At 69.9% G+C, this 57,005-nt stretch carries 51 protein-coding genes, 2 pseudogenes and 1 CRISPR repeat array (1 of these 54 running past the window's edge); of the genes and pseudogenes, 22 read left to right on the top strand and 31 right to left on the bottom strand.

All coding sequences use genetic code 11. The annotated features are described in order from the left end of the window. The 9 genes from cas1e to SRB5_RS26710 all read right to left on the bottom strand — a co-directional run. Nucleotides 1–889, bottom strand: partial view of a type I-E CRISPR-associated endonuclease Cas1e gene (gene cas1e / locus SRB5_RS26750; RefSeq protein WP_153455998.1) — the 5' portion only. Its footprint begins 95 nt before the window's first position; the window shows 889 of its 984 coding nt (coding positions 1–889); it begins with the start codon at nt 887–889; its stop codon lies off the left edge, out of view. Beyond that, nucleotides 886–1,554: a type I-E CRISPR-associated protein Cas6/Cse3/CasE gene (gene cas6e, locus SRB5_RS26745; protein WP_153455997.1), complete on the bottom strand. Its 669-nt coding sequence runs from the start codon at nt 1,552–1,554 to the stop codon at nt 886–888. The genes cas1e and cas6e overlap by 4 nt, the downstream gene beginning before the upstream one ends. Next, nucleotides 1,551–2,363, bottom strand: coding sequence for a type I-E CRISPR-associated protein Cas5/CasD (gene cas5e, locus SRB5_RS26740; protein WP_153455996.1), 813 nt, complete (start codon nt 2,361–2,363; stop codon nt 1,551–1,553). Before cas5e ends, cas6e begins: the two co-directional genes overlap by 4 nt. Continuing rightward, nucleotides 2,360–3,541 carry a type I-E CRISPR-associated protein Cas7/Cse4/CasC gene (cas7e, locus tag SRB5_RS26735; RefSeq protein WP_153455995.1) on the bottom strand — a complete coding sequence of 394 codons (1,182 nt, stop codon included), beginning with the start codon at nt 3,539–3,541 and terminating at the stop codon, nt 2,360–2,362. Before cas7e ends, cas5e begins: the two co-directional genes overlap by 4 nt. A gap of 34 nt (nt 3,542–3,575) precedes the next feature. After that, a complete protein-coding gene (gene casB, locus SRB5_RS26730) occupies nt 3,576–4,235 on the bottom strand; it encodes a type I-E CRISPR-associated protein Cse2/CasB (RefSeq protein ID WP_153455994.1) in 660 nt (219 codons plus the stop codon). A gap of 40 nt (nt 4,236–4,275) precedes the next feature. Further along, nucleotides 4,276–5,838 carry a type I-E CRISPR-associated protein Cse1/CasA gene (gene casA / locus SRB5_RS26725; RefSeq protein WP_323378518.1) on the bottom strand — a complete coding sequence of 521 codons (1,563 nt, stop codon included), beginning with the start codon at nt 5,836–5,838 and terminating at the stop codon, nt 4,276–4,278. 218 nt (nt 5,839–6,056) lie between these two features. Further along, the gene (gene cas3, locus SRB5_RS26720) at nt 6,057–8,975 is read right to left on the bottom strand and encodes a CRISPR-associated helicase Cas3' (RefSeq protein ID WP_153455993.1); all 2,919 of its coding nucleotides are present in this window, start codon (nt 8,973–8,975) and stop codon (nt 6,057–6,059) included. 213 nt (nt 8,976–9,188) lie between these two features. Then, nucleotides 9,189–11,048: a CRISPR direct-repeat array (repeat unit 29 nt; unit sequence CTGCTCTCCGCGCGAGCGGAGGTGTCCCG). 302 nt (nt 11,049–11,350) lie between these two features. Continuing rightward, nucleotides 11,351–12,052, bottom strand: coding sequence for a class I SAM-dependent methyltransferase (locus SRB5_RS26715; protein ID WP_407703983.1), 702 nt, complete (start codon nt 12,050–12,052; stop codon nt 11,351–11,353). Between the two features lie 106 nt (nt 12,053–12,158). Continuing rightward, complete coding sequence (locus tag SRB5_RS26710) at nt 12,159–12,620, bottom strand: glycine-rich domain-containing protein (protein WP_153455992.1); 462 nt, start codon at nt 12,618–12,620, stop codon at nt 12,159–12,161. 249 nt (nt 12,621–12,869) lie between these two features. On the opposite strand from SRB5_RS26710, the gene SRB5_RS26705 reads away from it, so the two are divergent. Then, entirely contained in the window at nt 12,870–14,093 is a 1,224-nt protein-coding gene (locus SRB5_RS26705; protein WP_323378520.1) for a helix-turn-helix transcriptional regulator, read from the top strand. A 157-nt stretch (nt 14,094–14,250) separates the two neighbouring features. Beyond that, nucleotides 14,251–14,604: a hypothetical protein gene (locus SRB5_RS26700; protein WP_153455991.1), complete on the top strand. Its 354-nt coding sequence runs from the start codon at nt 14,251–14,253 to the stop codon at nt 14,602–14,604. Nucleotides 14,605–14,739: 135 nt separating this feature from the next. Here SRB5_RS26700 and SRB5_RS26695 read toward each other — a convergent pair whose 3' ends face one another. From SRB5_RS26695 to SRB5_RS26675, 5 genes are all read right to left on the bottom strand, one after another. After that, a complete protein-coding gene (locus SRB5_RS26695; RefSeq protein ID WP_153455990.1) occupies nt 14,740–15,543 on the bottom strand; it encodes a protein kinase family protein in 804 nt (267 codons plus the stop codon). Nucleotides 15,544–15,621: 78 nt separating this feature from the next. Continuing rightward, on the bottom strand, nt 15,622–15,834 hold the full coding sequence (locus SRB5_RS26690) for a hypothetical protein (RefSeq protein WP_153455989.1): 213 nt from the start codon (nt 15,832–15,834) through the stop codon (nt 15,622–15,624). Next, nucleotides 15,764–16,948 (bottom strand): radical SAM protein, encoded by a 1,185-nt coding sequence (locus SRB5_RS26685; protein WP_153455988.1) that lies wholly within the window; start codon nt 16,946–16,948, stop codon nt 15,764–15,766. The genes SRB5_RS26690 and SRB5_RS26685 overlap by 71 nt, the downstream gene beginning before the upstream one ends. A 187-nt stretch (nt 16,949–17,135) precedes the next feature. After that, nucleotides 17,136–17,549, bottom strand: coding sequence for an ATP-binding protein (locus tag SRB5_RS26680; RefSeq protein WP_153455987.1), 414 nt, complete (start codon nt 17,547–17,549; stop codon nt 17,136–17,138). 498 nt (nt 17,550–18,047) lie between these two features. Continuing rightward, nucleotides 18,048–19,274, bottom strand: coding sequence for a helix-turn-helix domain-containing protein (locus SRB5_RS26675; protein WP_323378519.1), 1,227 nt, complete (start codon nt 19,272–19,274; stop codon nt 18,048–18,050). A gap of 297 nt (nt 19,275–19,571) precedes the next feature. Here SRB5_RS26675 and SRB5_RS26670 point away from each other — a divergent pair, with 297 nt between their 5' ends. The 3 genes and pseudogenes from SRB5_RS26670 to SRB5_RS26660 form a co-directional block, all read left to right on the top strand. Beyond that, nucleotides 19,572–20,123, top strand: coding sequence for a GNAT family N-acetyltransferase (locus tag SRB5_RS26670; RefSeq protein WP_153455986.1), 552 nt, complete (start codon nt 19,572–19,574; stop codon nt 20,121–20,123). A gap of 16 nt (nt 20,124–20,139) precedes the next feature. Beyond that, a pseudogene (locus SRB5_RS36750) lies at nt 20,140–20,436 on the top strand (HAD family hydrolase); the annotation flags it as partial. Nucleotides 20,437–20,735: 299 nt separating this feature from the next. After that, nucleotides 20,736–21,110, top strand: a pseudogene (locus SRB5_RS26660) (HAD family hydrolase); the annotation flags it as partial. A gap of 49 nt (nt 21,111–21,159) precedes the next feature. Here SRB5_RS26660 and SRB5_RS26655 read toward each other — a convergent pair. The 4 genes from SRB5_RS26655 to SRB5_RS26640 are packed head-to-tail and all read right to left on the bottom strand — an operon-like array spanning nt 21,160 to nt 23,820. Further along, nucleotides 21,160–21,735, bottom strand: a complete 576-nt coding sequence (locus SRB5_RS26655) for a DUF4240 domain-containing protein (protein ID WP_153455984.1) — start codon at nt 21,733–21,735, stop codon at nt 21,160–21,162. 32 nt (nt 21,736–21,767) lie between these two features. Continuing rightward, nucleotides 21,768–22,253 carry a hypothetical protein gene (locus tag SRB5_RS26650; protein WP_153455983.1) on the bottom strand — a complete coding sequence of 162 codons (486 nt, stop codon included), beginning with the start codon at nt 22,251–22,253 and terminating at the stop codon, nt 21,768–21,770. A 15-nt stretch (nt 22,254–22,268) separates the two neighbouring features. Further along, entirely contained in the window at nt 22,269–22,811 is a 543-nt protein-coding gene (locus SRB5_RS26645; RefSeq protein WP_153455982.1) for a hypothetical protein, read from the bottom strand. A 19-nt stretch (nt 22,812–22,830) separates the two neighbouring features. Then, on the bottom strand, nt 22,831–23,820 hold the full coding sequence (locus tag SRB5_RS26640; protein WP_153455981.1) for a C40 family peptidase: 990 nt from the start codon (nt 23,818–23,820) through the stop codon (nt 22,831–22,833). 373 nt (nt 23,821–24,193) lie between these two features. Between SRB5_RS26640 and SRB5_RS26635 the strand changes: the two genes are divergently transcribed. From SRB5_RS26635 to SRB5_RS26605, 7 genes are all read left to right on the top strand, one after another. Then, complete coding sequence (locus SRB5_RS26635; RefSeq protein WP_323378517.1) at nt 24,194–25,045, top strand: hypothetical protein; 852 nt, start codon at nt 24,194–24,196, stop codon at nt 25,043–25,045. Next, the gene (locus SRB5_RS26630; protein ID WP_153455980.1) at nt 25,042–25,365 is read left to right on the top strand and encodes a hypothetical protein; all 324 of its coding nucleotides are present in this window, start codon (nt 25,042–25,044) and stop codon (nt 25,363–25,365) included. The genes SRB5_RS26635 and SRB5_RS26630 overlap by 4 nt, the downstream gene beginning before the upstream one ends. Continuing rightward, a complete protein-coding gene (locus SRB5_RS26625; protein ID WP_153455979.1) occupies nt 25,365–26,126 on the top strand; it encodes a hypothetical protein in 762 nt (253 codons plus the stop codon). Before SRB5_RS26630 ends, SRB5_RS26625 begins: the two co-directional genes overlap by 1 nt. 10 nt (nt 26,127–26,136) lie before the next feature. Next, the gene (locus SRB5_RS26620) at nt 26,137–27,921 is read left to right on the top strand and encodes a hypothetical protein (RefSeq protein ID WP_153455978.1); all 1,785 of its coding nucleotides are present in this window, start codon (nt 26,137–26,139) and stop codon (nt 27,919–27,921) included. A gap of 4 nt (nt 27,922–27,925) precedes the next feature. Further along, entirely contained in the window at nt 27,926–29,458 is a 1,533-nt protein-coding gene (locus SRB5_RS26615) for an SCO6880 family protein (RefSeq protein WP_323378516.1), read from the top strand. 56 nt (nt 29,459–29,514) lie between these two features. Next, the gene (locus SRB5_RS26610; protein WP_228390467.1) at nt 29,515–31,020 is read left to right on the top strand and encodes a type VI secretion protein; all 1,506 of its coding nucleotides are present in this window, start codon (nt 29,515–29,517) and stop codon (nt 31,018–31,020) included. A gap of 109 nt (nt 31,021–31,129) precedes the next feature. Then, nucleotides 31,130–31,594 (top strand): hypothetical protein, encoded by a 465-nt coding sequence (locus tag SRB5_RS26605; RefSeq protein WP_153455977.1) that lies wholly within the window; start codon nt 31,130–31,132, stop codon nt 31,592–31,594. A 280-nt stretch (nt 31,595–31,874) separates the two neighbouring features. Here the strand turns inward: SRB5_RS26605 and SRB5_RS26600 are convergent, their stop codons facing one another. Further along, on the bottom strand, nt 31,875–32,420 hold the full coding sequence (locus SRB5_RS26600; RefSeq protein WP_153455976.1) for a flavoprotein: 546 nt from the start codon (nt 32,418–32,420) through the stop codon (nt 31,875–31,877). Nucleotides 32,421–32,539: 119 nt separating this feature from the next. Here SRB5_RS26600 and SRB5_RS26595 point away from each other — a divergent pair, with 119 nt between their 5' ends. From SRB5_RS26595 to istB, 4 genes are all read left to right on the top strand, one after another. Further along, nucleotides 32,540–33,724, top strand: a complete 1,185-nt coding sequence (locus SRB5_RS26595) for a helix-turn-helix domain-containing protein (RefSeq protein ID WP_153456019.1) — start codon at nt 32,540–32,542, stop codon at nt 33,722–33,724. 96 nt (nt 33,725–33,820) lie between these two features. Next, on the top strand, nt 33,821–34,288 hold the full coding sequence (locus SRB5_RS26590) for a hypothetical protein (protein ID WP_153455975.1): 468 nt from the start codon (nt 33,821–33,823) through the stop codon (nt 34,286–34,288). Then, nucleotides 34,260–35,891 (top strand): IS21 family transposase, encoded by a 1,632-nt coding sequence (gene istA, locus SRB5_RS26585; RefSeq protein WP_153455974.1) that lies wholly within the window; start codon nt 34,260–34,262, stop codon nt 35,889–35,891. Before SRB5_RS26590 ends, istA begins: the two co-directional genes overlap by 29 nt. After that, a complete protein-coding gene (gene istB / locus SRB5_RS26580; protein ID WP_153455973.1) occupies nt 35,888–36,676 on the top strand; it encodes an IS21-like element helper ATPase IstB in 789 nt (262 codons plus the stop codon). The genes istA and istB overlap by 4 nt, the downstream gene beginning before the upstream one ends. Before the next feature lie 24 nt (nt 36,677–36,700). Here the strand turns inward: istB and SRB5_RS26575 are convergent, their stop codons facing one another. The 9 genes from SRB5_RS26575 to SRB5_RS26535 form a co-directional block, all read right to left on the bottom strand. Then, nucleotides 36,701–37,108 (bottom strand): YybH family protein, encoded by a 408-nt coding sequence (locus SRB5_RS26575; protein WP_323378515.1) that lies wholly within the window; start codon nt 37,106–37,108, stop codon nt 36,701–36,703. 463 nt (nt 37,109–37,571) lie between these two features. After that, the gene (locus SRB5_RS26570) at nt 37,572–37,718 is read right to left on the bottom strand and encodes a hypothetical protein (RefSeq protein WP_153455972.1); all 147 of its coding nucleotides are present in this window, start codon (nt 37,716–37,718) and stop codon (nt 37,572–37,574) included. A 508-nt stretch (nt 37,719–38,226) separates the two neighbouring features. After that, nucleotides 38,227–38,853, bottom strand: a complete 627-nt coding sequence (locus SRB5_RS26565; protein WP_153455971.1) for a hypothetical protein — start codon at nt 38,851–38,853, stop codon at nt 38,227–38,229. A 503-nt stretch (nt 38,854–39,356) separates the two neighbouring features. Continuing rightward, nucleotides 39,357–39,917, bottom strand: coding sequence for a hypothetical protein (locus tag SRB5_RS26560; protein ID WP_153455970.1), 561 nt, complete (start codon nt 39,915–39,917; stop codon nt 39,357–39,359). A gap of 73 nt (nt 39,918–39,990) precedes the next feature. Beyond that, a complete protein-coding gene (locus tag SRB5_RS26555; protein ID WP_153455969.1) occupies nt 39,991–40,437 on the bottom strand; it encodes a hypothetical protein in 447 nt (148 codons plus the stop codon). A gap of 240 nt (nt 40,438–40,677) precedes the next feature. Further along, entirely contained in the window at nt 40,678–42,252 is a 1,575-nt protein-coding gene (locus SRB5_RS26550) for a ParB/RepB/Spo0J family partition protein (RefSeq protein WP_323378514.1), read from the bottom strand. A 134-nt stretch (nt 42,253–42,386) separates the two neighbouring features. Beyond that, the gene (locus tag SRB5_RS26545) at nt 42,387–42,878 is read right to left on the bottom strand and encodes a DUF6573 family protein (protein ID WP_228390466.1); all 492 of its coding nucleotides are present in this window, start codon (nt 42,876–42,878) and stop codon (nt 42,387–42,389) included. 92 nt (nt 42,879–42,970) lie between these two features. After that, complete coding sequence (locus SRB5_RS26540; RefSeq protein ID WP_153455968.1) at nt 42,971–43,288, bottom strand: hypothetical protein; 318 nt, start codon at nt 43,286–43,288, stop codon at nt 42,971–42,973. A 29-nt stretch (nt 43,289–43,317) separates the two neighbouring features. Continuing rightward, nucleotides 43,318–43,602: a hypothetical protein gene (locus SRB5_RS26535; protein WP_153455967.1), complete on the bottom strand. Its 285-nt coding sequence runs from the start codon at nt 43,600–43,602 to the stop codon at nt 43,318–43,320. Nucleotides 43,603–44,541: 939 nt separating this feature from the next. Between SRB5_RS26535 and SRB5_RS26530 the strand changes: the two genes are divergently transcribed. Genes SRB5_RS26530 through SRB5_RS26520 form a run of 3 tightly spaced genes read left to right on the top strand, consistent with a single transcriptional unit; the run spans nt 44,542 to nt 46,980 of the window. Next, nucleotides 44,542–45,330 carry a hypothetical protein gene (locus SRB5_RS26530; protein WP_153455966.1) on the top strand — a complete coding sequence of 263 codons (789 nt, stop codon included), beginning with the start codon at nt 44,542–44,544 and terminating at the stop codon, nt 45,328–45,330. After that, entirely contained in the window at nt 45,331–46,194 is an 864-nt protein-coding gene (locus SRB5_RS37780; RefSeq protein WP_153455965.1) for a Tn3 family transposase, read from the top strand. A 9-nt stretch (nt 46,195–46,203) separates the two neighbouring features. Beyond that, a complete protein-coding gene (locus SRB5_RS26520) occupies nt 46,204–46,980 on the top strand; it encodes a DUF5677 domain-containing protein (RefSeq protein ID WP_153455964.1) in 777 nt (258 codons plus the stop codon). 100 nt (nt 46,981–47,080) lie between these two features. On the opposite strand, the gene SRB5_RS37230 is transcribed toward SRB5_RS26520, so the two are convergent. Next, on the bottom strand, nt 47,081–47,209 hold the full coding sequence (locus SRB5_RS37230) for a hypothetical protein (RefSeq protein WP_267132615.1): 129 nt from the start codon (nt 47,207–47,209) through the stop codon (nt 47,081–47,083). Between the two features lie 557 nt (nt 47,210–47,766). Here SRB5_RS37230 and SRB5_RS26515 point away from each other — a divergent pair. Together SRB5_RS26515 and SRB5_RS26510 are read left to right on the top strand one after the other, a co-directional pair. Next, a complete protein-coding gene (locus SRB5_RS26515; protein ID WP_456114917.1) occupies nt 47,767–48,363 on the top strand; it encodes a TniB family NTP-binding protein in 597 nt (198 codons plus the stop codon). 523 nt (nt 48,364–48,886) lie between these two features. Next, complete coding sequence (locus SRB5_RS26510; protein WP_153455963.1) at nt 48,887–49,786, top strand: hypothetical protein; 900 nt, start codon at nt 48,887–48,889, stop codon at nt 49,784–49,786. A 207-nt stretch (nt 49,787–49,993) separates the two neighbouring features. Here SRB5_RS26510 and SRB5_RS26505 read toward each other — a convergent pair whose 3' ends face one another. Then, nucleotides 49,994–52,006: a zinc finger domain-containing protein gene (locus SRB5_RS26505; RefSeq protein WP_153455962.1), complete on the bottom strand. Its 2,013-nt coding sequence runs from the start codon at nt 52,004–52,006 to the stop codon at nt 49,994–49,996. 394 nt (nt 52,007–52,400) lie between these two features. Beyond that, entirely contained in the window at nt 52,401–52,667 is a 267-nt protein-coding gene (locus SRB5_RS26500) for a hypothetical protein (RefSeq protein WP_153455961.1), read from the bottom strand. Between the two features lie 584 nt (nt 52,668–53,251). Between SRB5_RS26500 and SRB5_RS26495 the strand changes: the two genes are divergently transcribed. Further along, the coding region (locus SRB5_RS26495; RefSeq protein WP_228390464.1) for a CHAT domain-containing protein at nt 53,252–57,005 on the top strand (3,754 nt) is incomplete at its 3' end.

Here is a 57,005-nt window from a genome sequence, read left to right as displayed (position 1 = left end):
GGGCCTCCTCGGGGGCGAGCAGGGTCTGGACGTCCCTGACGATGCGGGGCATCAGGCGGAAAAGACGGAGGCTTTCGCGGAATGAGCGCCGGGCTTCCGCCTCCGGGTTGGTTGATGCGTGCAGCGAGAACGCCAGGGGCACGGTGAGTTCGGCCTTGTAGAGGTCGGCCACGTCGTAGACGAACGCCTGCTGATTGCCGCTGTGGACGAATCCCAGGGCGGGTGTGCAGCCCAGAGTGGTGATCGCCGCGTGGACGATGCCGTACAGGCAGGTGTTGGCGGCGGACAGGGCGAGGTTGACCGGGTCCTGGGTGTCCCAGGAGTCGGGGTCGTAGGAGCGGCGGAAGCGGCCGATGCGGTGGCGGGTCGCCAGAAGCTTGTAGAGCGCTTTGACGCGTTGACCCTCGAGGCCGCGCAGTTGCTGGAGGGTGGCGTTGGCCGGGGCTTGCCCGGGGCCGAAGCGTATTTCGTACATCGCGGTCGCGATCGCGAGGCGGCGTGTGTCGTCCGCCCAGGCGCGGGCCTGGTGTTCGAGCCAGGTGGTGGTGAGGTTGGCCGGTGTGGTCGCGGCATAGGCGCGGACGCCGCCCATGCCGGAGATGACGACGGTGGTGCCGTGGCGGGCGAACATCGCCAGGGCCGGGGAGGTGATCGACGTACCGGGGCCGAGGAGGACGCAGGCGAGGGCCGCTGTGGGCAGGTAGACCGTTTCGCGGCCCCGCTGCTCGGTGGTGACCTCGGCGCATACACCGGTGTCGTCCTGGTGGATGCGCACGACGTCGAGGTAGAGGAAGGACAGGGAGTCCACGACGCGCGGGAGCATCGCGATGGTCGGTTTGGCCAGTCGGCGCCGCGCGTCGCCGGGGCGTGTCGGTGGGGGAGTGGTCATGCGGGGTCTGGTGCGGGGGCGATGCTGAGGAGTCCGCAGCCGTATGCCTTGCCGCGGCCGATGCCGTCGGTGATGGCGGCCCGCAGTTGGTCGGGGTCGATGACCGTGGCTGTTCCGTCGAAGCGGACGCGATGGTGACGTACGGGCTTGGCGTCGCGTTCTGTACGGTCTGGGCGGTCGTACACGGCATCAACCGGCTGGGACTGCACGGAGAGGGATTTGAGGCCGGCCTTGTCCGCCTGGCGTTCCCACCACTCGTCAGCTGCGTTGCCGTGCAGGGCGACGACCGCGGGCAGGTCGTAGAGAGCGCGGGTGGTGGCGCCGGGTTTGCGGACGGGGGAGGCGACGCAGCGGTATCGCACGGTGCGGCCGGGTGTCAGGGCGTCGAGCAGGTCGTCCAGGCTGCGGCTGGCGAGGGTTCCGTAGCCGTTGGGGAGCCGGTCCGGGGAGGGCGGCTGGTTGCTCTGGATGAGTACGTGGGGGCCGCGGTGGGTCTCCTCGATCCGGAAGAGCACACCGAGTCTGGCGCGTGCCTGTTCGGCGTCGTCGTCGGGGAAGAGGGACATCACTCTGCGGTGCAGGGAGTTGCCGGCCGCTGCCCCGAGTTCGCGGCGGGCGAGGCGGGAGGTGGGTGAGGGGGTCAGGCGGGTGAGCCACAGCGTCATGTCCGGCTCCCGGTCACGGATGTGTAGGTGGATGAGGCGTAGTCGGCGAGTGTCTTGAGGTGTGCTGTCCCGTATCCGGTGCATTGCTTCGCGGGCAGCGGGACGGTGCGTCGGTAGAGGGAGCGGGCGCGGTATCGGCGGCGGTGCGGGGTGAAGTCGAGGGGGTCGTCGAGGACGGTGGAGTGCTCTTGGTCGGCGTGATCGTCGTCCGGAACCGGGAGTGCGGACAGCGGTCGGTCGGACAGGAAGAGGACCGGGGTTACGTCTTCCCGTGGCGTGGAGCGGGCGAGCGGCAGGTTCACCAGGTCGGCCAGAGCGTCGCTGGTGCGGCCGAGGAGCAGTGGGCCGGCCGGGGGGCAGGAGCGGCGGCCGAGGTAGAGCGGCCACCGGGGAGTCGCCAGGGCGCTGGCCCATGCCGCCGGTACCCCGTCGGCGTCGCGGGTCAATGCGAGGGTGAAGGCGGCGTCGGCGAGATACCAGCGGGTGCTGGTGAGGGTGGAGGTGTCACCGCTGCGCCGCTTGCCCTCGGCCGTGACGACCGACTGGGTTCCGGACAGTCCGCCGCCGACGGTGTGGAAGTCCCGCATGCGGGTGCCGGTCCGGTCGACGCGGACGGTGACGCTCACGTCGCCCAGGTCGTCGAGGGGTTCGTGACGTTGTCGGCCGAGGGCGGCGGCCAGTAGACCGATGACGCCGGAACGGCTGGGGAAGGACAGGGTGTCCCGGTCGTTGAAGTGGCTGTGCTCGCCCCAGGACTGCAGCGGCCCGGCCAGCCTCAGCAGCAGGCCGGGCGAGGGCTGGTGTGTCATGCGTCCTGCCGCCGGCTGTCGAGGGCCTGGTCGATGACCTGGCCGAGCAGGGCGTCGAGTCCGTCGGCACGGCTTCCCAGTGCCTCGGACAGGTCCTTCAGTTCGGGGCTGGCCCAGGCACGGGTCACGACGTGTCCTGTGCCGAGGAACAAGGCCGTCGCGGCCGCGTAGTCGGTGAGCGCCTGGACGGACGGGCCGGCGTTGCCGCCGCGTGCGCCCCCGCGTACGGGCTCCTCGAAGGCCGCCGCGTACGAAACGGGGCGGTCGGCACGGACGGCGAGGTGTACCAGGTGGGGGAGTGTGTGCGGGGCGGTGGAGTTCTTCTTCGCCTGGGGCACGGCCAGGGTGAACGCCGTGAGGAAGGCGTTCAGCAGGGTCCGGATGTCGGTGTCGAAGCCGGTGAGGTTGGTGACGAGCTCGTCGAGGTCGACGGTGGCGTAGCGGTAGTACGTGCCCGCGCTGAACTCGGTGTGGCCCATGTGGGCGCTGCCGGTGCTGTCCTGCCAGGTGGAGGTGATGTCGTCGACGGCGGTGAAATAGTCGAGGTCGGGGTCGGCCTCGTGCGTGGTCATGGCGTGGGCGACCTGTACCGCGCCGTCGACGCCGGCGCGGTCGACCTCGGCGAGCATCCGGCCGAAGAGGTTGATGACCGAGTTTCGGCTGCGCAGGACGGTGTCGATCTTGTCCTTGGGCAGTGCGGAGGCTTTGACGTCACCGTTCTTGGTGATGTTCTTCGCCTGTTCCAGGGTCTCGCGGTGCTCCTCGGCGATGTCGGCGAGTTCCTTGATCGCGACCTGGGGGACGTACACCATCGCGTTGGTGATGACGCGGTTGGGGATGGGCTTCTTCGGTTCTCCGGTCGTCTCGACCTCGAATTTGCCCACGCAGGCGGCGATGTGCGCGCCTGCCCGCTCGGCGAGCTCCTTCGGCCAGCCTCGCTGTTCCTCCAGTTCGACGGCGACGGGCGCGGCGATGCGCCGGGTCCGCAGGGCGCTCTCGCCGGTGGCGCGCTCGAATTCGAGGCGGCTGGCCCGCTTCCAGCACTGGCTGCTGACGCGGGTGCGGAGGCTGTTGCCGTACAGGACGGTCTTCACGGAGTTGGTGTCGTCGCGGTTGAGGTTGGCGAACGGTACGGATTGCAGGATGTGTACGTCGATGAATCGGGCGGGGTGTGTCATGGGCGGTGGCTCCGTTTCGTACGAGAGGTCGTGGTCAGGCGTCGGTGGCGGGGGCGTCGAGGTCCTGGTCCTTGGCGGCGTTCTCGATCGGCGTCTTTCGCGTGCGGTAGTAGTCCTGCAGCCAGCGGCGGGCGATGGGCTTGGAGAAGCGGGGCCAGGAGGCGAGGTCGTGCAGGAGGGCGGCGAAGTCGATCTCGGTTCCGGTGTCGCGGAGGTGGCGGACGTTTCCGGGCAGGTGGCGGTGGAGACCCGTGAGGCTCTGGCGGGTGAGCAGGTTGAGCCGGGCTTCGGCGTTCTCCTCGCGCAGGCCTCGGCCGGCCTGGGCGAGGACCGCGCGGGCGTAGGAGGCTCCGAGGCTGTCGCGACGGGGGCGTTTCTTCGGAGTGGCTTCGTCGGGATCGACCGGTTCGGGATCCGCGCCGTCGTCCGTCTCCGGGGAGGCGTAGGCGTGACGGGGCCGGTCGGCGATCATCGCGGCCACGGCGTAGTACGCGCGTTCCTCGGCCTCGGGACAGCCCTCGCGGACCCAGGCCGCGACGATGCGGTGCATGCCGCGTACGTCGTCGAGTTCACGGCGGAGTCCTCGGCGCAGGGCGACTCGGACTCCGGGGTCCTCGGCGCAGCGTTTCTCGACCCACGTCACGAATTCCCGGTATTTGTCCTGGCGGGATGCGTCAGGTGCGGTGGTGGTCATGGCCGTTCTTCTCCTCGCGACGACCGATGGGATGTTGTGTTCAGCGCCGGGGGCCGGGGCGGCCGCCGTAGAGCTCGATGCGGGCGTCGGCCACGGCACGGGCGCCGCGCTGGGTGTGGCACACCGGCTGCGTGACGGTTGCGTAGACGGATTCTGCGATCCGGAGGAATTCCGACCTCGTCTCCGCCCGGTCGAGGACCGTGCCGGAGGGCAGCCGGCCGAACCGGGCCCAGAACCGCTCCTCTGCCTGGGGCCAGTAGAGCGCTGCCGCCTGCTCGACCCAGGTCTCGGCCTCTTTCGGCTTGGCCTCGCGCATGTAGAGCGTGCAGGCCCGGCGGACGGAGTACTCGACCCGTCGCCCGTACAGCTCGCCGAGGCTCCGCAGCAGGCCTGCGGTCTGCCTGGTCCTGGGGTCCTTCTCCTCCGCGTGGTGCAGCACGGGAGGGGTCAGCCCTGCGACGAATTGCCTGTCCTTCGCCTGACCGTCCTGCTCGAACCCCAGGGCTCGTACAGCCAGTGGTTCTTCCGTGGCGTCGGTGATCTCCAGTGCGGTGGAGAAGACCTCGGGGCGCTGGGCCTGGGCGGTGCCGCCGGGCTGGTTCAGCAGGAGGGCGTCGATGTCGCGCCACAGCGCGCGGCCGGAGTCGGCGGGGCGGGGGTAGGCGTTGCCCTGCTGGCTGATCTGCCAGATCAGGTACGGGTCGGTGCGGGGCAGCCGGCCGCCTCGGTGGGCCCAGGTGATGAACGCGTCCGTGGCCATGCCCGTGTTCTGCGGATCGGGCACGAGGAGGAGGGCGTGCTGGGAGACCGCGGTGAGCCGGGAGCAGGGACCCTGGGGCTCGGGTGGCGGGCCGGCCGGGTCCGGGAGATCCTCCCGCTCCCACGGGCACAGATCATGCTCGCGGCGTACGTCTGGATCGGGGCGCAGGAGTCCGGCGAGGAGGGTCTCGAACAGGGTTGTGCCCTCGGGGTGGTAGGACAGGGCGCCTCGGAGCGGGCCGGCGGTCATGCTCGCGGTGCGTTCGCCGTTCACCTCGCGGGCAGAGCCTCGGCCTGAGGGGCCGTAGTAGTGCCAGGTCAGCAGACCGAGCACGGCTTCGTCGGCGGGTACGGGGTCGGGGTCGGTGTCCTGGACGTGGGAGAACCAGGCGTGGTTGTTGCCCGAGGCCCGGGTCGGGATCAGCTTGTTCACGCCCGCCGTGCGGTCGGGGTCGCACTGGTCGGCCAGGCGGGGGTCCTGCATCCAGGGACGGGCCGGGTCGAAGAGGTCGAGGCGGTGCTCCCAGGTGCGGAAGTATGCCTCGATTCCGTCGGCGGGAAGGCGGCCGGCTTCGAGGATGTCCAGGCGGCGCTCCGACCAGTCCGCGCCGCTGCCGTCGTCGTCGACGTCCAGCACGGTGACCCGGGCGGTGAGGGCGTAGAGCACGCGGAGCACGGCCGCGTAGGCGGGGGGCTGGGTGATGGCGAGGGCGCTGATCTCGTGGCTGCGCTCCAGGAGCGTGCGCAGGCCTATCCGGTCGGGGAGTCGGCCGTGCTGGGATCGGGCCGCCTGGGTCCACAGCGGCGCTAACCAAGGTTCAGTTGCGAGAGGGTATGGGTGCACCGCTCAGCTCACGCTCCTAACATGGTGTGGGCTCCGCGCAGGCGGAGGTGTTCCCGTTGGGTACTGAACACGAGCCTTGGGCCCGTACCCGTGTTCCCGCACGAGCGGGAAGGTGCTGCGTTCCCACCTTGGGTTGCCTTGCTGGGGTGGGAGACGCGGCATCTGAGGGAAGGTTGGTTACTGAGCAACTGCGGATGCGACCCTTCCGGGCAAATCGATCAGATTCTTTCAATGCCGGTCAGCCTGCTGAACTCAACGGTCCGTCTGTCGAGTTGACCGAACCAGATCGAATCGGTCCGATCACCGGCCTGGCGCTCCATGGGGAGCAGGACCACGTCCCGCAGCTGCGACTGCTTCCGCCAGGCAGGCGGCAGTTCCGGACGCTCGCCGATCGAGGGCAGCCACCGTCCGGGCACCGGCACGCTGCGGGAGACGATCCGCCGCACCGTCGCACGCGTCGGAGCACCGCGACCTGGTAGCGGGATCGCACCCTCCTCGTCGAGCGTCTGCGTCCCGTCGTCCTGCGTGAACAGCAGGAGCACCCGGCCGGTGTCGGCTCCCAGGCGCGTGGTCAGGAAGTCCTCGGTGGCCTCTGCTGTACCCCTGCTGAGGTGGGACAGGTCGCCGCGGACTCGGTGGGGCGGGCTGATACCGGTCATGGCGGCGAGGGTTTCCTCCGCGAGACGGGCGCCCTCACGGCGCTGGTCCAGGAGGTCCAGACGGCTCGCCATCGCCTGGACCTCCGCCTCGCCGGCCTGCTTCAGGTGCTCGGTGAAGGCATCGGCGTACACGGCATCCACCAGATCCTGTACGTCTCCGGGGATCTCGATCCCCGACTCGGTCTGCTGCCGCAGCAGTTGCGCGGTTCGAAGCAGCAGTCCGTGGTCGTAGACGTCACCCCAGGCACGGGGTGGGGCGGTGTTCCCGTCCTGGTCGACGGGCTCCATCACCACCAGTGGCGGGCGGTCCTCCTGTGCCGCCCACGCGGGCCGGCCCTGCGGTCCGCGGGCGTGGCGCCGGCCACGGCCGGCTCGCTGCAGGAGCAGCGCGAGCGGCGCCAGGTCGCTGACCACCAGGTCGAAGTCGAAGTCGAGGGACTGCTCGACGATCTGCGTGGCGACCAGGATCGACGCCGGCCGGGACTGCGGTGTCTCGCCCTTGGCCGGCTTGCCGTAGGCGGCCTCACAGTCGGCGGTGATCTCCTGCCGCAGCAGGCCGGGGAAACGTGAATGCAGCAGACGGATACCGCCCGGCCGACCGGTCAGTTCGGGGAAGGCCTTCCGCAGGTCTCGGAACGTCTGCTGAGCCTGCGCCACCGTCGTACAGCACACCAGTGCGGTACCGCCCTGCGTGGCGACTGGCGTCAGTACCTCGCGCAGCGCGCTGCGGCGCCCGCCGTCTCGGGGGTCGGCGGTGGTGTCGTCAACGTCCCAGGCCACTCGTCGTACGGACAGGTCCAGTGTCCGTGACCGCTCCGTGCCCACCGCCCGGACCTGCTTGACGGTGCCCGTCCGGGCGCCGACGAACAGCCACCCCGGATAAGCCGGACGTACATCGCACGGCTCGAGGAAACCGGCGCCGCGCCGGTAGGCGTCGACCAGCGTCGTCACCGTACGGCCGGTCAAAGTCGCCGAGAGCAGCACCACCGGGGCGCGGAAGGCACCCAGCCACTCCAGGAGCCGAACCAGGAGGGTCTGCATCCACGGCCCGTAGGCATGAGCCTCGTCGACGATCAGTACCTTGTCGGTCAGGCCGAACAGTCGCAGCGCGTTGTAGCGCAGGGGCAGTACGCCGGCCAGTACCTGATCGATGGTGCCCGCGCCCAGAGGAGCGGCGAACCCGCGCCGCCCTTGGCGCAGCCACGCGTCCGCTTCCACTGCGGTCGGCGCCTCTGCGCTGAATGCGGTGGCCGGCTCCGCGTCGTGGTCCTGGACCGCAGGCTGGTCCGTGGTGTTCCAGCGCTCGGGTTTCTCCGTCGGCCGGCCTCCGTCCATGACGGTGCTCAGCCACGCGGCACCGTGCAGCAGCATCAGCGCCCGCTCTCCCGTCAGCGCCCGCCCGGCGAATTCCCCGACCCGGGGAAACATCGCGTCTGCGGTGGCCATCGTCGGCAACGCGAAATACAACCCCCGCGCCCCCGCCGCGCGGCCCAGAACCGCCGCGGCGAATAACGCCGCCTCGGTCTTACCGTCCCCCGTCGGCGCGGTCACGACCATCAGGCCCGAACCCTCGTCCGCCGCTACGGAAGGCAGCACCTCGGCCACGTCGTGCTGCAACGCATTGGGACTGAAGGGGAAAAGCTGTTCGAACGCCGAGATCTCGGGAAATCGCGCACGCCCGAGACGGGCTGCTCTGACCCGCTGTGGGGCCTCCCTGACCGCCCTCCGGAAATGGTCATCAAGCTGTTGCTCGTCCCCGATCCACCCCGCGACCGGCAGCAACGGCTCGATCCACCTGGTCTCGCTCGCCAGCCAGTCGGCCAAAACCACCAGCCCGTACAACCGCACCGCCGTCACCGCCGACAACTCCCCGGTCGGCACCGCCTCGGCACCCACCACCCGCCGCAACTGGAGCAGATGGCGACGCCGCTGCTCCTCCCAGCCCTCCGTGCCCAAGCCCGGCTGATACAGGCCCGCGGCCGCAGCCTCTCGCTTCGAAACCACGTCCGCGAAGCACCCGTGGTGGCCTCCGAGGAACTGCGCGACCTGATGCGCCAGGCTCTTGGCCTGCACGCGGGCAACGGGATATCCGATCTCCGTCAGCAGCGATATCAACGACCAATGCGTAGCCAGCTCGTGTCGAAACCGCAGCCTGTCAGCGCCGGCAGCCGCCACGTACGACGGATCAGCGGCGACGGTCTTGTACGCAGCCGGCACCATCGCTTGAAACGGCGGAGAGATCTTCCCCAGATCATGTAGCCCGGCCCAGAACGACAACACGGCCCGGCAGTCTCCCGCCTCGAGCCCGAGCTCGCCCGCGATGCGCGCCTGAGCGGGCTCGTCGAGCACCACGTCCCACAACTGCCCGAACATCGCAGCGACATCCAGCAGATGGCAGATCACGGGATAGGGCCGCGACAGCCCGTCTTCCTTGCCCCAAAGTCGCGGGTCAATGGCTCCGATGGGCTCATTAGTCATAACATGGGGTTCTATCAACCGCCACTGACAATCGCGTCAACCAGCGGCTTTGTTGCTGCCGGGCGGTAAGCCACGGGCTAGGCTCTGGGTTCAGTGACCCACAGCGCGCGGAGGGATCCAGCGATCGGCAGGACTGAGGGGCAGGCACGGATATCCGTCCTGCAGCAAGGTAAAGACATTGCCAAGCCCTCCTAACGCTGCAGGTCACGAAGCCTGCTCTCCGCGCGAGCGGAGGTGTCCCGGCCTCCTCGTACTCGCGGGCGGCATCCAGCTCCTGCTCTCCGCGCGAGCGGAGGTGTCCCGGCCTTCTGCAGCACGCGGGTCGTGGACATCTTCTGCTCTCCGCGCGAGCGGAGGTGTCCCGACCGCCGCACCCGCATTCCGCCGTGGAGGCGCCTGCTCTCCGCGCGAGCGGAGGTGTCCCGCTCCACGTCCTCCGCAGTGCCGGTGAGGTTGACTGCTCTCCGCGCGAGCGGAGGTGTCCCGGTCCATGTAGCGCCCTGGCGTATGAATGAAATCTGCTCTCCGCGCGAGCGGAGGTGTCCCGGGGTGTCCGGCCGCGCAGTGGGTTTTGCGGGCCTGCTCTCCGCGCGAGCGGAGGTGTCCCGATCTCAGTGAGCAGCCCGTTTATCAACACGGACTGCTCTCCGCGCGAGCGGAGGTGTCCCACGACCTCGGGCGCCAGCTCGGCGGCTGGTCGTCTGCTCTCCGCGCGAGCGGAGGTGTCCCGGATTCTTCTGCCATTCCCTCGTAGGCCAAATCCTGCTCTCCGCGCGAGCGGAGGTGTCCCGGACGCGCAGGGCAACCCGACCGTCAAGGCCCCCTGCTCTCCGCGCGAGCGGAGGTGTCCCGCTTCCAGGGGCGCCGCGTGTACTTCGTCACCCCTGCTCTCCGCGCGAGCGGAGGTGTCCCGGAAATGGCGCTGTCTATCGACCCCATCATCAGCTGCTCTCCGCGCGAGCGGAGGTGTCCCGCCCGGCAGCGCCCACTACGTGGGCTGCTCGTCCTGCTCTCCGCGCGAGCGGAGGTGTCCCGGGGATCCTCGTGATCGACTCTCGCTTCGCTCTCTGCTCTCCGCGCGAGCGGAGGTGTCCCGCGGGAGGACTGAGCGATGGCGTGCCGTGAATGCTGCTCTCCGCGCGAGCGGAGGTGTCCCGTCGTCCGCCAGCCAGGCGCAGTCAGACTGCGTCTGCTCTCCGCGCGAGCGGAGGTGTCCCGCTACCGGAGGCCGGACGGCGTCGGCCGACCGACCTGCTCTCCGCGCGAGCGGAGGTGTCCCGGCTCAGCAGCGCAACGTGAACCGGTTCGGCGACTGCTCTCCGCGCGAGCGGAGGTGTCCCGGAGCACGGCCGCGAGGTCGCCACAGCCCCGCTCTGCTCTCCGCGCGAGCGGAGGTGTCCCGACCCTCTCTCCGGCCGCTCAGGGCGCGGCCCGCTGCTCTCCGCGCGAGCGGAGGTGTCCCGGAACTCCCGCGCGTGGACGACCTGCGCCGGGTCTGCTCTCCGCGCGAGCGGAGGTGTCCCGACCAGAACGGGCGGCCCTCACTGGGCACAGTGCTGCTCTCCGCGCGAGCGGAGGTGTCCCGCGGCCGAGTTGCTGCGCTGCGCTGCGGGGATCCTGCTCTCCGCGCGAGCGGAGGTGCCCCGCCTCAGCACACGATGAGCCCGGCCGACGCTGCCTGCTCTCCGCGCGAGCGGAGGTGTCCCGCCACGCACCGGCGAGGATGGCTGCCCCAACGGCTGCTCTCCGCGCGAGCGGAGGTGTCCCGCTTCCGGGAGATCAGAGCCGCGGTCGCCGAGCCTGCTCTCCGCGCGAGCGGAGGTGTCCCGATCGCCGACTCCATCGGCGACATCGGGGGGCACTGCTCTCCGCGCGAGCGGAGGTGTCCCGCAGGCGCGGCGCCGCAGAAAGGCAGCATCCCACTGCTCTCCGCGCGAGCGGAGGTGTCCCGCCCTGCACCAGCGGCGCGGGAATCCAGTGGGCCTGCTCTCCGCGCGAGCGGAGGTGTCCCGGCGGACGCGACCACCTCGTTGGACGGGTAGCCCTGCTCTCCGCGCGAGCGGAGGTGTCCCGTTCTCGATCAGCACGATCCCCGCGCGGTTCTTCTGCTCTCCGCGCGAGGCGGAGGTGTCCCGCTGGAACAGTCGGAGTAGCCCGGTTGCCAGCGCTGCTCTCCGCGCGAGCGGAGGTGTCCCGCGGGCCATGTCCATCGGCGTCGACGCCTCCGGCTGCTCTCCGCGCGAGCGGAGGTGTCCCGTGGCGCCTCCGCCGAATGGCGGGAGAACCCGACTGCTCTCCGCGCGAGCGGAGGTGTCCGATCCGGGCGGCCCCGCCAGCGGTCTCGACGTCCTGCTCTCCGCGCGAACTGGCCCCTGTCAGGCGCTCCACTGCGCGATTCGGTGACGGGACGCGGTGACGAGGAGGGTGCCCGGTCCTCCGTCGACGGCGGGCAACTCCTCAACGGTGACATCAACCAGGCCCACAGCCTTGAGGAGCTTCGCCCAGACATGAGCCTGCAGCACCCACCGGCTGAGGGTGGCCGCGCTGCCGTCGGGCAGCTTCGCCGGTACGTCCGCCGGGATCACGTCCGTCTCCGCGGGCTTGCCGCTGCGGTAGTGGGCCAGGGTGGAGAACACGAGCCGGCCGCCGGAGCGCAGGGCGCGTGCTGCCACCGGCAGCAGGACGCGGGGGTCGGTGAAGTCGGGGGCGCCGAACACGGCGTACGCCACGTCATAGGTGTCCGGGTGGGCCCTGAGGTGGTCGACGACGTCGGCGTGCACCAGGTGCAGACGGGGCGTCAGCTCGGCGTACAGGCCGGAGGCCATCGCGTGCTGGGCGGGGGAGGCGTCGATGGCGTCGACGTGGGTGGGCTGGTGGTGGACGGCGAGGTGGGCGGCGTGACGGGCCGCTCCGGCGCCCAGGTCCGCCACGACCGCGCCGGTGAGGTCGCCGAGGATTTCGGCTCCGGGGCCGGTGTGCTGGTCCCATGTCCAGGAGAACTTGGTGGGCACGTCCGGGTCGTTGGCGGCGCGGGTGCGGCCGTAGTGGTGCCAGAGGTCTGGGGTGGCGGTTGTCACCCGGGCATCCTGGCGGCTGATCGGGGCGTCCGGGGGTGTTCCGGAGAATCCCACCCGGACGTGACGCGGCCCCCGGACACGTTGTCCGGGGGCTGCGGGGGCGGGATCAGTGCGAGTCGTTGCCCGGGTGGCAGGGGCCGCAGTCGGCGGCGTCCGCCCACAGGGGCAGGTCGACGTCGTAGCCCTCCGTCGCGATGAGGTGCGCGGTCTTCATCACCGAGCCGTCGTGCTTGAACGCGATGTCCGGGACGTGGTGCAGGAAGTGCCCGTCGTTGTGCTTCTCGCACAGTTCGGCGAACGCCACGGTGTCCAGGATGATCGTGTGGACACCGATGTCGACGAGCTTGCTCGGCGCCAGGCCCAGATGCCGGCCGCGCTTGGCCATCGCGGTGAGCAGGTAGGCGTAGCCCTGGCCGAGGACGCGGGCGGCCATGACCGAGTCGTACGGGTAGTCCCGCATCAGGAGACCGACCTGCTTGTCCCACAGGTCGGCCGGGACGATGTCGCGTACGGATCGGACCGGGCCGGTCGGCGTGCCGGGCGTGGTGGGGGAGAGGGCAGTGGTCATCGTGACCTCCGGTGGACGGGCCCCACGGGAACGGGTGGGGCGGTGTTGCCAGAGCAGCAGGTCACGGGGGCGCGCGGTGGTCATCCCTCAGGGTGTGCAAGCGGTTTGCACGTCGTGCAAGAAGTCTCGACGTGCCGTCTTCGGGGCCCGTACGGTGGAGGCGCCAGTCGTACGGCCTGGGAGGATCCGGTGCCCGATGACCCGCTGTGGGATTCCGCGAGGGCTCGTGAGTTATCCGGCCGGCGCGCGATCGGGGCGTTGATCCGCCTGGGGCGGGAGCATCGCGGCTGGACGCTGGTCGACCTGGGGCGGCGGATCGGCTGCTCGGCGGCGACGGTGTCCCGGCTGGAGCGCCGGGCCCGGATCGCAGATCTCGACCTGGTCCATCGTGCCGCGGCGGCGGTCGGCGTTCCCCGGCTCGTGTTGATGGCGTCCCTTGCGCCTCTTCCTGGCCCGGCGGCCACTAAAGTGACGGCCAACGCCGAGGAGGACTCTATGCGCCGCCGTACGCTGCTGACCGCTACTGCGGCCGCCGGGCCGGGGGCGTTACTCCTGAGCCTGGACGAGGCCCTTGCCGCTCCCACGGTCCCCGCCGCCGGCGCGCCCTCGCTGGACCGGCGTCTGGCCTCGTCGCGGGAACTGTTCGACGCGGGCAGCCACCAGCAGCTCCTCGCGGCGCTGCCGCAGCTTCTCGCCGACGCGCATGCGGGCGCGGCGTCCCGCCGGCCACTCGATCAGGCGCGGCTGTCGGCGGTCTACAGCCTCACCACCGCGCTGCTCATCAAGCTGGGCGACATCGGCCGGGCCCGGATCACCGCGGACCGGGCGCGTACCTGGGCAGAGGTGTCCGGGTCGCCGCTCGCCGCCGCGGCGGCGTCGCGGGAGATGGCGATCGTCCTGCGTCACCAGGACCAGCACGCCGCCGCCCAGCGCCTGATGACGGGCGCGGCCGACGCGGTGCAGGCCACCGGGCTGCGCACCGAGGCGGCGGCCTCCGCGTACGCGCAGATGCTGTGCACCCTGGCGTACACCGCAGCCCGCGGCGGGCACCGCGGTGACGCGCTGGCAATGATGCAGGACGCACGCCGTGCCGCGCGCCGGCTGCCGCAGCAGGCGCCGGCAGGCCGGCTGTTCAACGTCTCTCCCGCCGCCGTCGACCTTTACGCCGTAGGCGTGCACTGGGCGCTGGGGGATGCCGGTGCCGCGCTGGACGCGGGGAAGGATCTGCGCCCGGAGCAGTTCCCGACGGCCGAGCGCCGCGCCCGGCTGGGTACGGATATGGCGCGGGCGTGGTGGACGTGGCGGCGCCCCGAGCAGACCGCCGCGGCGCTCATGGGCGCGTACCGCAGCAGCCCCGGCGAGGTACGCGACCGGCCGGCGATCCGCGCGATCGTGGAGGAACTGGCCCAGCGGCACCCTCTCACTCCGGGGGTCCGGACCTTGCACACGGCGGTGGCCCCGGCTGTCGGCTGAGCCGCCGACGCGGCCTGGCTGTGCCTTCGGGCAAGTGACGTGAACGCACACGGTTCGTTGTGCTCGTGGGAACGCCTTTGTACGATCATGCGTCCAGAGGTTGGGGGGCATGGTCATGGACAAACCACGGATACGCCTTGGTACCGATGATGGGTGGTTGGAGCTGGCTCAGGAAGAAGGACGCGACTGGCGGGTGACCGCCGATTGGGTCTCGAAACTGAGGGCCGACTTCGACGCCTACCTCACCACCGAGGAGGTCGCGGACTTCGCCGCCCAGATGCTCTCTCATCTGAGTGTCCCGGGCCGCCGCTTTTCGGCAGCGGTGACTGCCGGACGCAACAATCCGCTGACGCTGAGAGCCCAGCCTGTCGAGGATGGGTACGCGTTCTTCGTGCGTCTGACGCCCAACGGGGACGACGACGTGTGTCACTTGCAGATGGAGATCGACCCGATCGACGTCGATGAGCTCCGCGGCATGTTCGATGCATTGCACGCATCATCGGCGGTCTGACCGCACGGATCGTGCCGCTCCCGTCAGGCTGCGGCTTTGAGTCGTCGTCCGCCCCGCAGATACCGCACGGGCCCTCGGTGCTGTCGGCCCGGCCCATCCCAGTCGATCTGGTGACGTGTCCGGCTCGTAGACACCTCAGGTGGCCTGGAGGTGGATCGCCAGTTCGGTGGCGTGCCGTGTCATGTTCTGCTTCCACGCTGATGTGTCAGCTGTGGCGATCTCCCGCCACACCTCCGCGTTCGCCCGCGCGAAGGCCTGTGGCCCGGCGGGGTCCGCAGTTGCCCAGGAGAGAAAGGTTCGACCGAAGGCGACGGCGTCGGCAGCGCTGTGGCCGGCTTCGATCAGCCGGAGGGCGAGCATCATCGGGTCGATCCACGCTGCGCCCCTGGTCGGCCAGGCCCAGTCGATGAGGTGGGCGCGGTCGTCGACGAGGATGTTGTCGGGGGCGAAGTCGGTGTGCAGCAGGGTGTCGCCGGCCAGGAGGTCGGCGGAGCCGGGTGTGCAGTAGTCGGCCCATCGTTGTTCGGCGTGCTTGATGCCGATGCCTGTTGGGGCAGTGACCTGCTGGAGCTCGTTGAGGGCGGCTGCCACCAGGGGCAGGTCGGATGAGCCGGGGGTGTAGTCGGCATGGCGGCCGTCAATTACTTCGTAGCCGAGGAGGATCCATCCACCGGTCTCGATGTGCCAATACATCCAGGGGCACGAGCGGGGCAGGTACGGGTTGATCGCGGCCTCGCGCCGCTGGGAGGCGGCCTGGGGGTGGTCCTGGGGGATGCCCTTGACGAACAGCGGGCCGGTTTCGGTGTCCAGGACGACAGCGACGGCGGAGTTCATACCGCCGTTGGCTGTGCGGGCAGCGCGGATGGGGCCGGTCTTGTCGGCGACTGCCCGGCGCGCTTCGAGGGGCAGGTCGCGGAAGTGGCGGCGGGGGATGGACAAGGTTTCCTCGTTCGGTGGTCGGGGGTGCTGCCCCGGCGAGCGTAGAGCCGGGGCAGCACCGTACGGGTTCGGCTCGGCCTAGTACGGCTGGTCGTCGCTCGCCGAGCAGGAGCAGCCCGCGCCGTCCGACTCGCCGTCGAGGTCGCGGATGAACACCATCTCGTCCTCGCCGATGGGTGAGATGTCGATCGGGACGGGCAGGCCGGACGAGGTGGCGGTGTCAGTGGGCGGGCGTCGGCCGATGGTCAGCAGGACCGGCTCCGGCCGGAGTGCTGTCGTGGGTGGGGTCATGGGGTTTCGTCCCTCCGTGTTGGCAGTAGCGTTCTCGATCGGCCTTCGCGTCCTGGTAGAGCTTGGCCAGTGGTCTGCAGGTCCAGCAGCTGCCGGACAGGGTGCAGCCGGAGCAGCCTCCGACGCGAAGTTGCAGGGACTCGGCGATCCGGCCGAGTCGGGGCAGGGCCTCGATGCCCTCGGTCATCAGCTTTACGTGCGGGTCGCGGCCGACCTTGCAGATCGAGGCGATGCCGTGTGGGTTGACGTGGAAGAACGTGTGCCCGGCGTTGCAGCCGTTGAAGGGCCAGCGGGCTTTGAGGTACTCGCGGGACTGGGCAGCCAGGGGGTTCGCCGCGCCGTCGATCGTGGGGGAGATGTTGCTGAAGACGTGGTGCGGGAAGCCGTAGCTGTCCGCGAGGGCGCGCATCCGGTCGACCTCGTGCGCGTTGCGGTCGGAGACCACGACGTTCAGCCGCACGGGCAGGCCGGCGTCCCGGGCGGCGGCAAGGCCCCGGGTGAAGCGGGCGAAGGAGCCGCGGTTGCGGGTGACGGCCTCGTACGTCTCGGGGCTGGCGCCGTACACGCTGATCGTCAGCCGGTACGGACGCAGCCGCCCGAACAGCTCGAGGATCGGCCGGGTGTGGAGGCGGCTGCCGTTCGTCGAGACCTGGACCATCATGCCGAGCTGGTGCGCGTACTCGTACGCAGCGGGGAAATCCCGGTCGATCAGGGCTTCGCCGCCGGTGATCTGCAGCCACAGCACGCCCGCGTCACGCAGCATCTCCAGGAGCCGCGCCTTGCCGTCCCAGGGCAGGCCGGCGAACTTCTTCTCCCCGAGGTAGCAGAACTCGCAGTCGTAGTCGCAGCCGAGGTTGATCTCCCAGGACGCCTTCGCAAATCCGTACGTGCTGGGCTCCCGCACCAGCAGCGTCCGGTCGAGGCCGACGTCGGGGAGGGGCATCTGCCACATTCGGTCGGCCGCCTCACGGAGCCAGGCGGGCGGCGGTCCGTGTTCTGCGACGACAGTGCGCAGGGCGTTGTAGCGGTGTTCCGAGATCCGTACGCCGGAAACGTCTCCGGGGCGCAGGAGCAGGTGGCGTCCCAGGAACGGGCTGACGATCAGGCTGTGCATGGGTCCCTCCCGTCGGTTCGGTGGTTCGGGGCCCGTCAGCGGGTATCGGCGCCGCGCTGACGGGAATCTTTGGGCACCGGCAGCCGTCCTGGCATCGGCAGGCAGTTGCCCGCCCGAGCGCAGGACGTGGTGGCCCGCCCCCGGCCGAGCGTGTGACGGCAACAGGACCGGGGGCGGGAGTCGCGGGTCAGCCGTCGGCCGCCAGGCTCAGCTGCGCCCAGACCTGCTTCCCCCAGGACATGCGCTGCACCCCCCACCGGCCGTCGCACAGCGCCTCGACGAGGCGCAGGCCTCGCCCGCTCTCATCGGTCACGCCGATGGATGCCCGGGGCCTCGGCACCCTCATCGACAGATCCGACACGAGGATCTGGACCCGGTCCGGCCTGGGCTGGTTCACCCTCACCCAGATCAGGTCGTGCACCGCGTGGAGGACCGTGTTGGTGACCAGCTCGCTCACCACGAGCCGCGCGTTCTCGTCGAGCTCCGTCAGTTCCCACTGTCGCAGCGCCGACGACACCAGGCGTCGGGCGTGGGACGCGGACTCTGCCCGTCTCGGCAAGACCTCCATGTACGCGGTCAACGCCGCGGCTTCCGCCGTCATGTTCACGCTGCTCCTCGGCCGGGCGACAGCGTCGTCGCCCGCTCTCGTGTCCCCGGGCGATCCACCGGCAGTACCGGAGAGGGCGGCGACAGTCTCGGGTACGAGAACCACGTCCCGGGCAGACAGCAACCCGTCGGCCGCCGGCCAGGGCTGCCTTGCCGGTACGGACCGGATGCCGGTCACGGCCGGACGTCCGGCATCACGCCCGATGCGTCGCACGGCTGAGGAGGCGGGGGCGGGGTACCGGCGCGCTGCAACGTCTCGCGGGGCTCTCCGGGCAGGAGGGCGTGGCCGGTCACCGGTGTGGTCGCGGTCGTGGAGACGTCGGCGAGCGCACGGCGTCGTTCCCGCTGTGCCGGTGTTCTACGCATGTCTGCCCCCGGGCGTAGGTCTCGTTCGCTTGCCGAAGACCGTACGGACGGGGGCAGTGCTTCAACCACAGACGGAGCGCGCCAGTTCGCCACTCACCGCCAGCGAAGTAACACGCTCCGTGTCACCTCATGCGTGGACGTCGAGGTGTGCCGCCATGGAACGCATCTCTTGAGTCAGCGTGCGCTTACGGGTGCTGAGGATGTCCGTCATGATGTACCGGGCCATCGGCTGGTGCTGGATCCAGTTCCCCGCCGTACGCCGAATGCGGCCGAGCTCGTCCATGGCGTCCTGGGTAGACCCCAGACGCGCATGCGCCTGCGCCACGTCCAGACGGTGCCGGTTCCAGTTCACCGTCGACGGTCTGCCCACCTTCTGCATGGCCCGACCAGCCAGAATGCCCTCATCGGCCCGCCGAAGCACACCCTGGGAGTCACCCACCAAGGCCAGATCCTCCACGGCCTTCATCTCGGCCGTCACCGGACCGAACCGCACCCAGTGCTTCCGCAGGTTCTCGTACTCCCGGCCCAGCGCACTCGCCGCCGTCGCCGCCATCCGGCGGGCCTCCGCCGCCTCGTCCGGACGGTTGTTCCGCGACGCCGCCGCCGCGATCCGCAGCAACAGCTCACCCCACACCGCGAGCTGGCCCTTCGTCGCGGCGGACATCCGCGGCTCCACCTTGTCGGCCGTGACCGCCGCCAGATGCTCCGCCTCGTCGAACCGGTCCTGCCGCAGCAGCAGCCAGCACATGCCGACCACCCCGATGGCCGCGCGCGCCGCGTCATCCGTCGCCCGCGCGGTCCGGATCGCCTCCGACAGCGAGTGATACGCCATGTCGTACTGCCGCACCTGCGTCAGGTACTTCCCGCAGAACAGCAGCGCGTACGTCCGCAGCGTCTCCGCTTCCCGCTGCTCCTGTTCGTCCTCCACCGCAGCGACGGCGGCCTCGGCCCCGCGCAGCAGTCCGGGAAGCATCTTGGCCACCGAGTCGTACCGGTCCGCGCTGTACAGGGCCCGCCCGTCCTCGAGCCGGCGCCACAGATCCGCTACCGGCACGGCCTCGCCCGGATCCGTCAGCGTCTCGTCGATCCCCATCGGAGGCATCAACGCCTGCCTCAACGCCACGAGCCCTTGCCGATTTCCCTCGTCACCGATCACCGGCGCCGGGGTACCTGAGATGAACAACGCGCTGGTCGGAATGCCCAGCGCGCGAGCGATCGCATGAAGGGTCTCGACCCTCGCCGTCCCGCCCTGCTCGATTTTCCTGACCACCGACACCGAAAGGCCGGCCTCGTTCGCCAGCTGCTCCTGACTCAGCCCGGCAACGCGGCGTCGCGCCCGGAGATTGTCACCCATGCCTGAAGACGTGTGCGGCATACTGGACTCCGTTCTGACTTCGACGCTCAGAACGGTACTCCGGCCCGCGCCCCACACGTGGCGCGTTCCCGCAGGGCGCGGACCGGAAAACCCGCGCAGCAAACCCGGCCCGAACAATCCGGCGGCTGCCAGAACCCCCGTTCTACCAGCGGATATTGCCGCGCTGCGGATCCACTTCCCGTCTCTGCCGGATGAGGCCAGGGACCGAGAGCCGACCGAGCAGACCGCCCACCACGCCCTGATGACAGGCCCTGCCCCGCGGGTAGAGTCCGCGCCATGCACCCGGTCAGACGCTCCAGCGCACGGCTCGCCCTCCGCGAACTCACCTCCGACGACATAGACGCCGTCTTCGCCATCTACGGCGATGCGGAGGCCACCAAGCACCTGTCGTTCGAACCGCGAACCCGGGAGCAGGTCGGGCAGATCGTTGCGCGATCGATCACCTCTGCCACCGCAGAGCCTCGCAACGAGTACGCCCTGGCCGTCGTCGTACAGGACACACAGGAGCTGATCGGGTTCGGACGAATCGCCCTCGACCCGCACCAGCAGCGCGGAGCCACCTTCGGCTTCGCGCTGCGCCCGGACACCTGGGGCGCCGGCTACGGACTCGAGACCGTACGGCTGCTCCTCGGCCTCGGGTTCGAGGACCTGGGGCTGCACCGCGTCTGGGGCGGACGATCGCCCCTCAACGAGGCATCGGCCAAGACCATGGCTGCGGCAGGCATGGTCGAGGAGGGCACCATCCGCGAGCACATCCAGAAGGCCGGGCGGTGGCGCGACTCGATTGTCCACGCGATGCTCGAGCGTGAGTGGGCCGCCTCGCGGTAGGGAGGGGAAGTACGCGATGCACCATCTGGTCTTGTGGGACATCGACCACACACTCATCGCGTCACGCGGTGTCGGACGTGCGCTTTCCGCCGCCGCCTTCGAGCAGGTGACCGGTCAGCCCATGCGGAATCAGGCAAAGATCGACGGCATCACGGAGGCCGTGATCTTCCGCGAGACCGCGAAGCTGCACGGCATCACGACGGATCGCAGCGACTTCGAGCGGTTCGCGCGCGCTCTCACCGAGCAGCACGTGCGGCGTGCCGCTGAGCTGAGAGAACACGGGTCTGCGCTTCCCGGAGCAGCAACCGCCCTCTGGCTCTGTTCACGACGCAGAGCAGCGTTTCGACAGGAGTTCCGGAGGCACTGCCCGCGCCGGATGCTACGAGAACGGGCGGCAGCTCGGTGATGTCCGACCCGACGCCGTCTTGCGGCCGTCCGACGCGCCGGGCAAAAGCGCTGGCTACGGGCGTAGTCGGGAGCTGCCACCGCGCCAATGCCGAGTGCCGGCAGGTGCCTCCCGTTTTCGTGGACATCGATTAGCCCCGACAGCGGGTGCCTCCCGAAGCCATCGACATCTGCTGTCAGAACTCGTGAACAAAGCCAGCCCTCGACACCCTGGCCGCGGCGCAGGTCCGGCAGACCGTCGTAACGGGCAACGTCCGTGGTGTCGCGGAGATCAAGCTGGATGTCTTCGGCCTCAACACACACATCGACTGGGACGCCGGCGCGTACGGGGAGGACGCCGACCTCCGACCCGCTCTCGTCGACCTCGCTCTCGCCCGTTCGGCCACTGCGGCGATGGACACGGTGCTGATCGGCGATACCCCGGAAAACGTCGAAGGCGGACGCGAGAACGGCGTCCAGGTCATCGCCGTCGCCACCGGCCGGAGCTCCGCGGGCGAGCTACGCGCGGCAGGCGCCGATTCCGTTCTCGACGACCTGACCGATGTCGGCCTCCTCGTCGAACTCGTCACGGGCCACGCGTAGCTGCGTACATGAATGTCAGCGGTCGGCAATGCTGGAGTGTCGGATGGCGTCAGCCGGCTGGCGGGAGGCACAGGGCCGCGAGGCGGGGCAGGCGGCGGTGCATCTCGTTCGGGTCATCGAAGTCGAAGTCTTCGCCCATGGAGCCGGGGTCATCCTCTGCGGGGCTTTGCCCGGCGCGGTAGGTGTCCCAGTCTTCCCAGAAGCTTTCCTCGTCGCCGGTAAGTCTCTCGTAGGCGGCGACGGCAGCGAAGTTGGCGTCCTCGGCGAAGAACTCCACCGGCATGTCCTCGCCTGCCGCCGCGGCGGCGGTGACCACGGGGTGCTCTGCCAGCGAGTCGGGATTCGCCAGTACCTTCACGTACCAGTCACGGCCCTGGGCGACGAGCCCGGCGCAGAAGTCGGAGAAGCTGTCGTCCGAGCAGCCGCCGCCTATGAGGTAGGCCGCAGCCCACGTGTCCCACCGGCACAGCGCTCCGTACACCTCGTCGAATCGCTCCTGGTAGCCGAGGATGTCCTCTTTGGAACGGTCGGCCAGGAGGTCAACCAGCGCCTCGCCGACGGTCTTGCCGGTCGTGGCGTTGGCGCGCGCAGTGTCGATGAGCTGCCAGAACTCGTTGGTGTCCATGACCGGACACTGTGCCAGGCCATTCCGAGGATTCAGACGCCGATCCGACGCAGCCACCAAGGGAGGTCTCGGGGCGCGAAGGGATTGTTCAGCGAGCGGTCGAGGAACCGTCCGTCTGCGGGACCGATGGCTGCGCTCAGTTCCCTCCGCGCCCTGCGCCTCAGGGCATGGATTGTGATCTCCAGCAGGGTACGGACGTGGTAGTCGTTGATGCGGAGGTCTGTGTCATCGCGCTCGTAGAACCGGTCGACGTCTTCGTACGGCCGTTTCGCATTCGCATTCCAACGGCGGAACGCGTGCGCCACCTCTCCTGCGGGGAGGCCGTGCTCCCTCTCGAAAACGGCGATCTGCCTCTTCGCCGACGTGGACAGGCCGCGGATCACAGGTGCCCGCTGGTGCCGCGTTCGGCGTCGCAGGAGCTGCGCTCTGATCTCGCCCGGCGATCGGCGAGGCATGAACACTTCCGGCAGGAAGACGTGGTTCGACCGACCGTAGAGCGCAATCGCGGCAGAGATCAAGTACGCAGGAACGGTTCAGCTCGCCGGCGGCCTGGCACCGATCCGGCCCAGGACAATCCGGACCGCGCGAGCCTCGGTGCTGTCGGTGCCGAGCACGTCCTCCAGTAGGGGCAGCAGCATTTCGCCGGTGCTACGGGCCTCAGCAAGGTCGGTGACGTACCGCCAGATCTGGCACGTACGGCGGGCCTGGTCGGCGGCGAGGCGGTGGCCGGCGCCGCGGACTCGGATGTGGGCCCGCAGGGTGTGGAGGCACCAGTGGACGCCTGCGGCGTGCTGGCCGGTGAGGTGGCAGAGCCAGCCGCGTAGGTCGCGGAGCTGGAGGGTGAAGAGGTGGTCCGCGCCGTACTCGACGGTGAGGTCGTGGTCGAGGGCGTCGGCTTCGGCGGCGGCGCGGATCAGGGATTCCGGGTCCTTGGACTCGTACAGGGCGATCAGCGTCGTGATGCGTTCCGCGTACGCGGGTGGGATGGCGCCCGGGTCGGGCTCGTCGTCGGGTGTGGTGTTGAGCCAGAAGTCGGGGGTGACGGTGCCCCAGGGGCGGTAGAGCTGGTCGGTCATGGGGGCCTCGCGGGGTGGGTTACCAGGTGACGATGCGGCGGATCGCCGTCACCCGGGTCGTGGGGGTGGTTGACGTGCGCCAGCTCGTGTAGCTGACCAGGCGCGTCTTGAGGCCCGTGCGTGGGGCCTCCAGGACCAGGTCCTCGCCGATGTACATGCCGACGTGGCCGGGGCGGGAGTCGGAGCCGTCTGAGCCGGGGTTGAAGATCAGGTCGCCGGGTTTGGGGGCGTCGAGGGCAACTGTGGTGCCGGTGTTGACCTGGTCGTATGTGGTGCGCGGGATGGTGATGCCGGCGTGGTGGTACGCCTGCTGCATCAGGGAGGAGCAGTCGCACCAGTGGGCGGGGTCGGTGCCGAGGGCGTTGGTGCAGTCGCCGCCGAGGTGGTAGGGGCCGCCGCGTTGTTGTAGGGCCCACGCGATCGCGGTGCGGACTGGGGTGGGGGCGTTTGTGGGGAGGGTGAAGCCGGATGGGAGGGCGGCCTCGCCGGCTGGGGCTGTGGTGGTGAAGCGGCGGGATGTGGTCAGGATGTTGCGTACGTAGTTGTACGTCTCGCCGTTCGCGAAGGACGGCGGGGGGACGCCGTGGAATTGGGTGACTCGGCCCCAGCCGGCGTTGTAGGCGGCGAGGGCCAGTTCGATGGGGGAGCCGTTGTAGTGCGGGTGGCGTTTCGCCGTTCTGAGGAGCTTGCACATCATGCGGGCCTGGGAGGGGATGGCGTCGGCCGGGTCGTGGATGTCCGTGCGGCCGTCGGCGTTGGCGTCGTAGCCGGAGGAGCGCCAGGTGGTGGGCATGAACTGGGAGACTCCCTGGGCGCCGGCGGGGGATTGGGCGGTGGGGTTCCAGTGGGACTCGTGGTAGATCTGCGCGGCCAGTACGGGGGCGGGCAGGCCCTGGTCGCAGGCTGCGGCCGCTTCGATGATCAGGGTGGCGTAGCGGGGTGGGACGGCGTCGGGGCCGATGCGTAGGGCGCCTGTCGCGTAGGCGGGGCGGTCCTCGTCGACTGCCATGACGAGGATGATCAGGCCGAGGCCCAGTGCCAGGGGGGCGGATGTGGCGGCGGCGCCCAGGGCCAGCCAGCGTCCGATTTTCAGTGCCGCCTCCTCCTATGCCGGTCCCGGGAGTTTTGTCCGGGGGTGGACCATTCTCGCCCAGGTGTCTCCGTGCGGCGGTCGCGTTAATGCGAGCGAGGGATCACCCGGTCGTGGGACGTGCCTTGTCGGCGGGTGGGCACGTTAGGCCGGTCAGGCAGTCTTCTTGACCGCTTCTCGTGTGTACGCGACCGCCGTCGAATCGCCTGCCCTCCCTGTACGCGACGGTTTTTTCGGGGGCGTTGTGGCGAGAAAGGACGAGCCGGACGGTCGGCTGGCGGACGGTGCGCGCGTGTTCGTTCCGGTCCTCGGGCCGGCCGGTGGCTGCGGGCGGTCGGTGGTGGCGGGGCTGCTCGGCGCGGGGCTGGCCTCGTACGGGTCCGCGGTGGTGCTCGACACGGGGCTGCGCTGGTCGTCCCCGTGGCCGAACTGGGCCGCCGCGCCCGGCGGCGGGCTGGTGGCGATCCCGCCGCAGCGGGCGGCCTCGGGGGCGCAGGTCGTCGCCGCCTCCTCGAGGTGTACGGGTCTGGACGGCGCCGACTTCGCGGTGCTGACCGATCATCAGGCCTGGGGGTCGGCGCCGCTGTCGCTGCCGGAGGATCCGTGGGCCTGGTATCAGCTGGCCGCCGCGGGTGGCTGGCAGGTGGCGGTCGCCGACACGTCGTACGCGGTGGCCGACGAGGTGGTGTTCGCGCGCAGTACCCGTACGGCGGGAGTCACCTCCCGGTGGTGCGGGCTGCCGTGTGCGCTGCCGGTGCTCTGCATGCCCGCCACCACCGACGGGGCGCAGCTGGTGCAGGGCGCGCTCATGGCCGCCTCCGCCGAGGGGCTGCCGGTGGCGCGGATGACTGTCGCCGTGGTCTCGGCCGCGCCCGGTGCCGCCCCGGCGCCGGTGAAGGCGGCGGTCACGATGCTCGAGCCGCGGGTCGCCGCGGTGGTCGAGGTGCCGTTCGATCCGCATGTGCGGGCTTACGGGCTGCGCGAGATGGAACGGCTCAAGGCCCGTACCCGGCGCGCCGCCGCGGCGCTGGCGGGCGCGGTGATGGGCGCCGCGCGCGAGTCCTTCGGGGATCCGCTGCCTGCCGCGCCCCGGCCGGCGCCGATGGCCGGTGTTCCCGCTGTTGAGGAAGAGGTGTCCGTATGACGTTCCTGACCGAGCAGCTGGCCGCGCTCATCGCCGGGCCGATCCCGGATTACGACCCGCAGGTGCCTGCTCCGCTGAAGCCGTTGACCTCCACTGTTCTGGGGTGGGCTTCCGGGCTCGGGCTGGCGGCCGCCGTGCTGGGGTCGCTGACCGGGTGGGGGATGGCCGCGTGGGGTGAGAACACTCAGCGGGACGGGGTGGCGGCGCGGGGGAAGATGGCGATCAAGTGGTCGCTGATCGGCGCCGGAGGGATTGGAGTGGCGTCGGCGATGGTGCTGCTCGTGTACAACGCCGCGGTCAAGTCGGCGGGGGGCAGCTGATGGCGGGGCGGGCGAGGCGGCGGGCTCGGCTCGTGCTGGTGCTGCTCGGGCTGGGGGCGGCTGGGCTGGTCGGGGGCGGGATCGTTGTGGGATCTCTGGCCTTCGACGACGGCGGTGGGAGCGGGCCGGCGCCGGTGCGGGCGGCGGACTCGCGGCCGAAGACCCCTCGAGCAACGGGCACCCAGATGGCGATGACACCCGAGCGGGCCAAGCCATTGAAGCTGGTGGAGCCGTCAGGACAGGAAGACGGTGCGTCCGTCGGCTTCCCGCACACCTCCGTCGGGGCGGCCTCCGCCGCGGTGATCCGGTGGGAGGAGTACGCCTTCCTGGACGATGTGGCCGCCCGGCGTCAGCTGGAAGCCACCACCGCCCACGACTCCCTCAACGACATCGATCGGAAAATCTCCGAGGTCCGCAGCCTGCGTGAATCTGTCGGGTGGCCCCCATCCGGCGGCCCTCCGCCGGGCTTCAGGGTCATCACGGTCGTCAACGCGATCCGCGGCAAGACGCTCGACGACATCGGGGACGTGGTCCAGGTCTGGCTCAACTACGACCTCTACTCCCAGATGCCGGACGGGTCCTACGGCGACGAACCGCTACGCGACGAGACCGACCAGGTCATCGTGAAGTGGGAAGAAGGCGACTGGAAGACCACCACCGCCCCGGGCTGGGTGAAGCGGGGCACGTACCCCCTGAGCTACTTCCCCAACTCGCCGTACGCCTGGAATGACGGCTGGATGCAGGTGCTGCGTGCTGGATAGCCGCAGCTGCATGAGGTGGCTGGTGATGCTGCTGGCCGCCGTGCTGCTCACCGGCACGGCGCTTCCAGTCACGTGGGCGGACAACCCCGATACGCACGCCAGCTACGGTCCGCCGAAAGAGCCGCCCGCCGAATGGGCGAAAGGCGGGCAGTCGGCCGGGATCGACGGCCAGGGCCGCTGGTGCATCCTGGGCGAGGCCGACAACTGCAGGTTCAACGGCGCTCACAGCCCGGACCCCAGGAAGATCGTCGGCATCTGTGAGGCGGCAGACGGCACCGCGGCGAAGAACTGCTCGAAAGAGAGTCAGAAGCGCTTTGAGCGTGGGGCGCTGGAGGCATGGCGTGAGAAGGCCGCGTCCAGGAAGAACTTCAACGAGCTCAACGCCTTCCTCACCAAGTGTGTGAAGTCCGGCAGGTCGTTCAAGCTGTGCCTGACCGAAGGCACGTACAAGCACCCCGAACCCCGCCCCGGCGTGAAGGACTGGATTGAGGCCGGTGCGGCGCAGCTCGTCTCGGACGGCCTGGGCAAGGCCGCCCAGTACATCGGCGAGGGCGTCGTCTGGCTCCTGCGCCAGTTCGCCGACGAGTTCGCCGAGGTCTCCACCGTCAACCTCGAGCAGACCGGCATCGGTCGCGTCCTGAGCATCATGACCGGCCTCTCCGCGGTGATCGCCTGCTTCCTTCTGCTCCTGCAGTTCGGCAAGGCCGCGCTGACCCAGCAGGGCGCCCCGGTCGCCATCGGCGTCATCGGCCTGCTGAAGTACGCGGCCGTCCTGTCGGTGTACATCCTGGCCGTCCAGACCTTCCTGTACTGGACGGACGAGCTCTCCGACGCCCTGATCACGATGTCCTTCGAGGGCAACGGCGGCGACCCGGCAGCAGCGATGAAGCAGCAACTGGGCCAGCTCTTCGCGGGCCTCGTCGCCACCGGCGGCGGCACCGCGGCAGCCGGCGCGCTGGTCACCGGCGGCGGCGTGGTGGCCAACGGCGTCGCGTTCGTCATCGTCGTAGGGATCATCTGCATCATCTGCATCTGCGCCCTCTGGCTGGAGATGATGGTCCGCCAGGCCGCCATCATGATCACGGTGGTGGTGATGCCGGTCGTGCTGTCCGGCGAGCTGATGGACGCCACCCGCAGCTGGTGGCCGCGCGCCCGGGACGCGCTGATCGCGCTGATCCTGACCAAGCCGGTGATCACGCTGTGCTTCGCGATCGGCTTCACCGCGATGACCGACGGCAAAGGCGTCAAGAACGTCCTCGTCGGCCTGGTGTGCTTCCTGCTCGCCGCCTTCGCCTGGCCGGTGGTGGCGACGTACATGACGTTCACGACGAACGGCGACGGCCAGTCCGCCGCGTCGGGGATGTTCTCCTCGCTCGGCTCGTCCATCTCCTCGATGTACGGCGGCCAGCGCGCCCTCCCCTCCGGCGCGGGAGCCGTCGGCGGCGGTACGGGCTACACGCAGGCGCTCGAGTCCGACGCCCCCGCGCCCGGCGGCGGCAACGACGGCTTCTGGCGAGCGCGGATGTCCGGGCGGGCCCACGGCGGTTCGTTCGCCGCCCGGGTCGGCGGCTCGGTGGGCGTCGGGCTGCAGCTGGCGAACGCCGGCACCGACGCGCTGGCCGGGACCATGGCCAACACCGCCGCCCACGCCGGCCTCGGCCCGCGCGAGCACCTGGGCCGCAGCGTGGTCATCCCACCCCGCCGAACCCCGGGGGAGCACAAGCCGGCGGCCCCTCCTCCGCCGCCGGGCGAGACCGAAGCACCCCGGCCGACCGTGCCGGAAGAAGGGGAGTAGCCCCGTGTCGTACGAAGTGACTCCCGCGACGTACTCGGGCTGGCAGTCCGAACGCTCCGGCTACATGGGGAGCCTGTCGGGCGTCGGCTTCGCCCTGGTCGCCGCCGCGTGCGGGGCCTCCCTCCTCCCCGTCTACCAGCGCAGCTTCGCCGCCGCGCTCATCTTCGAGCCGCTCGCCGTGCTGCTGCTCCTCCTCGCGTACGGGCGGGTCCAGGGGCTGAGCGCGGAGGAGTGGATCCTCCTGGAAGTGAGGCATCAGATCGCCGTGGCCACAGGCAAGAACCGTTTCGTCTCCGGGGCCTTCGCCCCCCGCACCTCCTCCGGCCGCCAGCCCATGGACCTCCCCGGTGTCCTGGCCCGGCTGCGGATCCTGGACGCCCCGGACGGGATGGGCGGCACGCTGGGCGTGGTGTACGACCCCCTGGCCGGTACGTACACGGCGGTCGCCCGGGTGGCGTTCCCGGGGCTGGCGCTGATCGACACCGCCGCGCAGAACGCGCGGGTCGCGGCGTGGGCGTCGTGGCTGCGGGCGCACTGCAAGGAGGATTCGCCGGTCACGCGGATCGCGGTGCACCAGCGCTCGCTGCCGGACGACGGGGAGGCGCTGCGTGCGTGGAACTACCGTCACCTGGCGGAGGACGCCCCGGACGCGGCGGTGCAGGTGCTGGGGGAGCTGATGCTGACGGCCGGGCCGTCGGCGACGGTCCGCGAGACGTATGTGTCCGTCACGCTGTCGGCGGCCAGGGCTCGCCTGGCGATCCGCGGCGCCGGCGGCGGGCAGCGGGGGGCGGCGGCGGTGCTGGTGCGGGAGCTCAACGCCCGTATCGGCGGGCTGTCGTCGGCCGGGGTGATGGTGCAGGAGTGGCTGACGCCGCGCGGGGTCGCGGCGGCGATCCGTACCGCCTTCGACCCGGACGCCCAGCTGATGATCGCCGAACGCAAGGCCCGCGCCGAGGGCGTCGACGGCTACCGGGGCACGACGCCCGGGGTGGCGCCGGAACTCGCGGGGCCGGCGTTCGCGGAGACGCACCGCCGGTTCTACGAGCACGACGGGGCGTACACCGCGTGCTATCAGGTACGGGGTCTGCCGTATTCGGAGGTGTACGCGACGGTGCTGCAGCCGTTGCTGCGGCCGCGGCAGTCGGCGCGCCGTTCCCTGTCGATGATTTACGAGCCGCTGGCGCCGTCGCGTGCGCGGCGGGAGCTGGCGCGGGAGAAGACGAAACGTCAGTCGGCGCGCGCGCTGCGGGCGAAGACGGGCAAGTCGGAGTCGGAGGACGAGCGGCGTGAGGCCGCCACCGCGTCGTCGCAGGACAGGGCGCGGGCGGCGGGGCACGGGGTGGTGCGGCTGACGATGATGATCGCGGTGACGGTGACGGACCGCGCGGAGCTGGAGACGGCGTGCGCGGAGCTGCAGGCGGACGCGTCGGACGCGGGGCTGGAGCTGCGGCGGGCGTACGGGACGCAGGACGTGGTGTTCGCGGCGGCGGCACTGCCGTTGGGGCAGGGGCTGCCTGAGCAGCGGGTGGGGCTGTGATCCGGCGGCGGCGGGATGCTGCGGATGCGGGGCTGGAGGGGGCGGAGGTCGGTCAGTTGCTGTCCTCCCGGGGCTCTTCTCTGCCGGCGCCGCGGGTGCCGTCGGCGCGGGAGCTGCGGGCGGCGCAGCTGCTGGAGGAGGTCGACGGGGTACGGCGGGTCGCTCCGCGGCGCGGCTGGAACGCGGCGGATGCGGGGCGGGCAGCATCGCTGCCTCGGGCGGAGGTGTTCCGGGCGGATACTGCGCGGGCTTCGGGGCTGTATCCGTTCCTGCACGCCGGCGGACTGCCGCCGGTGGGCGCGTACATCGGGTGGAACACGCTGACGCAGACGGCGTTCTCGGCGCATCCGTCGGTGTGGGTGTCGGAGGGGATCGTCACCAACCCGAACGTCGTCATCACCGGCGTGCCCGGTTCGGGCAAGTCGGCGACGGTGAAGGCTCTGTGCTTCCGGCTGATGGCCTTCGGGCACAAGACGCTGGTCGCTGGGGACGTCAAGGGCGAGTACCGCACGCTGTGCGAACACCTGGGCGTCGCCCCGGTCCGCCTGGGCCCCGGCCTGCCCGGCCGCCTCAACCCCCTGGACGCGGGCCCGCTGGGCGAGCACCTCGACCTCATCCGCGACCGCGCCGCCCTCAAGGCCCGGCTCGCGGAAATCCACCGCCGCCGGCTGACCCTGCTCAAGGCACTGCTCGAGCTGCAGCTGCGCCGCACCCTGCTCTCCCAGGAGGAGGAGGGCCTGGACGTCGCCGTACGCCAGGTCACCGGCGAACTCTCCGGCTCCGGCTCCACCCGCCTGGCCCAGCCCACGCTCCCGCAGGTCCACGCGGTCCTGAAGGACCCAACCGACGACATGGCCCACGAACTCCGCGTACGCGCCGACGACGTCCAAACAGCCCGCGAACAACTCGTCTCCCTGCGCTCCGCCCTCGGCTCCATGATCTCCGGCCACCTCGGCGGCCTCTTCGACCAGCAGACCTCCATCGGCCTGGACTGGAACGCCCCCGTGCAGTCAGTGGACGTCTCGGCACTCAAGGGCTCCCAGGACGAAACCGTCGCCATGGCCCTGACCTGCGTCTCCTCCTGGGCCCAGTCCGCAATCGACCGCACCGACGGACCACCCCGAGTCGTCATCCGCGACGAAGTCTGGCGCCAGCTGCGCGCCGGCGGCGCCACCATGCTCAAGAAGGTGGACGCGGACCTACGCCTCTCCCGCGGCGAGGGCTTCATCCAGGTCCTGTGCTCCCACCGGCTCGCGGACTTCGAGGCGGTGGGACCGGCCGACTCCGAGGCGGCCGCGATCGGCCGGGAGCTGATCGCGTCTTGCGACACGCGGATCCAGCTCGCCCAGGCGCTGAACAACGCGAACGAGCCGCTGCGGATCACCCGGGAGGCCATCGGGCTGACGGACGCGGAGTGCGAGCTGATCAGCGGCTGGGGGGCCGGCGAGCGGGGGCGGGCGCTGTGGAAGGTGGGGCGGACCGGGGGGTCGCACGCGGTGCAGCTGGTGCTGTCGGAGACGGAGAAGAGGCTCTTCGAGACGGACGAGAAGATGTCGCTGTAAGCCCGTGGGTTCGTCATTCTGAAGCGTCGGCTGACCAGCAAATTTCCATGCTGGTTGGAAGGTATCGAAGCACCACCGAGCCGCCTGTCATGATCTGCTACGCAAGCACTTGTCCGATCAGAACAGAGAGATCGGCAATGTCCGCATTCGTGGTAGGGGGATCCTCATGGGGCTCAGATTGAAACTGGCAGGTGCTGGAACAGCAGTTGCGGCCATGGTCGGCCTACTGACCTTCGCCGCACCGGCCGACGCTGCAGGCGGCGGCTGCTTCCCTAGAACCGGCGGCGGGTTCGCGATCGGTGTGTGCAGCTCCGACAACGGCATCACCGTGTTCGGCGACATCTACATCGACAAGCTGGGGTTCACCGGCAGCAGTTGCTACGTCACCTATCAGATCCGAGACTGGACCACGAGTTCGTGGGTTGGGAACTCCAGCGGCAGGCAGGCCTGCGGGCTGGGGCACTACCCGAACGTCGCGGCCGGGAAGGTCGCCGGCCACATGTATCAGAACCGGGCACGGGTCTACGTCAACGGTACGAAGGTCTTCGAAGGCGACAGCTACTACACCACATAGGCTCCTTGGCTGCCTGCGGGGTCGGTCCCTGGCGCGCCGGCCCCGCAAGCATCGATACCAGCCGATTTTCACTTCGGCCGCGATCCTCGTTCGCCCGTTGGTGAACAAGGAGTCCGCCTTCGTGGGTGGCCGAAGAACCGCACCATTCGCGGCTGGCCCGGCCCCGGTGTCATCCGGCCCCACGACACTGGGGCGGGTGGTCTGCCTCGGGTGCCTCGTTCGGATCAAGCGCGGGTACCGGCGCCATTGCGTCTTATCGTCGAATCCGCCCGCACCAGAGCTACCCAGGCCCGACCATGCGCTGCGCGGCCTCCAGCACCAGATGCCAGGGGTACGCCGCCGGGTCGCCCTTGCCGGGCTCGTTCGGTACGAAGCCGCCCTCCCCGTAGAGCACGGTGACCCCGGCCCCGCGCAGGGTCTCCACCGACTTGTCGAACTGCGGATGTGCCACGAACGCGCGGTTGACCATCGGCATGGTCACCAGCGGAATGCCCTTGCCGATCGCCTCCGCGACGAACCCGACGACGAACTTCTCCGTGATCCCGAGCGCCCACTGGTTGATCGTGTTGAACGTCGCCGGGGCCACCACCGCCACGTCCGCGGCCGGCCAGACGTCCGAGTGTCCGGGCAGCTTGTAGCTCGAGCGGACCGGATGCCCGGTGAGTTCGGCGAGCTGCTCGATCTCCGGCTCCAGCCACCTGGCCGCGGTCGGCGTCAGCCCCAGGCATACGTCCCACCCGCCGGCCTGTGCCCGCTTGATCACGCCGCCGATGTCGAGCACGGCCGGTGCGGCGCAGCCGAAGAGGTACATCACTCGCCTGGTCATGCCGCCCATCCCACCACACGCAACCGCCCCCGGATCGTGGAGCGTCGGGAGCGATCGAGGGTCCCGGCAGCGTCGGCGGGGGTAGCGTTCCGGATGCCGAGTCAGAAACGGACCGCATGATGCCCACACCGGAGCAGGACCACATCGGGACCCGGATCGCCCACCAGCGCAAACTGCGCCGCCTCAGCGGCCGGGAGCTGGCGCGGCGCGCCGGTATCTCGTACAGCCTGCTGTCCAAGGTCGAGTCCGGGCACAAACCCGCGTCCGCCGACGTCGTCGCGGCCGTGGCCCGCACCCTGTCGGTCAGCCGCGACACGCTCACGGGGCAGCCGTACGTGACCGAACTCCAGCAGGACCGCCTCGCCGACCTCGTCCACCCCATGCGCATCGCCCTGGACCTGTACGACCTCGGCGACGACCCGGACCTCTCGGTACGCCCCTCCTGGCAGCTGGTGGCCGCGGCCGACGACCTGTGCGCCACCGTCCGCGCCACACACCTGCACAAGGCGGCCGACACTCTCCCGGCACTGGTCGCCGAACTCACCGCCGCCGTCTACCGCACTCCCGGCAGCGAGCTGTGGACCGCTCTCGGCTCGGCCTACCGCTCCACCCACGACGTGGCCGTCAAGCTCGGCTACACCGACCTGGCGACCGTAGCCCTGGACCGCATGGGATGGGCCGCGGAGAAGGCCTCCAACCCGCTGTTGTCCGCCGTCCGCCAGTACAAGCGGGCGCTCGGGTACTTCCGCGAGGGCGAGTGCCACATCGGACAGCGCCTCATCGGAGCCGGCCGCGACCACCTTGCTACCGCCGGCGACACACGGGCGGCGCTCGCCGTGGCCGGGCAGCTGCACCTCGGGGCGGCGGTCCTCGCGGCGAGGGCCCGCGACGCTGCCGGTACGGAGCTACACCTGGCGCAAGCAGAGGAGCACGCGGCCCGTACGGGCGAGGCTGGGCGCGTCCTGTGGCTGTCGTTCGGCCCGACGAACGTCACCTTGCACCGCACGTCCACGCTGATCGAGTTCCACAGGTTCGGGGAGGCCGTCGAGGTGTCCGGCGGGGTGCACTTCCCCGACGGCTGGTCCACCTCGAGGGCTGCTCACCATCATGTGCACCGCTCGTACGCCCTGATGGAGACCAAACGGTACGACCAGGCCCTGGGCGAGATGGTCACCGCGCGCCGGATCGCACCCGAACAGACCCGGTACTACGCCCCAGCCCGCGAGACGATCAACGCGCTGGTCAGGCACCAGCGCGCCACCCCGGACACGCTCACGAACCTCGCCCACTGGGTGGGTCTGTAGCGGGTTTCACTGTTTCACCGAGGTGTGAAACTTGTGCCCCCGCCGGGCGGCCACGCTGCTGATGGACACCGATCAGCGACGACGGCGGGGGCCGACATGAGCGAAGACACCCCGGGACGGGCCGACACCGCGAGGGGCCCGGCAGTCCCTGTGGCCGCCGACCGAGTAGCGACGGGCCGGCCGCCGGTCGACGTCCTCGCGATCCGCGAGACCATCCTCATGGTCACGGACCATCGCGCGGCGCTGCCGTCGTCGCTGCACATCCACGCCTTGACCGGGCGTCTGTGCGAGCACATCGGGGTGCTTCTCGGCGAGCTGGCCGAGCGGGACAGCGGCGAGTTCGACCAGCGCGTCATCATGCGCGAGGCCGAGAGTGGCTATGACGTTGTTCAACGGCCCCACGATGTCGGCCTGAAGTGGCCCCGGTTGGTGGGTCGTGCGGGTGCATTGAGGGGTTGTGACGGGGCGAAGTGGCCCCACCTTGGCTCTTGCGGTGAGACGTTCTCGGTGGTCTCCGGCTGGGGCGGTGCTGTGGATGTCTTTGTCCAAGCAAGAGTTGTTTGACCGGATCCGGCGGGATAGTTGGCAGCGGCAGCTGTCGGTCCGGGCGCTGTCGAGAAAGTACGGGGTGCATCGTCGGCTGGTGCGGGAGGCGCTGGCGTCGCCGGTGCCGGTCCCGCGGCGACGCCCGGTTCGGACCTCGCCGAGGATGGAGCCGTACAAGAAGACGGTGGATTCCTGGCTGCGGGCGGATCTGGAGGCGCCGCGCAAGCAGCGGCACACGGTCCGGCGGATCGTCGCGCGGATCGAGGAGGAGTTCGGGGAGGCGATCCCGTATCCGACAGTGCGGGACTTCGTCGCTGCGCGGCGCAAGGAGATCGCGGCGGCGGTGGGGGCGCCGGTGGAGGCGTTCATCACCCGGCACAACGCGCTCGGGGCGGATGCCGAGGTGGACTTCGGCGAGGTCTGGGTGGACCTGGCCGGCCAGCGGGTGAAGTGCTATCTGTTCGCGTTCCGGCTGGCCTATTCGGGCAGGGCGGTGCACCGAATCTCCCGCTCCTGCGGACAGCAGGCGTTCTTCGAGGGGCATGTGCATGCGCTGCACACGCTGGGCGGCGTGCCGGCCGGGCAGGTGCGCTTCGACAACCTCACCCCGGCAGTCAAGCGGGTGGTCTTCCAGAGCCGCTCACGGGAGGAGAACCCGCGCTGGACGGCCTTCCACGAGTTCTACGGGTTCACCCCGTTCTACTGCGAGCCGGGACTGCGCGGCGCGCACGAGAAGGGCGGCGTGGAGGGGCAGGTGGGGTACTTCCGCCGCAACTACCTCACTCCCGTCCCGCAGGTGGACAGCCTGGAAGACCTCAACACCGCCGTCGCCCGGTTCGAGGCGAAGGAGGACGAGCGGCGGATCGGGGCACGGATCCGCACCATCGGCCAGGATTTCGCTCGCGAGGCGCCGCACCTGCTGCCGCTGCCGGACGACCGGTTCACCACCGGCATCACCCTCACGCCCCGGGTCGACCGCTACGGCATGGTCACGGTGAAGATGTGCCGGTACTCCGTCCCGGTCCGCTTCATCGACCGCAAGGTCACCGTCACCCTGACCAGCGACGAGCTGACCGTCTACGACGGGCGGAGCGAGATCGCCCGCCACCGGCGGCTCGCCGGCCGCGGCGCCGAGCACCTGGTGCTGGACCACTATCTGGAGGCGCTGCTACTCAAGCCCGGGGCTCTGGAGCGCGCGGAAGCGCTGCAGCAGGCGAGGGCCGAGGGCACCTTCACGGGCGTGCACGAGGCGTTTTGGGCCGCGGCGAAGAAGGCGCTCGGCGAGGTCGATGGGACCAGAGCGCTGGTGAAGGTGCTGTTGCTGCACCGGCATCAGCGGCACGCGGACGTGGTGGCCGGGATCCGCGCGGCGCTGGCGGCCGGCACCTTCCACGAGGACGTCATCGCGCTGGAGGCCCGCAAGGCCGCCCAGGCCGCCGGCCGGGCGCCGACCGTCACCGCTGACGTCACCGTCCCGCAGCCCGTCGCCCTGCCCGAAACCCCGGTCACCCCGCTGACCGCCCGCCGCCTGGCCCATGCCCTGCCCGCAGACCGCCGGCCCCCGCCCCGCCTGGAGCAGTGGGACGAGCTGTTACACCTCCGCCGGAAGGAATCACCATGACCACGGCCCACCACAGCCTGACCTCACAGGCATCCGACGCGGCGATCGACGCCGCCTGCCGCATGCTGCGGCTGCCCACCATGCGCGCCCAGGCCGGCGATGTCATCGCCCGGGCCGAACGCGAGGGCCTGTCCTACGCCGGCTTCCTGGCCGAACTGCTGATGGCCGAGTGCGAGGACCGCGACCGGCGCCGCGCCGAGCGGCGCATCCGCGCGGCTCGCTTCCCGCGCGAGAAGTCCCTGCGCGAGTTCGACTACAGCGTCAACCCCAACGTCGACCCGGCCGTCATCAACAACCTCGCCAGCTGCGAGTGGATCGCCAAGGGCCACCCGATGTGTCTGATCGGCGACTCCGGCACCGGAAAGTCGCACCTGCTGATCGCGCTGGGCACCGCGGCCGCCATGGCCGGCTACCGCGTCCGCTACACCACCGCCGCCGCCCTGGTCAACGAGCTCGTCGAAGCCGCCGACGACAAGCAGCTGGGCAAGACCATCGCCCGCTACGGCCGCGTTGACCTGCTCGAAATCGACGAACTCGGCTACCTCGAACTCGACCGCCGCGGAGCGGAAATGCTCTTCCAGGTTTTGACGGAAAGAGAGGAAAAGAACAGCATCGCCATCGCCTCCAACGAAGCCTTCACCGGCTGGAGCCGCACCTTCACCGACCCCCGGCTCTGCGCGGCGATCGTCGACCGGCTCACCTTCAACGCCACCCTCATCGAGACCGGCACCGAGTCCTACCGCCTTGCACGCACCAAAGCGAACCGGACGGACGGAGCGAAGTAGGCCGCCCGTCCGGCCGTGGCTGGATCAAGAACTCAGATGCTCATGCAGCATCTTCCATCCGTCATCCCGCCGCACGATGACATTGGTGCCCCGCCCCTGCCCCGAGCGGGGCTCACCACCGATCACACCATCCCAGGCAAACCGATAGCGGCACACGGCGACATCGGGCGTGAGCACCGGCCACTCCAGGTCGCGGACCTGGTAGACCTCGTCGAGGATCGTCGCGAATGTCTTCTCGATCGCGGACCGGATCTCCCCGATGCCCCGATACGCGCCGTCCGAGAACCAGTACACGGCGTCCGCGGCAATGAACGGCACCACACGCTCGATGTCGTGGCTGTTGTTGGCCCGTTCGTAGTCGCCCATGAACGACGTGAGCTCGGATTCCAGCGACCCATCATCCATCACGACGGCCATCATGCCAACGATCACGCCCGGCCGCCGCCACCCCGGGGATCCTCGCCGCCAAGGTGGGGCCAGCGGAAGCCAACCCCCGGGGCCACTTGAAGCCGTCCGAACACCACAGGATCTTCACCAACCGGGGCCGCTTGAAGCCGTCATCCCGGGGCCGTTTCACAACGTCATAGCCACCGAGAGCCTGATCCGTACGGAACCGCCGACGGGGTGGGGACGCCGCGAGCGCTGGACCCACGTCGGGATCCTGGCCGCGTCGTGCACGGGCCTGCTGCGCTGCTGGACCGAGGCGCAGGTTGCCGCCGTACGCGGGCAGGGTGTGCGCGGTGAGTGCCGAGCCTGATGGGGATCTTTGAAAACGACCAGCGTCGCTCTTCGCCTCACTTCGTTGTTGCTTGAACGGTGTGAGGAAGGTGGGGAGCAAGGATCGTGAGTGGGCCCCGCCGACCGTCAGGTCTGCGGGGCCCGGTGATCATGGACCTCAACTGTGGGTCAATTGATCAGCCTGCACTTCGAACTCGATGCGTCCGTCGAGTGACTGCAGTCCCCAGGGGGCGACGGAGATCTTGACCGTGTCCGCGGTGCCCGAGCCGTTGCCGCTGGTGAGGATGTTGCAGAGGATTGCCACCTCGACGGGATAGCTGGAGTCGGGGTGCAGGTCCTCACCGCTGAAGACGGGCCACTTGTCGATGAAGGTCCATTGCTGGTGGTGGGCGTCGGTGAAGCGGACTTCGACCAGGCCGGGCTGGGGTTCGTTATCGACCCATCAGACCGCTTCGCAACGCAGGAAGACCATGGGCAGACTCTGCCATTACGGCCTGCGGTCGGCAGCCGGATTTCTCGGCTGCCGACCGGTCGACGGTGCTCTCATGGAGCCCTGCGGAGCCGGACGACATCGGGAATGCCGGTGGGAACCGACGGCCGGGGCTTCCGGTGTCGCGAGCAGGGCGGCGATGGTGACGGGCTGCTGGGGACGCGGCATCGCTCACCCCGCCGTGTTGAACGTGCCGTTCGCCGCGATGCTCATGGAATCCGGGGCTACGCTCCCGGAGCATGGCCGACGACCACGGCCGTGACCTGACCCCCGATGCCTCTCTCCGGGGCAGCCCGCGGTTGCGCCCGAATCCGTCGCAGGGTCAGGCGGTACGGGCCTCGGCGACCAGACGCTCGACGTGCCGCAGGGTGACCTGCAGCTCGGCGGCGAGCGCGGTCATGTCCGTGCCGGTGGGCTTGGGTTGCTCCTCGAGGAACGCCGCGATGCGTGCGCGGCGGGATTCGGCGAGGAGGTGGCGGCGGTCGTGGGAGAGGTCGCGGGGTTTCTTGTCGGCGCTGCCTTTGGGGCGGCCGCCGGCTCCTGGGTGGCGTTCGCGGCCGTCGAGCCAGGTGAGGGCGGTCCGGCGGTGGAAGTGCGGGGCGCCGGCGGGTTCGTCGTCGGGTGTGGGGCCGGTGCCGATGGAGAGGTAGCTGCGCCAGGTCGCGAGGGTGGGGCGTTGGTCGGGGGGCATGGCCTCCCATGCCTCGACTACGTCGAGGAGGTCGTCGGCGTGGTCCTCGTCGGGGATCTGGGGGAGTTGTGCGTCGGCGCGTAGGAGGGCTTTCAGGCGTTCCAGGTCGTAGATGCGGGTGCGGGCGTCGGGGCGGGAGATGAGTGCGGGTGTCAGGTCCTTCCATGCCTTCTTGTTGCGGAAGGTCCGTACGGACTTCCAGCCCATCATGTTCGCGGCCTGGGCGTCGTCGGCCCAGGTGCGGCCGGCGCGGATCACTGCTGCCTCCTGCGGGTTCGGGCGACGCTCAAAATCTACCAATGTTCGAGCAGGTCACGCGGTGCCGTCGGCCGTGCGCTCGGGTGGGCGATGCGCGTCCGCCGGCCAGCCGACTGGGGTGAGTGGCGACCCCGAGCGCGACTTCGTGCGCGGGGGAGTGGGGCGGGTGTGCCGTCGGCTGCTCATGCTGGCGGTGCACCCGCCTGCGCGCTTGAGGTGATGGACTTCGGAGTGTCGTCGGCCCCGCACGAATGGGTGAACGTGTGGGGCGGCCGACCGTGGTGGTCGGCCGCCCTTGGGGTGTGAGCTGGGTCAGTTGCTCTCGTTGCGGCGGTCGCGTTGGCGGGGCAGGGGGCGGGGGCGGTTTTCGGGGCTGGTGCGTGGGCGCGGGAGTTTGGGGATGACGCGTTCGTTGTCGGAGGTCATGGCGGGGTGTCCCTTCGGGGCGTCGTGGCTCGGGGTCCGGTGGGGGAGTGGGGCCAACCGCTCCCATCCGCCGGGGGTCAGAAGTACGTGGGCTCGCCTTCGGCGTCGGTGAACAGGCAGTCCGTGCCGTAGCCGTCGTCTCCGGTCGCGAACAGTGCCGTCTGTCTGGCCTTGGGCTCCGGGCTGAAGTCGGCGGCGGTCATCGCCGTCCACTGCGGGGCGGCGTCGGTGTCCGGTTCGGGGGCGCATCCCTCGCAGTCATCGACCATGCAGCCGTGCGCGCGGGCGTACTCGGCGTGTGCGGACAGTCCGGCGGTCACCCAGTCGTCGCCCCCGGTGAACTGGGGGCGGGCCTGGGTCCAGTGGTCGTGGATCCAGTCGACGGCCGGGCGGGTGTGTCGGTGGGAGATGCCGAATTGGCGGATGTGGTCGATCCAGCTCGCGCGTACGGCGTCGTAGGCGCGGCGGGAGTGGTCGTACCCGGTCGCGGGGTCGATGTCGTCGACGGCTACGCCGGACTCAAGGCACAGCGCTGTGCGGGCGTCGGCCATGGATGTCTGGCGGTCGGCCTCGTGCGCCGGGTCGTCGTGGGTCGTGCGGGCGTAGTGCATGAGGAGGTGGGTGGGTTTGCGGATCATGTGCGGGCTCGCTCTCGTGGTTCGGGCCCGGGAGAGCGGCGGGGCCAGCCACCGCTCCCCCGGGGGTGCGGGATCAGTTCAGGTACGGCAGGGGGTCGAGCGTCCGGCCCTGCTCCTGCTCGGCGTCCGTCCAGCGGCGGATGGCGGGGCGTCCGGCGCGGTGTTCCATTTCGTCGTACAGGGCGATGACGACGGGGGCGGAGGTGTCGGGGTGTTCGTCGTCGTCCTCGGCGGCGGCCTGCTGCCACAGGGCGCACAGTGCGGGGAGGTCGTGGGGGCGGAGTGCTTCGCGTACGGCGTCGACGGCGGCGGATTCGCGGGCGGGGCAGCCGGTGGGGCATTCGTCGCCGGGGTCGGCGTCGCACTGGTGGCAGGGGTCGGTGGTGTCGACGGGGGTGACGTTGAGGGCCTGGGCGTGGAGGTCGTCGAGGGAGGGGGTTTGGGGTGCGGGCTGCCAGCGCATTGCCTCGGTGCTGACGGTGTAGTCGGGGCAGGGGGCGCCGGGGGAGTGGTGGGTCATGGGTGGTGGTGCCTTTCGTGCTGGGTGGTTCGCGGGCCGGGGGAGTGGGGCCAACCACTTCCCCGGCTGCCTGGGTGTCGCGGGGTTTTCCCGGTGTCGCTGGGGGCCGGTAGTCTGGTGGTCTGCGGCATGCCTTCTTTCGTTGGCTGGTCGTGGTTCGAAGAACGGCGGCCGGGCCAGCCCCCTCGCGGGGGTCCGCACTTGTGGCGGACGGCCGCCGTTCTGCGTACCGGCCGGGGGTCAGTCCGCCGGTTCTGCGGTGATCGTCTGCTCGATCTCGGAGAGGGTGTATCCCTCGGCGGCGAGCAGCCGCAGCCACTCGCGGGCCTCATCGTTCGGCCCGCGCCATACGTGGTCGGTCATCACCTCGTGCTCGACGGCGGCGGCCACCATGGCCAGCAGGGGCCGCCACCACTTCGCCTTGGCGCCGCGCTGGATCAGCTTCCTGAACGGGGATGCCACGCGCCGCCACCCGGTGTCGGCGTTGGGGTCCGGTACGGCCAGGAACTGCGCCGTGAGCTCGGTCCGCCGCTTGTGCGCATAGCGGCCGAAGGTGTCTCCCGCGCCGGTGATCGTGTCCAGTACGTACACGCGCATCGCGTCGCTGATGTCCTTGCGCTTGCCGAGGTCGTCGCGGATGAAGTCCTGCCGTACGGTGCGGGCGGCCCGGACGGCCTTGTTGCACGCGATGGTGTGGCGGCGCTTGTCGGCTTCGGCGGCGCGGCGCTCGGCCTCGCCGGGGTCGGCGGTGCCGGTGTCCGGGTTGGCCAGCCGGTGGGCCTTCTCCCGCCAGCTGGCGCACAGGTGGACGACCGACAGGTCGTCGGGGTCGACGGCGGCGGCGTGGCCGGAGCATGACGCCCGGTGGCCCTCGACGCTGATCGGTGACCCGAGTTCGGTCCGCAGGTCCTGGAGCGGCCGGGCGGTGGTCTGCGACCAGTCCCGGAAGTGGCGTACGCGGGTGATGCCTGCGGCGTCCAGCTCGGCCTCGACGGCGTCGCGGCGTTCGCGATGGGCCTTGGCGTCCTTGAGCTCCTGGAGGGCGTGGGCCCAGTGCCCGCGTCCGGTGCCCTCGGCGGTGTCGCGCTCCTTGGCCCGGGTGAGCCGTTCGTACGCGTCGGGCAGGTCGCCGACGTCGGCCGCGTCGGCGGCCTCGACCAGGTCGAACTCCCGGCCCAGCGCGTTACGTAGGTCCTCGTCGGTGAGCTTCGCGGCCCGGTTGGCGGCCTTGACCTCGGCGGTGCTGTAGCCCAGGGCGCGGCCGTGCTCGGCGCGCCGGTGGTCGCTGATGTCCATCAGGGCGAGCTGTTCGAGGGCGTCGAGGTCGTCGCGTACGTGGGCGGCGGCCCGGTGCTTGTTCTCGATCATCGACGCAACCAGGGCGGCGTCGTCGGCTCCGGCCAGATCGTCGCGGATCAGGCAGGGCAGCAGCCGTACGGGCCTGCCCGCCTTCGCGGCATGCTCGGCGGCAATCAGGGCGGCGTTGCGGCGGCGCTGGCCCCAGACGACGCCGTACGTGGTGCCGTCGGCCTGCGGGCGGACCAGCACCGGGGTCAGGACGCCCACGGCTTCGACGCTGGCGATCAGGTCGGCGTCAGGCCGGGTGGTGTCGGCACCGTCGCGCTGCTTGCGGTGGTTGAAGGGGTCGATGACGAGGGTGGCCGGGTCCAGGTACTCCAGCCGTCCGACGTTGTGGGCCATCGACTCGGCGGAGGCCGTCGCGGGGGCGGTGGTCTTCTTCGCCGGGGGCTTCGGGGCGGTCTTCTTCACCGGGATTGTCTTGCGGGTGGTGGTCTTCCTCGTGGTGGTGCTCACGGTGGTGCCTCTCGTACGACGATCGGATGGTTCGAGGCCGGCTCGGGGGCGGGGCCAACCGCCCCGGCGGCCGGGTAGGTGCGGGATTCCGGTGTGGGCGGGGCGGGGTCCTGTCCGCCCCGCCCACCAGAGCATTAGTCCTCGTCGGGGAGCATCACGGTGATGACGAGTTCGCCGGTGTCGCCGAGTCCGGCAACGGCGGCCAGGTAGGTCCGGCGGGCGCTGCGGGCGCGTCCTTCGCGGGGTACGCGGTAGAGCTCGACGGGGACGCGGTCGGCGTGGACTCCGGCCCGGCGTACGGCGAACCGAGTCAGGTACAGCACGTCCCACAGCCGCCCGGTCTCGTCCTGGACGGTGCCCTTGCGCTCGTTGTCGGCGTCGTCCCAGGCCACGCAGTCGGCCCAGGCGGCGGCAGTGAGCGCGACGGGGGCGAGGAGTCCGGCTTCCCGGCACAGAGCGGGGTCGGCCTCGATCAGGACGCCGTCGCGCAGTGCGTCGGCGCGGGTGTACGTGTCGATGACGGGGCCGAAGATCGATGTGGGGTTGGTGGGCTCGGGGGTCCAGCGCATCGCGTCGGGGCCGGTGGCGGGGTCGTCGTGGGTGGTTTCGCTGGTCTGCTTGTCCATCGCGGGGTTCCTTCTCGTACTCGTCTGCGCATGGGCTTGGTTCGGTTCACCGGCGGGCGGGGCGGGGCCAACCGCCCCGCCCGCCGGGGCGTTCAGAGGGTGTCGACGTTGTTGAGCGGGTCGATGTGTCCGGAGAAAACGGCGACCGGGGTGAACACCTCCATCGCGAGATCCAGGGGGTTGGTGTGCAGCGGGTCCGCGTCGGGGGCAGGCTGCAGTTCGGGGATGTGCGGGCGGTACTCGTCGGCGGCGGCCAGCAGCCCGGCCAGGACGGCGGCGAGCCATTCGACGGCATCGATACGGACCGCGACGGGGTTGCGGTGGCCGTGGGGGTCGAACCAGTCGTAGACGACGGTGAACGGCTGCAGCGGCTCGGTGTTCTGGTCCTCGGGGCGGGTGAACACGATCACGGGGTGGCGCCTTTCGTGCGGGTTCCGGGTCAGCTCTGGGCGGCGGGGGCCGGGGCGTACGCGTCGCTGTCGAGGAGGGACAGCTGGGTGAAGTCGGCCGGGGGCGCGATACGCAGGACGGCGCCGCGCACGGTGGCGGCGGTGATCGTGCGGGGGAGCTGGGCGGCGGCCGTCTTGGGGTCCTTGACCTCGCGCCAGGCGGCGTAGAGGACGGTGTCCCGGCGGCCCCGGGCGGTGGCCAGTTCGGCGCGGAGGGCCTGGTAGCTGGCCTCGATGTCGCAGGCTTTGGCCATCGTGTCGTCGGTGAGCTGCATTCCGGTCTCTTCTCTTTCGTGCTGTGTCTGTGGTTCGGGCCGGGGGAGCGGGGCCAACCACTCCGTCCGACTAAGAGAACTCTACAGAAATAGAGGTCAACAACGAGGGAGAAAAGGGCGTTTCACCTGCGGTTTTTCAGGTTCTCAGAGGTGACGCCAAGACAGGCGTTCGACAATCTGGAGCGGAGTGCTCCCGCACCAATAGGCGCTGCCGAGCGGGGTGGTTCCCTCGTCGGGCGGGCAAGCTTCAGCTCTGCTGCGGGTTCTCGGGGGTGTCCAGCGCACGCTTTTCGCGCTGGACACCCCCGAGGTTCCGTGGCAGCCTCCGGTGCCCGTCCGGCGAGGGGGCCGCGCCGCGCCCCACCGCCCGACCACGCTGGGACCGGCGGCCGTACGACCGGCCCCGCCCCTCGGAGGAAGGGCCCGCCGGAGGCATCTGCTCTTTGCGGCCGGACCGCACCGGGTGCGGGCTGGCTGCGGGACGGCACGGGTCTGGGGCCGGTCCTACGTCAGGTTGTTCATGACGAGCGCAGCGCCCTGGTGACGACGGCGTAATTCCCCAGGTACAGCGCCGGGATTCGCATGAGGAATTGTCTGGCGCCGCAGACGGGGACTTACGCCGTACGCGTTCTTCCGGCTGCAGGAGGCCGGGTGCCGCCACTGCGCGAACCATCGCTCAGTGAAGGCGACGGTGAGCGGTAGGCGCGCTGGTCAGCCGAGTGCCTGCCCGCACCGGTCCTCGCGAGCAGCCTCGGCCTCCACCCCAACACCGCAGTTCGTCGAGCAGGGTTCGCCAAGGCCTCCTGGGCCGACTACCTCGCCGCCCGCGCCCACGGGATGCAGAGGCATTCGGGCAAGGATGTCCAGGACGGAGTCCCCCGTCTCCCTTCAAGCAGAAACACGCAGGACAACTGCCACTGACTCCGAGACCATCAGCCAATGACCACAGAACCGCATCTGCTGTCCCTCCGCATCGTCGTGCCACCGCTGGGAAGCCGACACGGCGCCGTGGAATGCCGACCGATCATCAACGGACGAGACATCCTGGCCGACGTATTCGACGAGGGGCCGGCAGATGACCCTAGGTATCTGTTGGGGCAGCATGCGCCGCTTCACGCGACAGACATGTCCCGCGAGGTTCGGCTTGCCGAGGCCGAGTGCACGGAAGGATGTTGCGGCGCTGTCTACGTGACCATCAGGCGCGAAGGGCAGCACGTGGTCTGGAGCGGCTGGCGCAACCCGGATGAAGACGATGTCGACCTCCCAGAGCTTCGATTCGACGTCAATCAGTACGACGCGGAGGTCCGCCGAGCCTCGACCGACCACAGTTGGGAGTGGCCGGCCCGAACAGTCGCCCGGCTTCTTGAAGAACGGCTCCGGGAGCGTGTCGGCTGGCTGACGACCTGGGAATGCGAACTGGGAGCCGTCTCAGCTTGGCACGGGGAACCTGACCAGATCAGCGTCTTCCTGTTCCATCCCGGCCGCTCCGCGATCAGAGAAGACCGTCCCTGGCTTCAGTTCAGGATGACCCTTCCGGTCTCCGGAGACGACCCGGGCGACCAAGCAAAGCGCCTTGAGGCTTGTCTCACGGCCGAAGACCCCCGCGAGATCGCCGAGGTTTGCGGCGGCTCGAAGGAGTTTGCAGATCAGCTCGGCTACCCCTGGCCAGATCCCCGACGTCGAGCAGGGAGAGCGGCTGAGGCGAGGAATACGACACGCCAGCAATAAGTGGTCTCCGCCAGTAAACGACCAGGTGATGGGGCTGGGCGGGGTGGTCGTGCTGGCACGCTGCGCGACTCGCTGTTCATCCTGGACGCCATCCACGCCCGCGACGGCGGCCCGAAGCTGGAGACCGTCATCACGGACCCCGCGTCGTACTCTGACATCGTCTTCGACCTGTTCGCGACCTGCGGCTACCAGTTCTCGCCGAGGATCGCTGACATCTCCGACGCCCGGCCGTGGCGGACGAACACCGCCGCTGGCGCCGGGCCTGCGGCAGCTGCGCGACCCGTACAGCGACGACGAGACCAACAACGACGAGGACGGGTAGCCGCGGGCCCCATACAAGTCAAATGCGGTCCGGCCGGAGGCATCTCCTATGCCTCCGGCCGGACCGCCCTGTTCTCGCCCGGGATCGGTGCGAATGCGGGAAGGCCGTGGTTCTCTGGACGACGCAGGGCATGCCCATCCCTGTGCGCGGAGCCGTCGGGGCGGGGCACCGTCGTGACCCATTTGGCGCTCGTGGTGTGTCGGCGGCCGGTGAAGCGCCCGCGCTCGCCGAGGTCCTGGACGAGGATCCGGTCGTTCGACAGGGCCCGCACGACCCGGGCGAGCTTCCCGCCCCGCATCCGCGCGATGCCGCCGGTCTCGATGAATCGCCCCTTGCTGTCACGTGGGTGCAGGGCGGGGTTCCACGGCCGGCGCGTACGGAGCGCGGTGGCGGCCTTGGCCTCAAGGCCTCGGGTACGGTCGGGCGACTCTGCGCGCGGCGGGACGATTCAGCATGGCGCGGACCATGCACAGCGCCGACCGATAACGTCGCGCTGTCAAGGCCCGACTAATTGGGTGCCTGCTCGGCGTCGGCGGGCGTAGCGTCCCGCCATGACCTTTGCGTATGGGGCGAACGAGAAGACCGCCAGACGGGTACGGGCGATCGTCCCGAAGCTGATCGACGGCGCCACCACGGCAATGCTCGTAAAGGAGCGGTCGTCGACCAACTTGGCTCCTGGCGTGTTCCCGGTCCTCGCCGGCTGGTGGCGGTTCTCGAATCGGACCGCGGCCGCCATGCTGTCCCTCTACGAGGACGGCTACACGGTCGAGGCGGCGCCGCTGATGCGCAACCTGATCGGGCACGCGTACGCGCTGAACTGGCTGGTCGACAACGGCGAGGCTGGCTACCGCGCGCTCGTCCACGAGTCGTACGAGTCCCGGCGCAGGCTCCGGGAGAACATGGAGAAGGTGAACTGGCACGTACCCGATGATCTGGATATCGGGGAGCCGCCAGACCTGACGCCGTTGACCGACCTGGAACGCAAGCGGCACGGCACGCTACGCGGCCAGTTGAGCAACTTCGACAACATGGTCCAGGCGTACGGAACGCCAGACATGTATCCGGTCTACCGGAACCTGTCGTCGTACTCCCACACCACCGACATGACGGCAGCGGCGTTCGTAAAGGACGTCGAGGGCAACAAGGTCACGGTGTACGAGTCGTCCCACAAGGATCGGTTAACAGACCTGTGCTGGATGCCGGTCCCGCTGCTGCAGGCGGCGCTAGTAATGAGTCCGCTGATCAAGGGCAACCCGATGAGAAAGCTGATCAGGGAGGCGTGCAGGGACCTCGGGCTGCCCGATGACCTGCTGCCCAAGCGGGTGTGAGTAAGCCGTCGGCCGGAGGTCCGATCGACCGCGAGACACACGCGATGGTGGCCCCGCCCCCGCACGTACGGGAACGCTGCGGGGCCACCTGGCGCAGGTATCAGGTCCGCTGCGGAGCAAACTGACGGGCGAACCACGGGGCGAGCAGCGGGGCGAGGGCGCCCGCGAACTCGTACTGCCTGCTGGCGATGGCGACCGTGAACAGGACGATGATGATGATCGTGGGCATCTGGACGGGCGGCATCTCAGGCCGGAGCTGGCCGGGCGGGAAGCCCGACACCTTTCCGGGCACGAGCCGCGTTCCGGTAGGGTAGTTGCTATACATGCTGAGGAGCCTCTCTCCTATGGGGCTGATCCTCGGCGAGGTAGCGAGGGAGTGCCTCACAGCCAACGCTTTTGCCGGGCATGGCTGTTGAGGCCCCCTCCGACATCGCTAGTCGTCAAGGTCTACGACCAGAAGCATAGCGCCCCTCAGACCCTCCTTCCGGCCTATCGAACCACAACATGTTGTGGTGTCGCGTTGCAACTAACACCATATCTAGTGGTCGAGTTGAGGAATCCGCTTCGCGTGTGACGGGAACCCAGGAGCTGAAGTCGGCGCTTGTACGCGGCATGACAGCCACCGGATTGGATGGACCTTCACGTCTGCTCACCCCTCGTCGGTGGCATAGCGCAACCGGCACCGGCAGTTGATCGTGAGCGTGATCGGCGCGAACGGGTCGCCCGGATAGCGAAGGCTGGCACCGTCGACGGTGTACGGGGGGTTCCCACGGGCAGGGTTGTGCCGTGCAGCGCGGCGTGCGCGGGCCTGACCCGGCCGGCACCGGGAAGACCACCGCTATCACCCAGCTCGGCCTCGCTCACGAGCTGCTGGACCGGGCACGTCATCCCGGTGTGAGCGACCACATCCCGGTCGTCTACATCACCGTCCCACCCGCCGCGACCGCCCGGATGGTGGCGGTGGAGTTCGCCCGGTTCCTGGGCCTGCCGGTCCGCACCCGCATGAACATCACCGACATCCTGGACTCCGTCTGCGGCGTGTTGACGGACACGCGGGTGGGTCTGGTCCTGGTCGACGAACTACACAACATCTCGATCGCGACCCGGTCCGGCGCGGAGGTCGCCGACACGCTGAAGTACTTCTCGGAGCGCATCCCGGCGACCTTCGTCTATGCGGGGATCAACGTCGAGAGCGAAGGGCTGTTCAACGGCACCCGTGGACAGCAGATCGCCGGGCATTTCACTCTCGTCCCCACCTCCCGCTGCCCTACAACGCCGAGTGGCAGGGGCTGGTCGCGACTCTGGAGAACTCCCTTCGGCTGCAGGCACACCAGCCCGGCAGCCTCACCGAGTTGGACCGTTATCTCCACGACCGCGGCCTGATCGGCTCACTGTCCCATCTGATCCGCGGCGCCGCCCTCGACGCGATCCTGACCGGCAGCGAGAAGATCACGCGGAATGGGCTTTCCGCGGTCCCGCTTGACCACAGCTCCGAATCCAGCTGATCCTCCGAACCAGGAACAGAACGGTCGTATCCCCGGCATCGGCTGCTGGCCGCGCCTTGCCAAGGCGCGGCCAGCAGCCCAAAGACTCGCGGAACTAATAGTGCTGTAGCCACCACACGCCGGCCGCTACTGCGGCACTGCCCGCTGCAGTAGCGGCACCACGAATCAGTGCGAACAGGGCCACCCGCGCAAACCGTTGGGTCATCTTTGTCGTCCACATTCCGTCTGCTCTCCTTTGCGTCGTCGGACCGTCCGAGCGGTGCGCCGAGAGCATCACCTCCGGCTCCGGGGCCCTGGACGTAGAGAAGCCAGTCCTGGACAACTCCGGATGAGGTCATCTGGCTTTGACCGAGATGCAATGCTGTTGGACAGTTGTGGACGGTCTTGGACGGAGGACGGGCATGGGTCGGCCGGGGGTACTGCAGAAGCCGGAACTGCCAGACGCGCAACACAGGAAACTCAACGATGCCCTGCACCGCCTGCACCTGCTGGCCGGCAGGCCGAGTCTCGCGGTCATGGCCCGCGAGCTACGAGACGCAGACATCTCGAAAAGTACGATCCACAATGCTTTCAGCAGCTCACGCTTCCCGAAGTGGGAAGTCGTGGACGCCCTGATCGAAATCCTCGCCTCCAGGGCGCCAGGTCTGACACCTGAGCAGCAGCTGCGACCCATCTACGACTGCTGGGTACAGGCCGCTGAGGCTGATGGGCTCCCAATCGCTCAGCCCCTCCGGAGATTGGTCCTGCTTGCCGACATTGTGCAGTTCAGCAGGCACGACGACATGAAACAGGCTGATCTACGACGTCGCCTTTACGATTTCGTCGACCGCTTGATGGCCACCGCCGAGGTCGATGCAGGGCAGAGGCACCGTGCCGACCGTGGTGACTCAGTTATGGAGCTGATCGATAACAGCACTGCGCTGGCCCCGATCCTGCGCGCCCTGCTGGGACAGGCTCCTGTCTACCTCCGCGACGAAAACCGGAGGTGGCATGGCACCCGCCCTGCTACGCGGCTGCGCATCGTGCTCGCTACCGCGCACGTGACGATCGACAACCACAACAGCTGGATCGGCGCCGAGCTCAACGCCGCTTGCCGACTCCTTGACGGTCAAGCTCTACGAGACGCAATGCGTAAGAGCGATGACGATGTGGCGTTGTGCCTTTCTGATCCCGCATACCAGGAGGCGGTTCAGACGAACCGGGGCGGTGTCTCACCTGCCGACTTCAGGACCTCGTTCGAGCAGGTGGCCGTAGAGACCAAGAATGGTTCCGTGCCCGCCTGGCTCGCCAAATTCCTGTGACCGCCTGGGCTCCCGCCCTGCATCGCCTTGGCTGATCAAGCCGCGCGATCTCGCAGGCCGCCCGGTCGAGCATCTGGACCGGGCTCTTGCCGACGCGGCCATCCCCCTTCCCAGGATTGGCGCAACTTCCACCGACGTGAATAACTGGCCCTGGGTGAGATTTATGCTGAAGATCCAAACAGGACTCTGCGGGCTACGCCCAAAGAACTAGGCGGTTGCCAGGCGTCGTTCGACGCGGACTCGAGCTGCACTGTGGTCAGCCCGGCCGTCAGCGTCCCGGGGATATCTGCGCCACGGCTGACGGTCGAGCGTGGTGACGACAAGAGCCGTCTGCCCTTCATGCACATGGACTCCCGTCCGCATACCCGCCTTCGGAGCCCGCATCCAGGCTTCCTCCTTCTTCCACCAGTGGTACTGCTCGATCTCGACGGCATACCGACGCGCCCGCGCAGCCAGACGCCCGTAGCTCCCGAGAACCTTCGCGGCCGCGAGCAGAGAGCCCTGCCGGGGCCGGTAGTACGGAGTGCCGGCCCGCCTGACGGCCAGCTCACCGCGGGCAGCGTGCTGGTCGGCCCCCCGATGGCGTGGAACGCGACCGCCCCGGCCGATACTGCAGCGCTCTCCGGAGCCTGCCTCACAGGTCGGGCATTCGTGATGGACTGTCAGGACCGCCCGAGTGACAACCATCAGCCCCTGCATCCGGGCCAGGTGCTTCTGGACGGTCCGCGGTTCGTAGCCGGTCTTGGCACACATCTCGGAGACACTCAGCGGACGACCGTGCTCGAGCAACTGCTGATAGATCCGTCCGGCATGATGTCCTAGACCCCCACCGTGGGTGGCGTTACGCCGTCCGTACGCAAAGGCATCGGCCTGGCCTGCGGAAAGCCGAGCCCGGAGGCGCGAGACCAGGGCATCCCGGCGCTCCTGGGTGGGGGGCGGGTTTCCTTGTGTCCCACCCTGTGCAACGGGGGTGTAGCCGGGGTGATCGGCGGTGATCGGGAGCAGTTCGTACGTACCTGCAGGCCCCTCCGAGCCCCGGGCGGACAGCCACCCGTCGAGCCCGAGTCGCTGCTGAGCCCGGTGCATCCCTGAGCGGCTCCCGCCGGTGGCGATGGCCGCGCGGCGCAGGTCGAGGTCGAGGACGGTGGTGCCGGAGCGCAGGGCGAGGAGGCAGAGGAGGTCCAGCAGGGCGCGGTCGCCGGGGCCGGCCTGGGTCGCCCAGCGTTCCGGCGTCGCGTCGGCGGCGGCCTGGATCTGGTTGACCAAGTCGACGACGGAGGCGAGATTCTCGGCCCAGACGAGGGATTCGGGCTGTGAGGGCAACCTTGAAGCATACGACACGCAGCGGCGCCAATTTCTCTCCAACTTTTCCGTGGTATCCGCTGGATGAAGGTTGACGCGCAGGGGCCCAATGCCCGGACTCGTACACAAATGCAGCAATCCGCCCTCGCGGTAGGCGCGGGTGTCCAGCAGCCGTTTGACCATCGGCAGCGTCCAGCGGCGCAGCGCGAGCCTGGTCAGCAGTGAACCACAGGCCTCGCTCACCTGGTCCGCGGGCGGGCGGCGTGTCAGCAGGCCCATGGTGTCGCGGTCGAGCAGGGTGCGGGCGGTGCCGGCCAGCCGCGGTCCCAGCTCGTCGTCCAGGACCTCGGCGAACTCGTCCACGCCCACGATCCGCGGGCGTACGCGCTCCGGGGTCGGTACGGCGTCGATGACGAGCAGCAGTCGCGTGAACGCCTCGGAGTCGTTGCCGCAGGTCCGGGGCGTCAGGCGGGCGGCGGCGGTGGGGGGGTCGGCAGGGTGGAGGAGTTCGCTGCGGTGGCCGTTGCGGTGCGGGGCGCCGATGGGGCGGGCGGCGCCCGTACGGCTCTTGAGCAGGCCGTGGTCGAGGGTCGGGAGGCGCCGGGCGGCCTCGTCGGCGATGGCGTGGACGAGGACGGAGTCGAGCAGGGTGGCGGCGGCGACCCAGACGTGGCGGCCCTCGGCGGAGCCGGAGGCGGCCACGACGTAGCTCAGGCCTGCCTCGTCCAGCCAGCGCAGGAGGGTGGCGAGGTCGGGGCCGACGTCGCCGCGTTTGGCGTCGAGGTCGAAGCAGAGCCAGCGGTAGCGGCCCCATTTGGAGGACAGGTATACGGCGTACGGGCGTGCGGGCGGGAGCTCGGGGAGGTCGCGCTCCTGGTACTTGTGCAGCCATTCGCCGGCGCGGTTGCGGGTGTCCACCCGAATGGCCAGGCGTGGCGAGAGCTGCAGGAACAACCGGGCCAGCCCGTCGGACGCACTGAGTGTCCGAGGTGTTACGGCCTGTGTCCGTTGCTGGGTAATAGGGGGTGAGGGGCGGCCCGGGGTCAACTCCGGTGCTCGGTTGGACACACCGGAAGCAGGCAGGGCTGTCCCATCACCCCAGCCATCGGTTACGATGAAAACGCTCCTGGGGGTTCTTGGGAGAACGCGAGGGCCTCACGGCGGCTTGGTAACCCGACGTGACTCACTCGCTCGCTGCAGATATGTGGGTTCTCAGACTTGGCCTGGGAAGCGATTAGCTGAGACCCATCCGGACGTGTAGTGCCCTGGCTGTTGGTGTGGCCGGGGCCTTTTTAACGTCCGGAGACTGTTGTCATCCGGCCTTAGGCAGCTCCTCCTGTGGGTTCAGCTCGTCGGCCCATACGGGGCGGCCGTTCTCGTCGACTTCCATGCGCCTGACGAGCTCGTTGATGAGACCCGCGAACGACAGGCCGGCGCGCTCTGCCGCGGTGATGGCCTTGACGGCCTGTTGCTCCCGCACCACCACACCTGTACGCCACGGGCCGGTTGACGGGTCGTAAGACGTGCGGCGGTGTGCCTGCGGCTTGCCGCGCTCGCGTCCGTGTCGTCTTCCAGCCATGAGGGTGATCCTGTCACAAACGCAGCAGTACTCACTACAAACTCGCGGCGTGTCTGTCCTTTTTCGTGCCCGAATGGGTGATCATGAGTTGCGTGGGGGGCTGAAAAAGCGTCAGCCGGGGTGGTGAGGCCGGGGATCTGCATCGTCACCACCCTGAAGTGGGCTTCGCGGTCGAGGTACTCGGGCGGGTGATGGTACGAACGCGGTGTCCGTCGGAACCGCTGACAGCGGTGCCAGGTCAACCCGACCGTGTCCCGCTACAGCCATACAAGTCGGCGGTTCATCCGCGGGTGCTCCGGAAGCTGCGGACGCCCGCACGCTGCGTGTCCTCCGTCATGGCGGGGGCAACTCCATGTGCCGGATCAAGCCGGACGGCAGCGCCCGTTCCGTGTGGCGCGTGCTCGTCCGACTCTGCGGCGAGCCAGCACCGGGGCTGGGGCGGCTTTCCTCAGGGGGTGAGTTCGCTGAAAGGCAGGGGGCGGTGGCTTCCAGCGACGTTAATATGACGCATGGTCACGGGGGTGTTGGCGGAAGCTGACGGGTTCGAGCTGGTCGTCGACGACCGACGGGTCGGATCACGTCGGATGTTGCAGAGCGCTGACGTGGATCTGCTCGACGCCGTGGCCGCCCAGTACGTGGACGCCGTGCGCAGCGGTTCCGTGGAGCAGGCGCTGCTCGCGGTGGGGCGTGAGCTGTACCGGTGGCTGGACGGTGAGCTGGGGGAGCTGACCCGGCTGCGCGACGAGGCGCAGGGGCCGCTGGTCTTCGAGGTGCGGGCGCCCACGCGGCCGTCCGCGGCGGAGTGGGCGCTGCTGCGCGCCCCATTCGAGCTGCTGGCCGCGCCGGGAGAGGGGTTCATGGCTCGGGAGCTGTCGTCGTTCGCTGTGGCGCGTCGCATGGGGCGTCCTGGTACGGCGCCGGATCTGGGCGGGTTCCGGCTCGGGGTGGCGTTTATGGCGTCGGCGCCGCGGGGGCAGCACGAGCTGGACTTCGAGGCCGAGGAGATGGCCGTCCTGCGGGCTGCCGGGGGGACGAGTCTGGACCTGGTGGTCGAGGATTCCGGTAACCCCGAGCACCTCGGGCGGCGACTGTCGGAGCTGGGCGGGATGCCGGTGGTGCACCTGTCCTGCCACGGACTGCACAACTGGCGTGAGAAGCCCGACGCAGCCCCCACCCCGGTACTGCTCATGGAGGACGATCTCGGCGAAGGGCGTCCGACGACCACGCGCGAGCTGCTGACGCTGCTGACGCCACGTCCGAAGCTCGCGTTCGTGTCCGCCTGCCTGACCGCGACCGGTGCGGATGTGGCGGGGCATCTGCCCGCCGGGGCCGGCCACCGCGGCGGTGCGGAGGCCGCGGCCGGGGTTCCGGTGGCGCACTCGCTGGCGACAGGGCTGGTGGCGGCCGGGGTTCCGGCGGTGATCGGCTGGGACGGATCGGTCAGCGACCGGGCCTCCACCCTGTTCGCCGAGCACCTCTACGAGCAGCTCAGCCGCCGCGTCGGCCTGGCCGAGGCCGTCGCCGACGCCCGCCACCAGCTCCTGTCCTGCCCCGAGGAACGGTTGCGGGCGGACTGGCATCTGGCGCGGCTGTGGCTGGGACCGGGCGGCGGAGGACCGCTGGTTGCCGGGACCCGCAAACGGCAGATGGTGCCGGCGCACCACGTGACCCGCACGTTCCTGGACCGCAAGCACCAACTGCCGGTCTCATCTGCGGAGATGTTCGTCGGTCGCCGTCCGGAGATGCAGCGGGCGCTGCGGGCCCTGCGGGGTGGGGAACGAGGCGGGGTGCTGCTCCACGGGCAGGGTCGGCTGGGCAAGTCGAGCCTGGCCGCACGGATCGCCGACCGCCACCCGCACCTGGCCGTCGCGGTTGTCTTCGGCGACTACTCCGCGGGGGCAGTCCTCGACGCCGTCGCCGACGCCGTCGCCGCAAATCCGGACGCCCGTGCCCTCATCGAGGGCCGGCGGGCCGAGGTCCGCGAGCAGCCCGAGCGCCTCGGAGCGCTACTGACGGACCTGCTGGCCGGACCGTGCGCTCAGGGAGTCGACGAAGTACGCAAGCCGCTCCTGCTGATCATCGACGATCTGGAGCAGATCCTGGTCGCCGACCACGATGGTCCGCACCGGCTCGATCCGAGGTTCGCCGGGGTCGTCGCCAATGTGTTGGCGGCGTGCGATCCGGCCCTGACGGACAGCCGTCTGCTCGTCACCAGCCGGTTCACGTTCACCCTCGGCGGGCTGGAGAGGACACTGGAGCCGGTCCAGTTGCAGCCGCTGTCGGAGGCGGCCCGGCTCAAACTGCAGCGCCGGCAGGCGGCGCTCGCCCCGGCCGGCTACGCCGCCGAGCGGGCCGATCTGGCTAGGCGGGCGCTGGAGGTCAGCCGCGGCAACCCCGGACTGCAGGACCTGATCGGGCTGCGCCTCGTCTACAGCGACGAGATCGACCAGGCGCGCGCCGAGGCGGCCGTGACCGACATGGAGGCGTACCTGCGCCAGGGGGACCTCCCCGCCGACAACGCCGACGTGAGCAGCTTTCTGGAGAACCTGGCCCTCGACACCCTCCTGGAACAGGCCGGCCCCGCCAACCGCGCACTTCTACGAGCCTGCACGCTGTTCACCATCCCGGTCCCGCAGCCGGTAGTCGACACCCTTGCCGAGGAGGTCGGCGGCGCGGCGTCCCGCCTGTGTGGCCTCGGCCTCCTCGACACCTTCCCTGACCAGCGCCGCCCCGACCGCCCGGCGCTGGCGGTCAATGCCCTGGCCTCAGGTCGCCTGCGCCCGCTCAGCGATGACGAGCGGACCGTGCTGGCCGCCCTCACCGTTGAACCGCTCTATGCCCAGTGGGGCGGCGCGACACCCCAACCCGCCCGCGACAGCGACCTGGACCTCCAGCTGACCCAACTTGCCCTCGCCGCCGACAACCCGGCCATCACCGCCCACTGCGCCACGGAAGCCGTAACCGCCCTACGTCAGGGACCGGCCGCCACGGCCGCCGAACTGGGCGACCAAGCGATAACCCTCCTTGACCGCCACCACCACGAGATCCCCCTCTCCCTGCTGCGTGCCGTCACCGACGCGGCTGTGACCAGCGGCGATGGAGAGCACGCCGATACCCTCCTGGACCGCGCCATCCAGCAGACGAACACCGAGCAGACTGCTCCGACCGACCGCGCCGCACTCCTCTATGACCACGCCATCCGCCTAATCACCCGCGGCGAGACCGACCAGGCCGAAAGCCTGCTCAACCAGGCGCACCAGTTTTTCACCGATGCCGGCGACACCCGCTCCGCGGCGATCACCTGGGGGCAGATCGCCGACATCCTCCAGCAACGGGGCGAGACCGACGAAGCCCTACGGATCCGCCGGGAGGTCGAACTACCGGTGTACGAACGGATCGGCGACACCCGCTCCGCAGCGGTCACCTGGGGGCAGATCGCCGACATCCTCCAGCAACGGGGCGAGACCGACGAAGCCCTACGGATCCACCGGGAGGTCACCCTGCCGGTGTACGAACGGATCGGCGACACCCGCGAGGCCGCGGTCACCTGGGGGCAGATCGCCGACATCCTCCAGCAACGGGGCGAGACCGACGAAGCCCTACGGATCCGCCGGGAGGTCGAACTACCGGTGTACGAGCGGATCGGCGACACCCGCTCCGCAGCGGTCACCTGGGGGCAGATCGCCGACATCCTCCAGCAACGGGGCGAGACCGACGAAGCCCTACGGATCCGCCGGGAGGTCACCCTGCCGGTGTACGAACGGATCGGCGACACCCGCGAGGCCGCGGTCACCTGGGGGCAGATCGCCGACATCCTCCAGCAACGGGGCGAGACCGACGAAGCCCTACGGATCCGCCGGGAGGTCGAACTACCGGTGTACGAGCGGATCGGCGACACCCGCTCCGCAGCGGTCACCTGGGGGAAGATCGCCGACATCCTCCAGCAACGGGGCGAGACCGACGAAGCCCTACGGATCCACCGGGAGGTCACCCTGCCGGTGTACGAGCGGATCGGCGACACCCGCTCCGCAGCGGTCACCTGGGGGCAGATCGCCGACATCCTCCAGCAACGGGGCGAGACCGACGAAGCCCTACGGATCCGCCGGGAGGTCACCCTGCCGGTGTACGAACGGATCGGCGACACCCGCGAGGCCGCGGTCACCTGGGGGCAGATCGCCGACATCCTCCAGCAACGGGGCGAGACCGACGAAGCCCTACGGATCCGCCGGGAGGTCACCCTGCCGGTGTACGAACGGATCGGCGACACCCGCGAGGCCGCGGTCACCTGGGGGCAGATCGCCGACATCCTCCAGCAACGGGGCGAGACCGACGAAGCCC

It is taken from the genome of Streptomyces smaragdinus (assembly GCF_009604385.1).
Taxonomy (GTDB): Bacteria; Actinomycetota; Actinomycetes; order Streptomycetales; family Streptomycetaceae; genus Streptomyces; species Streptomyces smaragdinus.
The sequence above is the reverse complement of the archived record's forward strand: the minus strand, read 5'-3'. Positions and strand labels throughout refer to the sequence as shown.

Excerpts from the sequence above, each read along its gene's own strand:
- cas6e (WP_153455997.1), bottom strand. The coding sequence starts at position 1,554 with ATGACGCTGTGGCTCACCCGCCTGACCCCCTCACCCACCTCCCGCCTC.
- cas5e (WP_153455996.1), bottom strand. The coding sequence starts at position 2,363 with ATGACACACCAGCCCTCGCCCGGCCTGCTGCTGAGGCTGGCCGGGCCG.
- cas7e (WP_153455995.1), bottom strand. The coding sequence starts at position 3,541 with ATGACACACCCCGCCCGATTCATCGACGTACACATCCTGCAATCCGTA.
- casB (WP_153455994.1), bottom strand. The coding sequence starts at position 4,235 with ATGACCACCACCGCACCTGACGCATCCCGCCAGGACAAATACCGGGAA.
- cas3 (WP_153455993.1), bottom strand. The coding sequence starts at position 8,975 with ATGACTAATGAGCCCATCGGAGCCATTGACCCGCGACTTTGGGGCAAG.
- SRB5_RS26710 (WP_153455992.1), bottom strand. The coding sequence starts at position 12,620 with ATGACCACTGCCCTCTCCCCCACCACGCCCGGCACGCCGACCGGCCCG.
- SRB5_RS26690 (WP_153455989.1), bottom strand. The coding sequence starts at position 15,834 with ATGACCCCACCCACGACAGCACTCCGGCCGGAGCCGGTCCTGCTGACC.
- SRB5_RS26685 (WP_153455988.1), bottom strand. The coding sequence starts at position 16,948 with ATGCACAGCCTGATCGTCAGCCCGTTCCTGGGACGCCACCTGCTCCTG.
- SRB5_RS26680 (WP_153455987.1), bottom strand. The coding sequence starts at position 17,549 with ATGACGGCGGAAGCCGCGGCGTTGACCGCGTACATGGAGGTCTTGCCG.
- SRB5_RS26675 (WP_323378519.1), bottom strand. The coding sequence starts at position 19,274 with ATGGGTGACAATCTCCGGGCGCGACGCCGCGTTGCCGGGCTGAGTCAG.
- SRB5_RS26670 (WP_153455986.1), top strand. The coding sequence starts at position 19,572 with ATGCACCCGGTCAGACGCTCCAGCGCACGGCTCGCCCTCCGCGAACTC.
- SRB5_RS26655 (WP_153455984.1), bottom strand. The coding sequence starts at position 21,735 with ATGGACACCAACGAGTTCTGGCAGCTCATCGACACTGCGCGCGCCAAC.
- SRB5_RS26645 (WP_153455982.1), bottom strand. The coding sequence starts at position 22,811 with ATGACCGACCAGCTCTACCGCCCCTGGGGCACCGTCACCCCCGACTTC.
- SRB5_RS26640 (WP_153455981.1), bottom strand. The coding sequence starts at position 23,820 with ATGGCAGTCGACGAGGACCGCCCCGCCTACGCGACAGGCGCCCTACGC.
- SRB5_RS26630 (WP_153455980.1), top strand. The coding sequence starts at position 25,042 with ATGACGTTCCTGACCGAGCAGCTGGCCGCGCTCATCGCCGGGCCGATC.
- SRB5_RS26625 (WP_153455979.1), top strand. The coding sequence starts at position 25,365 with ATGGCGGGGCGGGCGAGGCGGCGGGCTCGGCTCGTGCTGGTGCTGCTC.
- SRB5_RS26620 (WP_153455978.1), top strand. The coding sequence starts at position 26,137 with ATGAGGTGGCTGGTGATGCTGCTGGCCGCCGTGCTGCTCACCGGCACG.
- SRB5_RS26600 (WP_153455976.1), bottom strand. The coding sequence starts at position 32,420 with ATGACCAGGCGAGTGATGTACCTCTTCGGCTGCGCCGCACCGGCCGTG.
- SRB5_RS26595 (WP_153456019.1), top strand. The coding sequence starts at position 32,540 with ATGCCCACACCGGAGCAGGACCACATCGGGACCCGGATCGCCCACCAG.
- SRB5_RS26590 (WP_153455975.1), top strand. The coding sequence starts at position 33,821 with ATGAGCGAAGACACCCCGGGACGGGCCGACACCGCGAGGGGCCCGGCA.
- istA (WP_153455974.1), top strand. The coding sequence starts at position 34,260 with ATGTCTTTGTCCAAGCAAGAGTTGTTTGACCGGATCCGGCGGGATAGT.
- istB (WP_153455973.1), top strand. The coding sequence starts at position 35,888 with ATGACCACGGCCCACCACAGCCTGACCTCACAGGCATCCGACGCGGCG.
- SRB5_RS26560 (WP_153455970.1), bottom strand. The coding sequence starts at position 39,917 with ATGATCCGCAAACCCACCCACCTCCTCATGCACTACGCCCGCACGACC.
- SRB5_RS26555 (WP_153455969.1), bottom strand. The coding sequence starts at position 40,437 with ATGACCCACCACTCCCCCGGCGCCCCCTGCCCCGACTACACCGTCAGC.
- SRB5_RS26545 (WP_228390466.1), bottom strand. The coding sequence starts at position 42,878 with ATGGACAAGCAGACCAGCGAAACCACCCACGACGACCCCGCCACCGGC.
- SRB5_RS26535 (WP_153455967.1), bottom strand. The coding sequence starts at position 43,602 with ATGCAGCTCACCGACGACACGATGGCCAAAGCCTGCGACATCGAGGCC.
- SRB5_RS26530 (WP_153455966.1), top strand. The coding sequence starts at position 44,542 with ATGACCACAGAACCGCATCTGCTGTCCCTCCGCATCGTCGTGCCACCG.
- SRB5_RS26520 (WP_153455964.1), top strand. The coding sequence starts at position 46,204 with ATGACCTTTGCGTATGGGGCGAACGAGAAGACCGCCAGACGGGTACGG.
- SRB5_RS37230 (WP_267132615.1), bottom strand. The coding sequence starts at position 47,209 with ATGCCCACGATCATCATCATCGTCCTGTTCACGGTCGCCATCGCCAGC.
- SRB5_RS26510 (WP_153455963.1), top strand. The coding sequence starts at position 48,887 with ATGGGTCGGCCGGGGGTACTGCAGAAGCCGGAACTGCCAGACGCGCAA.
- SRB5_RS26500 (WP_153455961.1), bottom strand. The coding sequence starts at position 52,667 with ATGGCTGGAAGACGACACGGACGCGAGCGCGGCAAGCCGCAGGCACAC.